At 67.9% G+C, this 45,894-nt stretch carries 46 protein-coding genes and 1 pseudogene; 19 read left to right on the top strand and 28 right to left on the bottom strand.

Features of this window, described 5'->3' with window-relative positions:
- Positions 1-321 (bottom strand): annotated as a pseudogene (locus B2J89_RS12145) (ABC transporter permease); the annotation flags it as partial.
- A gap of 195 nt (positions 322-516) precedes the next feature.
- Between B2J89_RS12145 and B2J89_RS12140 the strand changes: the two are divergent.
- Complete coding sequence (locus B2J89_RS12140; protein WP_169169348.1) at positions 517-945, top strand: Hsp20/alpha crystallin family protein; 429 nt, start codon at positions 517-519, stop codon at positions 943-945.
- Positions 946-1,084: 139 nt separating this feature from the next.
- On the opposite strand, the gene B2J89_RS12135 is transcribed toward B2J89_RS12140, so the two are convergent.
- From B2J89_RS12135 to B2J89_RS12110, 6 genes are all read right to left on the bottom strand, one after another.
- On the bottom strand, positions 1,085-1,750 hold the full coding sequence (locus B2J89_RS12135; protein ID WP_169169347.1) for an ABC transporter ATP-binding protein: 666 nt from the start codon (positions 1,748-1,750) through the stop codon (positions 1,085-1,087).
- On the bottom strand, positions 1,747-2,739 hold the full coding sequence (gene miaA, locus B2J89_RS12130; RefSeq protein WP_169169346.1) for a tRNA (adenosine(37)-N6)-dimethylallyltransferase MiaA: 993 nt from the start codon (positions 2,737-2,739) through the stop codon (positions 1,747-1,749). The genes B2J89_RS12135 and miaA overlap by 4 nt, the downstream gene beginning before the upstream one ends.
- A gap of 146 nt (positions 2,740-2,885) precedes the next feature.
- Positions 2,886-3,569, bottom strand: coding sequence for a type 1 glutamine amidotransferase domain-containing protein (locus B2J89_RS12125; protein WP_169169345.1), 684 nt, complete (start codon positions 3,567-3,569; stop codon positions 2,886-2,888).
- 173 nt (positions 3,570-3,742) lie between these two features.
- Entirely contained in the window at positions 3,743-5,086 is a 1,344-nt protein-coding gene (gdhA, locus tag B2J89_RS12120) for an NADP-specific glutamate dehydrogenase (protein WP_169169344.1), read from the bottom strand.
- A 269-nt stretch (positions 5,087-5,355) separates the two neighbouring features.
- Entirely contained in the window at positions 5,356-7,329 is a 1,974-nt protein-coding gene (gene mutL / locus B2J89_RS12115; RefSeq protein ID WP_169169343.1) for a DNA mismatch repair endonuclease MutL, read from the bottom strand.
- A gap of 141 nt (positions 7,330-7,470) precedes the next feature.
- Entirely contained in the window at positions 7,471-7,713 is a 243-nt protein-coding gene (locus B2J89_RS12110; RefSeq protein ID WP_169169342.1) for a glycine zipper 2TM domain-containing protein, read from the bottom strand.
- 348 nt (positions 7,714-8,061) lie between these two features.
- On the opposite strand from B2J89_RS12110, the gene B2J89_RS12105 reads away from it, so the two are divergent.
- Positions 8,062-8,718 carry a DedA family protein gene (locus tag B2J89_RS12105; RefSeq protein ID WP_169169341.1) on the top strand — a complete coding sequence of 219 codons (657 nt, stop codon included), beginning with the start codon at positions 8,062-8,064 and terminating at the stop codon, positions 8,716-8,718.
- 55 nt (positions 8,719-8,773) lie between these two features.
- Here B2J89_RS12105 and B2J89_RS12100 read toward each other — a convergent pair whose 3' ends face one another.
- From B2J89_RS12100 to tsaE, 3 genes are all read right to left on the bottom strand, one after another.
- Positions 8,774-9,004, bottom strand: a complete 231-nt coding sequence (locus B2J89_RS12100) for a glycine zipper 2TM domain-containing protein (protein WP_169169340.1) — start codon at positions 9,002-9,004, stop codon at positions 8,774-8,776.
- Between the two features lie 291 nt (positions 9,005-9,295).
- The gene (locus B2J89_RS12095) at positions 9,296-10,726 is read right to left on the bottom strand and encodes an N-acetylmuramoyl-L-alanine amidase (protein WP_169169339.1); all 1,431 of its coding nucleotides are present in this window, start codon (positions 10,724-10,726) and stop codon (positions 9,296-9,298) included.
- Positions 10,723-11,238 carry a tRNA (adenosine(37)-N6)-threonylcarbamoyltransferase complex ATPase subunit type 1 TsaE gene (gene tsaE, locus B2J89_RS12090; RefSeq protein WP_169169338.1) on the bottom strand — a complete coding sequence of 172 codons (516 nt, stop codon included), beginning with the start codon at positions 11,236-11,238 and terminating at the stop codon, positions 10,723-10,725. Before tsaE ends, B2J89_RS12095 begins: the two co-directional genes overlap by 4 nt.
- A 12-nt stretch (positions 11,239-11,250) precedes the next feature.
- Here tsaE and queG point away from each other — a divergent pair, with 12 nt between their 5' ends.
- Complete coding sequence (gene queG / locus B2J89_RS12085; protein WP_169169350.1) at positions 11,251-12,294, top strand: tRNA epoxyqueuosine(34) reductase QueG; 1,044 nt, start codon at positions 11,251-11,253, stop codon at positions 12,292-12,294.
- A 90-nt stretch (positions 12,295-12,384) separates the two neighbouring features.
- Here queG and B2J89_RS12080 read toward each other — a convergent pair whose 3' ends face one another.
- Both B2J89_RS12080 and B2J89_RS12075 read right to left on the bottom strand, forming a co-directional pair.
- Positions 12,385-13,335 (bottom strand): tripartite tricarboxylate transporter substrate binding protein, encoded by a 951-nt coding sequence (locus B2J89_RS12080; RefSeq protein ID WP_169169337.1) that lies wholly within the window; start codon positions 13,333-13,335, stop codon positions 12,385-12,387.
- Positions 13,332-13,922, bottom strand: a complete 591-nt coding sequence (locus B2J89_RS12075; protein WP_371809065.1) for an HD domain-containing protein — start codon at positions 13,920-13,922, stop codon at positions 13,332-13,334. Before B2J89_RS12075 ends, B2J89_RS12080 begins: the two co-directional genes overlap by 4 nt.
- 93 nt (positions 13,923-14,015) lie before the next feature.
- Between B2J89_RS12075 and B2J89_RS12070 the strand changes: the two genes are divergently transcribed.
- Complete coding sequence (locus B2J89_RS12070) at positions 14,016-14,663, top strand: GntR family transcriptional regulator (RefSeq protein ID WP_169169336.1); 648 nt, start codon at positions 14,016-14,018, stop codon at positions 14,661-14,663.
- 108 nt (positions 14,664-14,771) lie between these two features.
- On the opposite strand, the gene B2J89_RS12065 is transcribed toward B2J89_RS12070, so the two are convergent.
- A complete protein-coding gene (locus B2J89_RS12065) occupies positions 14,772-15,677 on the bottom strand; it encodes an AEC family transporter (RefSeq protein WP_169169335.1) in 906 nt (301 codons plus the stop codon).
- 188 nt (positions 15,678-15,865) lie between these two features.
- On the opposite strand from B2J89_RS12065, the gene B2J89_RS12060 reads away from it, so the two are divergent.
- The 3 genes from B2J89_RS12060 (at position 15,866) to B2J89_RS12050 (ending at position 18,828) form a co-directional block, all read left to right on the top strand.
- Complete coding sequence (locus tag B2J89_RS12060; protein ID WP_169169334.1) at positions 15,866-16,828, top strand: tripartite tricarboxylate transporter substrate binding protein BugE; 963 nt, start codon at positions 15,866-15,868, stop codon at positions 16,826-16,828.
- Between the two features lie 74 nt (positions 16,829-16,902).
- On the top strand, positions 16,903-17,802 hold the full coding sequence (gene xerD, locus B2J89_RS12055) for a site-specific tyrosine recombinase XerD (RefSeq protein ID WP_169169333.1): 900 nt from the start codon (positions 16,903-16,905) through the stop codon (positions 17,800-17,802).
- 63 nt (positions 17,803-17,865) lie between these two features.
- Positions 17,866-18,828: a tripartite tricarboxylate transporter substrate binding protein gene (locus B2J89_RS12050; RefSeq protein ID WP_169169332.1), complete on the top strand. Its 963-nt coding sequence runs from the start codon at positions 17,866-17,868 to the stop codon at positions 18,826-18,828.
- Between the two features lie 90 nt (positions 18,829-18,918).
- Here the strand turns inward: B2J89_RS12050 and B2J89_RS12045 are convergent, their stop codons facing one another.
- The 3 genes from B2J89_RS12045 to B2J89_RS12035 all read right to left on the bottom strand — a co-directional run bounded on the left by B2J89_RS12045 (position 18,919) and on the right by B2J89_RS12035 (position 22,414).
- The gene (locus B2J89_RS12045; protein WP_169169331.1) at positions 18,919-20,208 is read right to left on the bottom strand and encodes an EAL and HDOD domain-containing protein; all 1,290 of its coding nucleotides are present in this window, start codon (positions 20,206-20,208) and stop codon (positions 18,919-18,921) included.
- A 54-nt stretch (positions 20,209-20,262) separates the two neighbouring features.
- Complete coding sequence (locus tag B2J89_RS12040) at positions 20,263-21,531, bottom strand: EAL and HDOD domain-containing protein (RefSeq protein ID WP_169169330.1); 1,269 nt, start codon at positions 21,529-21,531, stop codon at positions 20,263-20,265.
- Positions 21,532-21,610: 79 nt separating this feature from the next.
- Entirely contained in the window at positions 21,611-22,414 is an 804-nt protein-coding gene (locus tag B2J89_RS12035; RefSeq protein ID WP_169169329.1) for a ferritin-like domain-containing protein, read from the bottom strand.
- An 84-nt stretch (positions 22,415-22,498) separates the two neighbouring features.
- Between B2J89_RS12035 and B2J89_RS12030 the strand changes: the two genes are divergently transcribed.
- A complete protein-coding gene (locus B2J89_RS12030; RefSeq protein ID WP_169169328.1) occupies positions 22,499-23,023 on the top strand; it encodes a gamma carbonic anhydrase family protein in 525 nt (174 codons plus the stop codon).
- Positions 23,024-23,054: 31 nt separating this feature from the next.
- A complete protein-coding gene (locus tag B2J89_RS12025) occupies positions 23,055-24,047 on the top strand; it encodes an Hsp33 family molecular chaperone HslO (protein ID WP_169169327.1) in 993 nt (330 codons plus the stop codon).
- Positions 24,048-24,234: 187 nt separating this feature from the next.
- Here B2J89_RS12025 and ftsB read toward each other — a convergent pair whose 3' ends face one another.
- The 5 genes from ftsB to B2J89_RS12000 all read right to left on the bottom strand — a co-directional run bounded on the left by ftsB (position 24,235) and on the right by B2J89_RS12000 (position 28,834).
- Entirely contained in the window at positions 24,235-24,510 is a 276-nt protein-coding gene (gene ftsB, locus B2J89_RS12020) for a cell division protein FtsB (protein WP_169169326.1), read from the bottom strand.
- A 45-nt stretch (positions 24,511-24,555) separates the two neighbouring features.
- Positions 24,556-25,839 carry a phosphopyruvate hydratase gene (gene eno / locus B2J89_RS12015; protein ID WP_169169325.1) on the bottom strand — a complete coding sequence of 428 codons (1,284 nt, stop codon included), beginning with the start codon at positions 25,837-25,839 and terminating at the stop codon, positions 24,556-24,558.
- A 163-nt stretch (positions 25,840-26,002) separates the two neighbouring features.
- Complete coding sequence (locus B2J89_RS12010; RefSeq protein WP_169169324.1) at positions 26,003-26,293, bottom strand: DUF1330 domain-containing protein; 291 nt, start codon at positions 26,291-26,293, stop codon at positions 26,003-26,005.
- A gap of 4 nt (positions 26,294-26,297) precedes the next feature.
- Positions 26,298-27,155 carry a 3-deoxy-8-phosphooctulonate synthase gene (kdsA, locus tag B2J89_RS12005; protein ID WP_169169323.1) on the bottom strand — a complete coding sequence of 286 codons (858 nt, stop codon included), beginning with the start codon at positions 27,153-27,155 and terminating at the stop codon, positions 26,298-26,300.
- Positions 27,152-28,834, bottom strand: coding sequence for a CTP synthase (locus B2J89_RS12000; RefSeq protein ID WP_169169322.1), 1,683 nt, complete (start codon positions 28,832-28,834; stop codon positions 27,152-27,154). Before B2J89_RS12000 ends, kdsA begins: the two co-directional genes overlap by 4 nt.
- A 104-nt stretch (positions 28,835-28,938) precedes the next feature.
- Between B2J89_RS12000 and coaBC the strand changes: the two genes are divergently transcribed.
- The 4 genes from coaBC (at position 28,939) to B2J89_RS11980 (ending at position 31,887) form a co-directional block, all read left to right on the top strand.
- Positions 28,939-30,165, top strand: a complete 1,227-nt coding sequence (gene coaBC / locus B2J89_RS11995; protein ID WP_169169321.1) for a bifunctional phosphopantothenoylcysteine decarboxylase/phosphopantothenate--cysteine ligase CoaBC — start codon at positions 28,939-28,941, stop codon at positions 30,163-30,165.
- Between the two features lie 11 nt (positions 30,166-30,176).
- The gene (locus tag B2J89_RS11990; RefSeq protein ID WP_169169320.1) at positions 30,177-30,734 is read left to right on the top strand and encodes a hypothetical protein; all 558 of its coding nucleotides are present in this window, start codon (positions 30,177-30,179) and stop codon (positions 30,732-30,734) included.
- Positions 30,724-31,170, top strand: coding sequence for a dUTP diphosphatase (gene dut, locus B2J89_RS11985; protein WP_169169319.1), 447 nt, complete (start codon positions 30,724-30,726; stop codon positions 31,168-31,170). Before B2J89_RS11990 ends, dut begins: the two co-directional genes overlap by 11 nt.
- A 156-nt stretch (positions 31,171-31,326) precedes the next feature.
- Positions 31,327-31,887, top strand: a complete 561-nt coding sequence (locus tag B2J89_RS11980) for a glycine zipper 2TM domain-containing protein (RefSeq protein WP_169169318.1) — start codon at positions 31,327-31,329, stop codon at positions 31,885-31,887.
- A 55-nt stretch (positions 31,888-31,942) separates the two neighbouring features.
- Here B2J89_RS11980 and B2J89_RS11975 read toward each other — a convergent pair whose 3' ends face one another.
- Positions 31,943-32,467: a peptidylprolyl isomerase gene (locus B2J89_RS11975; RefSeq protein WP_169169317.1), complete on the bottom strand. Its 525-nt coding sequence runs from the start codon at positions 32,465-32,467 to the stop codon at positions 31,943-31,945.
- A 55-nt stretch (positions 32,468-32,522) separates the two neighbouring features.
- On the opposite strand from B2J89_RS11975, the gene B2J89_RS11970 reads away from it, so the two are divergent.
- The 3 genes from B2J89_RS11970 to B2J89_RS11960 all read left to right on the top strand — a co-directional run bounded on the left by B2J89_RS11970 (position 32,523) and on the right by B2J89_RS11960 (position 34,684).
- Positions 32,523-33,662 (top strand): cupin domain-containing protein, encoded by a 1,140-nt coding sequence (locus B2J89_RS11970; protein WP_169169316.1) that lies wholly within the window; start codon positions 32,523-32,525, stop codon positions 33,660-33,662.
- Position 33,663: 1 nt separating this feature from the next.
- The gene (locus B2J89_RS11965) at positions 33,664-34,185 is read left to right on the top strand and encodes a hypothetical protein (protein ID WP_169169315.1); all 522 of its coding nucleotides are present in this window, start codon (positions 33,664-33,666) and stop codon (positions 34,183-34,185) included.
- A 208-nt stretch (positions 34,186-34,393) separates the two neighbouring features.
- The gene (locus tag B2J89_RS11960; protein WP_169169314.1) at positions 34,394-34,684 is read left to right on the top strand and encodes a hypothetical protein; all 291 of its coding nucleotides are present in this window, start codon (positions 34,394-34,396) and stop codon (positions 34,682-34,684) included.
- A gap of 100 nt (positions 34,685-34,784) precedes the next feature.
- On the opposite strand, the gene B2J89_RS11955 is transcribed toward B2J89_RS11960, so the two are convergent.
- The 6 genes from B2J89_RS11955 to B2J89_RS11930 form a co-directional block, all read right to left on the bottom strand.
- Positions 34,785-35,570, bottom strand: a complete 786-nt coding sequence (locus B2J89_RS11955; RefSeq protein ID WP_169169313.1) for an MBL fold metallo-hydrolase — start codon at positions 35,568-35,570, stop codon at positions 34,785-34,787.
- An 11-nt stretch (positions 35,571-35,581) separates the two neighbouring features.
- The gene (gene bamC / locus B2J89_RS11950) at positions 35,582-36,670 is read right to left on the bottom strand and encodes an outer membrane protein assembly factor BamC (protein WP_169169312.1); all 1,089 of its coding nucleotides are present in this window, start codon (positions 36,668-36,670) and stop codon (positions 35,582-35,584) included.
- A gap of 40 nt (positions 36,671-36,710) precedes the next feature.
- On the bottom strand, positions 36,711-37,607 hold the full coding sequence (gene dapA, locus B2J89_RS11945; protein ID WP_169169311.1) for a 4-hydroxy-tetrahydrodipicolinate synthase: 897 nt from the start codon (positions 37,605-37,607) through the stop codon (positions 36,711-36,713).
- 30 nt (positions 37,608-37,637) lie between these two features.
- Complete coding sequence (locus B2J89_RS11940; protein ID WP_169169310.1) at positions 37,638-38,192, bottom strand: bifunctional 2-polyprenyl-6-hydroxyphenol methylase/3-demethylubiquinol 3-O-methyltransferase UbiG; 555 nt, start codon at positions 38,190-38,192, stop codon at positions 37,638-37,640.
- A 77-nt stretch (positions 38,193-38,269) separates the two neighbouring features.
- Positions 38,270-38,434, bottom strand: coding sequence for a hypothetical protein (locus B2J89_RS11935; protein ID WP_169169305.1), 165 nt, complete (start codon positions 38,432-38,434; stop codon positions 38,270-38,272).
- Position 38,435: 1 nt separating this feature from the next.
- On the bottom strand, positions 38,436-39,653 hold the full coding sequence (locus B2J89_RS11930; protein WP_169169309.1) for an MFS transporter: 1,218 nt from the start codon (positions 39,651-39,653) through the stop codon (positions 38,436-38,438).
- A 140-nt stretch (positions 39,654-39,793) separates the two neighbouring features.
- On the opposite strand from B2J89_RS11930, the gene B2J89_RS11925 reads away from it, so the two are divergent.
- From B2J89_RS11925 to B2J89_RS11915, 3 genes are all read left to right on the top strand, one after another.
- Positions 39,794-41,776, top strand: a complete 1,983-nt coding sequence (locus tag B2J89_RS11925) for a DNA topoisomerase IV subunit B (protein WP_169169308.1) — start codon at positions 39,794-39,796, stop codon at positions 41,774-41,776.
- 110 nt (positions 41,777-41,886) lie between these two features.
- Complete coding sequence (gene parC, locus B2J89_RS11920) at positions 41,887-44,229, top strand: DNA topoisomerase IV subunit A (protein ID WP_169169307.1); 2,343 nt, start codon at positions 41,887-41,889, stop codon at positions 44,227-44,229.
- A gap of 102 nt (positions 44,230-44,331) precedes the next feature.
- Positions 44,332-45,894, top strand: a 1,563-nt coding sequence (locus B2J89_RS11915) for a methyl-accepting chemotaxis protein (RefSeq protein WP_169169306.1), incomplete at its 3' end; no start/stop codon positions are given.

Raw genomic sequence — 45,894 nt, 5'->3', positions numbered from 1 at the left:
GCTGGCCGCCGCGCCGGCCGTCGCGGGCAGCGCCAGCACCGACTGCTCGAGCACCGGGCCGGCGCGCGCCACCTCGGGCCGCGTGGCCAGGCGCTCGAACAGCGCTTCGTCGAAGCCGCCCTGCACGGCGCGCAGCTCCAGATCGGGCTGGCCGTTGATGCTGCGCACCGCCTGCGCAAACTCGTCCAGCGCCGAGGCGTTGATGGTGTGCACGGCAAAGGCCAGCGCCACGCCCAGCATCACGGCGCAGGCGGCGGCCGCGCTGCGCCAGGGGTGGTGGCGCAGTTCCTGCAGGGACCAGGTGCGAAGCAAGGCGAGCATGGGGCCATTGTGGCGCTGCAGCACGGCGGCAGCGCGCACGGCTCGCACGCCGCCCGGTTTGCGCTGCATCAACGCCACGGCACGCCACGGCTTGAACTCGCGCGGCGCGGCCTTACGTAAGAAAAAGGGGCTGGTGGCTAGCGGTCCTCGCCAATTTTTTCTTTGTTTCTAGCCATTACTGGAAGGAGCACTGTCATGAACGCATTGGTCGGCCGTGGTGGCCTGTTTGACGAATTTTTCAAGGACGTGAACCCGGGCTTCTATGTGCGCCCGCTGCACGGCGATCCGCTGCCCACGCCGGGCCAGATGAAGGTCGACGTGAAGGAAAACGACAGCGGATACACGGTCTGCGCCGAGGTGCCGGGCGTTCCCAAGGAGGACATCCAGGTCTCGGTCGAGGGCAACGTGGTCAGCCTGCGCGCCGAGGTGCGCCAGCAGGACCAGCAGACCGAGGGCGAGAAGGTGCTGCGTTCGGAGCGCTACTTCGGCGCCGTCGCGCGCAGCTTCCAGCTGCCGGCCGACATCGACGCCGCGCAGTGCAAGGCCAAGTACGACAACGGCGTGCTCACGCTGACGCTGCCCAAGAAGCAGGGCGGCAACGCGCAGCGCCTGTCCATCGAGTAAGGCGGCAGCGGGCGCGGCTTGCTAATTTGATAGCTGCCAGCGCAGGCTGGAAAAGCGTTTGAAGCACTTTTGACGTGATACAAGCGCCCCGGTGCGGCCATCGCCCCCGGGGCGTTTACGCGCCTGCAGCGCGGCCGCGTCAGGCCGGCGCAATGCCCTGGGCCGTGAGCCGCAGCACGCGGTCGGCGCGCGCTGCGGCCGCGTCCGAGTGCGTGACCAGCACCAGCGCGGCGCCGTGTTCGCGCGTCTGCGCCAGCAGCAGGTCGAGCGTGCGCCGCGCCGTGCCGGGGTCGAGGTTGCCGGTCGGCTCGTCGGCCAGCAGCAGGGCCGGGCGGTGCACCAGGGCGCGCGCAATGGCCACGCGCTGCAGCTGCCCGCCGCTGAGCTGCTGCGGCAGCCGCGCGCCCAGGTCGCCCAGGCCGACGGCGGCCAGCATCTGCTGCACGCGCGCCGCGTCGTTCTGGCCCAGCAGCATCAGCGGCAGGGCCACGTTCTGCGCCACGTCCAGGTGCGGCAGCACATGGAAGGCCTGGAACACGAAGCCGACGTGCGCGCGGCGCCACAGTGCGCGCGCGGTGCCGTCGAGCTGGGCCAGATCGGTGCTGCCGTGCACGATGCGCCCGCTGTCCCAATCGTCGAGCCCGGCCAGGCAGTTGAGCAGGGTGGACTTGCCCACGCCCGAGTCGCCGACGATGGCGACGAACTCGCCGGGCTGCACCGCAAAGCTCACGTCGGCAAACACCGGCGTGGCGCCGTAGTGCTTGGCCAGCGCCTGCACCTGCAGCACGGCCGGCGCCGCGCTCATGCGGGCCGCTCCAGCCGCTGCAGCACCGCCTGCACCAGCTGCGCCGTGGCGCCGGGCGCGTCGCAGGCCACCACGTGGCGCTGCGGCATGCTGCGCAGCCAGGTGACCTGGCGCTTGGCCAGCTGGCGCGTGGCGGCCAGGCCGCGTTCGCGCAGCCGAGCGAGGTCGAGTGCGGCGCCGGCCGGGCCGCTGGCCTGGGCCTCGAGCTCTTCCCACGCCTGGCGGTAGCCGACGCAGCGCATCGCGGGCAGGTCGGGGTGCAGGTCGCCGCGTGCGCGCAGGCCCTGCACCTCGTCGACAAAGCCTTCGGCCAGCATCGCGTCAAAGCGCAGCGCGATGCGCGCGTGCAGCCAGGCGCGGTCTTGCGGTTCCAATGAAAATAACGCTCCAGCGCTGATGGAGATTTCGCTGTTAGCTATGGTTTTTGAAGTGTGAAAGCTCGACAGCGGCCGGCCCGACACCTGCCATACCTCGAGCGCACGCTGGATGCGCTGGCTGTCGGCGGGCGCCAGGCGCGCGGCGGTCGCGGGGTCGACGCGCGCCAGCTCGGCGTGCAGCGCGGGCCAGCCGAGCTCGGCGGCGCGCGCTTCGAGCGTGGCGCGCACGGCAGGGTCGGCAGCGGGCATGTCGTCGATGCCATCGATCAGCGCCTTGAAATACAGCATGGTGCCACCGACCAGCAGCGGCAGCGCACCGCGCGCCCGGATCTCGGCGATCAGCCGCGTCGCGTCGTGCACGAATTCAGCGGCGCTGTAGGCCTGCAGCGGGTCGCGGATGTCGATCAGGTGGTGCGGCGCGGCAGCGCGCTCGGCCGGCGTGGGCTTGGCCGTGCCGATGTCCATGCCGCGGTACACCAGGGCCGAGTCGACGCTGACGATCTCGACCGGCAGGCGGGGCGCCAGCGCCGCGGCCACGGCCAATGCACCGGCGGTCTTGCCCGAGGCCGTGGGGCCGGCGATGGCAATGCAGGGCGGGGGCGGCGGCGTCATGGAGCGGCCACCGCAGCGGTGAGCGCCGAGAGGCCGGCAACGGAAACATCAGCCGCGAGCGCGGCACGAAAGGCGGTGAAAAAAGGCATGGCCGTTCGAGCGTAGCAGATGGCCCGCCGCCGCCAGCGTGCGCCCGCGCCGCCGCTTCAGCCGAGCTTTTTCAGCAGCGCATGGGCGGCAGGCTCCGACGAGGCAGGGTTCTGCCCGGTGATGAGCAGGCCATCGGTCAGCACATGCGGCTGCCAATCGCCGGCCTTCGAATAGTGCGCGCCCTGGCCCTTGAGCATGTCTTCGACCAGGAACGGAACGATGTGGGTCAGGCCGGCCGCTTCTTCCTCGGTGTTGGTGAAGCCCGTGACGTTCTTGCCGCGCACCACGGGCTGGCCTTCGGCCGTCTGGGCGTGGCGCAGCACGGCGGGCGCATGGCAGACGGCGGCGACCGGTTTGCCGGCGGCCAGCAGCTGCTCGATCAGCGCGATCGAGGCGCGGTCCTCAGCCAGGTCCCACAGCGGGCCGTGGCCGCCGGGGTAGAACACGGCATCGAAGCCACCGGCCGAGACGTCGGCAAGCTTGAGCGTATGGGCAAGGGCCTTCTGGGCGGCAGCGTCGGCCTTGAAACGGCGCGTGGCCTCGGTCTGCGCGCCCGGGTCGTCGCTCTTGGGGTCGAGCGGCGGTTGGCCGCCCTGGGGCGAGGCCAGCGTGACCTCGGCGCCCGCGTCCTGGAACACGTAATAGGGCGCGGCAAATTCTTCGAGCCAGAAGCCGGTCTTGTGGCCGGTGTTGCCCAGCGCACTGTGCGAGGTCAAAACCATCAGGATCTTTTTTGCCATGGTGCGGTGCCTTTCTGAAGCGGTGGGGGAAGTGGGAACGACGCCAAGATGGTGCGCCTGGCGCGGGCCGCACGCCGTAAGACAAACCGCCGAACGCATGCATGCCATGGCAGCGACACCGGCACAAAAAAAGGAGCCGAAGCTCCTTTTTGTGGCACGGCCGCAGGGCTGGCTCAGACCACGCCCTGCGCCAGCATGGCGTCGGCGACCTTGACGAAGCCGGCTACGTTGGCGCCGTCGATGTAGCTCACGCTGCCGTCGGCGCGCTGGCCGTGCTGGAGGCAGGCCGCGTGGATGCCCTGCATGATCATCAGCAGGCGCGCATCGACTTCCTCGGCGGTCCAGGAGAGGCGCATGGCGTTCTGGCTCATTTCCAGGCCCGAGGTGGCCACACCGCCGGCGTTGCTGGCCTTGCCGGGCGCGTAGAGCACGCCCGCGGCCTCGAAGGCCTTGGCCGCTTCGTTGGTCGAGGGCATGTTGGCGCCTTCGGCCACGCAGAGCACGCCATTGCGGATCAGCGTGGCGGCGTCTTTCTCGTCCAGCTCGTTCTGCGTGGCGCAGGGCAGGGCGACGTCGACCGGCACGTGCCAGGGACGCACGCCGGCTTCGAAGCGCGTGCCGGTGCGCTCGGCGTAGTCGCTGACGCGGCCGTACAGGTGGTTCTTGACTTCCATCAGGATGGCGAGTTTCTCGGGTGTGAAGCCCTCTTCGTCGATCACCGTGCCGCTCGAATCGGACACCGTCACCACCTTGGCGCCCATGGCCATGGCCTTTTCAATCGCGTACTGCGCGACGTTGCCGGCGCCCGAGACCGACACGCGCAGGCCGTCGAAGCTGCGGCCCTTTTGCTTGAGCATCTCCTGCGCGAAGTAGACCGTGCCGTAGCCCGTGGCCTCGGGGCGGATCAGCGAGCCGCCGAACGAGAGGCCCTTGCCGGTGAAGACGCAGTCGGCGCGGTTGCTGAGCTTCTTGTACATGCCGGCGATGAAGCCGACTTCGCGGCCACCCACGCCAATGTCGCCGGCCGGAACGTCGGTGTCGGCGCCGATGTGGCGGAAGAGTTCAGACGCAAAGGCCTGGCAGAAGCGCATCACTTCGCCGGGGCTCTTGCCCTTGGGATCGAAGTCCGAGCCGCCCTTGCCGCCGCCCATGGGCAGCGTGGTGAGCGCGTTCTTGAAGGTCTGCTCGAACGCCAGGAACTTCAGCACCGACAGGTTGACCGAGGGGTGGAAGCGCAGGCCGCCCTTGTAGGGGCCGATGGCCATGCTGTGCTGGATGCGGTAGCCACGGTTGACCTGCACGCTGCCGTGGTCGTCGGTCCAGCAGACGCGGAACATGACGGTGCGCTCGGGTTCGATCAGGCGCTCGAGCAGGCCGTGGTCGGCGTATTTTGGGTGCTTTTCAATGAAGGGCCACAGGCTTTCCATCACTTCGGTCACGGCTTGCAGGAACTCGGGCTGGCCGGGGTTGCGCTGGGCAACCTGTTCAAGGAATTGGCCTACGGACGCGTACTTCATAACAACGGGCTTTCTTCAAAAAAATCGGGATCGGGGGCACTGCAGCGCGAGATTATGCCAAAAAGTTATGCATTCATGCATAAGGCAGATTGTGCCGTTGCATTGCCGCAGCGCCGGAGGCAGCGGGAGCGCGGCCCTGCCGGCGCGGCGCCGATGGCGTGCCTGTGGGCCCGACCGGGCCACGGCTGCCCCAGGCAGTGGGTCTGCACGGCACGCGCCCATGAAAAAAACCCGCACGCAGCGGGTTTCTGGGGGAGCCACCGGGGCACTCAGCGCCCGCGCAGGAACAGCGCGTCGAGTTCGCGCATGCCCATCTGGCGCCAGGTGGGCCGGCCGTGGTTGCACTGGTCCGAGCGCTCGGTCACCTCCATCTGGCGCAACAGGGCGTTCATCTCGTCGAGCGTCAGGCGCCGGTTGGCGCGCACCGCGCCGTGGCAGGCCATGGTGCCCAGGATCTCGCTCTGCGCGCGCTGCACCACGGTGCTGGCGTCGTGCACGGCCAGCTCGGCCAGCACGCTGCGCGCCAGTTCGACCGCGTCGCCCTGGGCCAGGGTGGTCGGCACGGCGCGCACGGCCAGGGTCTTGGGCGAGAACGGCACGATTTCCAGGCCCAGCAGGGCCAGCGTGTCGGCGCAGGCCTCGGCGCAGGCCACTTCCTCGGCGGTGGCGGCAAAGGTCGCCGGAATCAGCAGCGGCTGGCTGGCGATGCGCGCGTTTTGATCGACCTGGGCCTTGAGCCGCTCGTACACGATGCGCTCGTGCGCAGCGTGCATGTCGACCAGCACCAGGCCCTGGGCGTTCTCGGCCAAGATGTAGACACCATGCAGCTGCGCCAGCGCACGGCCCAGAGGCCAGGTGGGGGCTGGAGCGGTGTTGTCTGGGGTTCCTGGCGCGGCGTCGGGTGCGGCGCTGGCCACGGCGGCACGAGGCTGCGCCGTGCCGGTGCTTTCGGGGGCGGCGCCGCCGCTGCCCGCGGCTGCGCGCCACAGCGGCGGCGCTGCGCTGGACGCGGCCGGGCTGCCCCACAGGGCCTGCAGGTCGTTCACGCGGTGGCCGCTGTTCTCATCAAAATGCATAGCTTCTTGCGCTTGCCAGACGGGCGTTTGAGGTCGATTTGACGCATATTCTGGCGTGGCAGACGGGGCGGCGGCGGGGCTGTGTTCTGCGGCCAGGGCCGCGGCCGCCAGCGCGGCAGCGCGCGGCGCCGCCAGGGCGTTTTCGACCGCGTGGCGCACGGCCTGGTGCACTTCGCGGCTGTCGCGAAAGCGCACCTCGATCTTGGTCGGGTGCACGTTCACGTCCACGCGCGCCGGGTCGATCTGCACATACAGCGCATACACCGGCTGGCGCTGGCCGTGCAGCACATCCTCGTAGGCGCTGCGCGCGGCGTGCGTGAGCACCTTGTCGCGCACGAAGCGGCCATTGACGTAGCTGTACTGCTGGTCGGCGCGCGAGCGCGCGGCGTCGGGCACGCCGGCACGCCCGGTCACGCTGACGCGGCCCACGCTGTACTGCACGGCCACCGACTGCGCGACGAAGTCTTCGCCCAGCACGTCGGCCAGGCGCCGCGCAAGTGCTTCCGCCAGGTCGCCGCCCGCGGCCAGCGTGGCGCGCCACTGCTCGACTAGCTTGCCCTCGTGCCAGATGGCAAAGCCGACGTCGGGGCGCGCCAGCGCATGGCGGCGCACCGATTCGATGCAGTGCGCCAGTTCGGTGGCATCGGACTTGAGGAACTTGCGCCGCGCCGGGGTGGAGAAGAACAGCTCTTTGACCTCGACCGTGGTGCCGGTGCTGCGCGCCACCGGGCGCAGCTCGCCGCTGCGCGCGTCGAGCAAAAAGGCGCTGGCCTGGTCGGCCGGGCGCGAGAGCAGCGCCATCTCCGAGACCGAGGCAATGGCCGCCAGGGCCTCGCCGCGAAAGCCCATCGTGGCCACGGTCTCCAGGTCGTGCAGGTCGGTGATCTTGCTGGTGGCGTGGCGGCGCAGCGCCACCGGCAGCTCGGCCTGGGCAATGCCGCCGCCATCGTCTTCGACCGCGATCAGGCGCACGCCGCCGGCCGACAGGCGCACGGTGACCTGGGTGGCGCCGGCGTCGAGCGCGTTGTCGACCAGTTCGCGCACGACGGAGGCGGGGCGCTCGACCACTTCGCCCGCCGCGATCTGGCTGATGAGTTCGTCGGGCAGGTCGCGGATGGGGCGGCGTGCGGGCGGGGCAGGGGCGGGTACGGGAGGGGTGGCGTTCACCGGGCCGATTTTAGGCGGGGCGTCGGCCGTGCCCGCCGCCGTCGCGGTGGCAGCAGGCCGCCGGCCCACAAAAAAGGCTGCCCGTGGGCAGCCTGGGTGAGCGAGGCGGCGCAGACCGTGCCGGTCAGCGCGGCAGCCGCATCAGCGGCGGCCGCGCCGGTTGTTGCGGTCGCTGTTCTTGCCCATCTCGTTGCCGATGAGCGCCCCGGCGGCTGCGCCGCCGACTGTGCCCAGGGTCGAGCCAAACAGGGCGTCGCCCACCACGCCACCGGCGACCGCGCCGACGCCGGTGCCAATCTGTGCGTTGGTCGGGTGGCTGGCGCAGCCGCCCAGGGCGAAGGCGGCGGTGACTGCGCAGACGGTGCTGAGAATTTTGTGTTTCATATTGATTCCTCTTGGTATGGATGGAACTGCATGCCGTGCGGGTCGCATGGCTTGGGGCATACCTGGGCGTTGCCCCTGCAGTCCATGACCAGACTATTGCTGAAAATCCGGCGGTCCCCTGTGTGGTGTGTGTAGATATTTATAGCTATATGTAACAAACACGCGGCGATCGCGAGCCCGTGTAGCTATCGGAAAGGGCATGTATCCGGTGGCGCGCCCGGGCCCGCTGCCGCCCGGGTGTGCTCGCGCTGCTCCAGCGCCTGGCCCATGGCGGCGCGCATTACATTACGGGCCTTGCCCAGCGCGGCGATCGGTGCCGCGTCGGAGCCGATTCGGAAGGACCTTCTCTTGGAAATCATTGCGTTTTTGATCGACTTCATCCTGCATGTCGACAAGCACCTGGAGGCCTTCGTCGTGGCCTACGGGCCCTGGGTCTATGCGCTGCTGTTTGCGATCGTGTTCGTGGAGACCGGCCTGGTGGTGATGCCGTTTTTGCCGGGCGATTCGCTGCTGTTCATCGTGGGGGCGCTCAGCGGCGCGGGGCTGATGAGCTTTCCGGTCGCCTGTGCGGTGCTGCTGGTGGCGGCGGTGCTCGGCGACCAGTGCAACTACAGCATCGGCCGCTATTTCGGGCCCAAGGTGTTCCAGTGGGAGAGTTCGCGCTGGTTCAACCGCCGCGCCTTCGATCAGGCGCATGCGTTTTACGAGCGCTATGGCGGCATCACCATCGTGCTGGCGCGCTTCATGCCGTTCATCCGCACCTTTGCGCCCTTCGTGGCCGGCGTGGCGGCCATGGACAGGGGCAAGTTCACGGCCTTCAATGTCGGCGGCGCCGTGCTGTGGGTGCTCGGGATCTGCAGCGCCGGCTATTTCTTTGGCAACTTCGCCTGGGTCCAGCGCCATCTGGACAAGGTCATCTGGGCGATGATCTTTATCCCGGGTTTCATTGCGATCCTTGGCGCCTGGCGCGCGGGCCGCGCCGAGCGCATCGGCCGCACACGCTGACAGGCGCAGGGCGCACCGGTCCGGTGTCGTCCTGCGCCTAAAGGCATCCGGGGGTTCAGCGACGACGGTCGCGGTCCTTGCCCAGCTCGTTGCCGATGAGCGCCCCGGCGGCCGCACCGCCCACGGTGCCCAGCGTGCTGCCGCCGCCGATGGCATTGCCGGCCACGCCGCCGATCACGGCGCCCGCGCCGGTGCCGATCTGTGCATTGGTGGGGTTCGATGAGCAGGCGCCCAGGGCGAGTGCCGCTGCGCAGCTGCCTGCAATCAGAAAATGTCGGATGGTCATGGCAAAAGTCCTTTCAGTGGTCTGTGCAAGGCCGGTGGTGCGGAGCGCACCGTGGCTTGGCGTGTGAACTCCACTGTGCCTGCGGCGCCCGGCGGGAGGCGTAGTCCGGTGGGGGCAAGGCCTGTCAGACAAGGCCGCCCACGGCGCCAGGGTCTGCTGCTAGCGACCCGGCCAGGCAGAGGGTGGACCGCAGTGCTGCGTCTTTCCCGAGCGCGTGGGTGCATGGCCTGGCAGGTGCACGACATCGCCAGTGCGCGCAGCTTGCCGTCCGGCGATATCCTTCCCGTGGCGCTAAAGCGAGCGGCTGCGCGCCAGCGGCGGGTTCTTGGCAAAGTAGCGCGTGATGCCGCGCATCAGCGCATCGGCCAGCTGCTCCTGGTAGGCGCTGCTGCGCAGCTTCGCCTCTTCCTCGGGGTTGCTGATGAAGGCGGTCTCGACCAGCACGCTGGGGATGTCGGGCGCCTTGAGCACCGCAAAGCCGGCCTGCTCGACGCGCGGCTTGTGCAGCTTGGCCATGCCGCCGATCTCGCCCAGCAGCACGCTGCCGAGCTTGAGGCTGTCGTTGATCTGCGCCGTGGTGCTCATGTCGAGCAGGGCGCGCTGCACATGCTGGTCCTTGGCGCGCACATTGATGCCGCCGACCAGATCGGCCTGGTTTTCCTTGTTCGCAAGCCAGCGCGCGGCGGTGCTCGAGGCGCCGCTCTGGCTGAGCGCGAACACGCTGGCGCCGCGCGCGCTGGGCGTGGTGAACGCGTCGGCGTGGATGCTGACGAACAGGTCGGCCTGCACGCGCTGGGCCTTTTGCACGCGCGTGCCCAGCGGCACGAAATAGTCGCCATCGCGCGTGAGGTAGGCGCGCATGGGGTTGCCGCCCACGGTGGTGGCATTGATGCGATCGCGCAGCAGGTGGGCCACCTTGAGCACCACGTCTTTCTCGCGCGTGCCGCTGGGGCCGATGGCGCCGGGGTCTTCGCCGCCGTGCCCGGGGTCGAGCGCAACGATGATGATCCGGTCGGTGCGCTGGGAGGTCGCGGCGAGGGCGGGCTGGAGGGGCGCGGCGGGCGCTGCCGCTGTTTGCGTGGGCGGCGCTGCGGGTGCCGCCGGCGCAGCGGCGGGGCGCGCCGTTTGCCGTGCGATCAGTTCGCCCAGCGGGTCGGGGGCGCCGGGCGTGGCCGGTGCAGCAGTGCCCGCGTGCGCCATCGCCACGCCCGGGGGGGCTGCGGGCTCGCGTAACCGCTCGGCGATCAGCGCTTCGAGCGGGTCCACGGGCTCGGCCGGGTACAGGTCGAACACCAGGCGGTGCTGGTAGGCGGCCACCGGCGGCAGCGTGAACACCTGGGGCAGGGCGGCGCGTTTGAGGTCGATTACCAGCCGCACCACGCCGGGAGCGTTCTGGCCGACGCGGATGCCCGCGATGTTGGGGTCGTCCGAGCGCAGTTGGGCCACCAGCTCGCGCAGCGCGGGGTTGAGCTCGATGCCCTCGATGTCCACGGCCAGGCGCGGCGGCGTGGCGACGAAGAACTGCTTGGCACTGAGGGCGCCGTCGGACTCGATGGTCACGCGCGAATACTCGGGCGCAGGCCAGATGCGCACGGCCATGATGGTGGCACCGCGCGCAATCTGCTGCGCACCGAGCAGCAGCACCAGGCTGCCGGCCTGCAGCATGGCGCGGCGCGACGGCGTGCGCAGCGGGGTCTGTGAAGGAGGAAAGGGGAGGGTCATGCGTCCATTCCGTGCAACAGTTGGCGCCCGCGGGCGGTGTGCGCTTGCAGCGTCACGCACCGCTCGTGGTCGTCCAGTGCTTCAATGTGGATAGCAATATCCGCAGGCGGGATAAGGGCTGCAGCCTTTTGCGGCCATTCTGCCAGCTTGAGGCCGGGGCCCGCGAAGATGTCCCTAAAACCCGCATCTTCCCATTCGCGCGGATCGCTGAAGCGGTAGAAGTCAAAGTGCCAGATGGCCAGGCCCGGCGCCTCGTGGGGTTCGACCACGGCGTAGGTCGGGCTCTTGATGCGGCCCGTCACGCCGAGCGCGCGCAGCAGGTGGCGCACCAGCGTGGTCTTGCCCGCGCCCAGCTCGCCGTGCAGCGTGATGAAGGCGTCGGCCAGCAGGGGCTGTGCGGCCAGCTGGCGGGCGAAAGCGGCGGTATCGTCCTCGCTGTGCCAGGTGGCTTTGCGCAGGTCGTGCGCGGGGGCGCTTTCTACAATCGGGCGATGGTGGTGTGCAGCAGTCAACTCGTTCCTCAAATTCAGCAGTGGGCGCGCGAACTGGGATTTTCCCAAATTGGCGTGGCCGGCGTGGACCTGTCCGCCGCCGAACCCGGATTGGTGCAGTGGCTGGCGCAGGGGTTCCATGGCGAGATGCATTACATGGCGGCGCACGGCCTGAAACGCGCACGCCCGGCCGAACTGGTGCCAGGCACGGTGAGCGTGGTCACGGCGCGCATGGACTACCTGCCGCGCGAGACGCCCCCCGGCTGGCAGGCGGTGGAGTTTGCGCGCTTGGCGGATGCGGCGCAAGGCGCGGTGTCGGTCTATGCCCGGGGGCGCGATTACCACAAGGTGCTGCGCGCGCGCCTGCAAAAGCTCTGTGACCGCATCGCGCAGGAGGTCGGGCCGCTGGGCCACCGCGTGTTCACCGATTCGGCGCCGGTGCTCGAAGCCGAGCTGGCGGCGCGCAGCGGTCAGGGCTGGCGCGGAAAGCACACCCTGGTGCTGAGCCGCGACGCGGGCTCGATGTTCTTCCTGGGCGAGATCTATGTCGACATGGTGCTGGCGCCCACGCCGCCCGTGAGCGCGCACTGCGGCAGCTGCCAGGCATGCATCGACGTCTGCCCCACGCAGGCCATCGTGGCCCCCTACCGGCTTGATGCGCGCCGCTGCATCTCCTACCTGACCATCGAGCACGGCGGGCCGATTCCGCTCGAACTGCGCCCGCTCATCGGCAACCGCGTCTACGGCTGCGACGACTGCCAGCTGGTCTGCCCCTGGAACAAATATGCGCAGGCCAGCCGCCTGCCCGACTTCGATGCGCGCGCCGGCCTGTCGGGCCAGCAGCTGGTGCAGCTGTTCGCGTGGGACGAAGCGGCCTTTCTGCGCCTGACCGAGGGCGGCCCGATCCGCCGCATCGGCCACGAGCGCTGGCTGCGCAACGTGGCCGTGGCGCTGGGCAATGCGCTGCGCGCCACGGGCAGCGCCGAGGTGCGCGCGGCGCTGCTCTCGCGCGCCGACGACCCCAGTGCGCTGGTGCGCGAGCACGTGGCCTGGGCTTTAAGCCAAAATGGTCTCTAGCCCTTTCTGGATAAGCGCAGGCAGCTACTAAAGTAATAGCTTCCGTGGGCATGCGGTGCACCGCGCCGCGCGCTGGCAGCGCGGACGCGCTCACATCTCGATGTCGAGCTTTTCAACCATTTCCTTCCAGCGCTTTTGCTCGCCCTCTACAAAAGCGACGAAGTCGGCGCCGGTTTTCAAGGTCGGAGAGGCGCCTACATCCTTGATCGACTTGACGAATTCCGGCTTGACGTAGATCTTCGCCAGGGCCTTGTTGAGGTCATCGACCATGGCTTTGTCGCTTCCCTTGGGCAGCCAGAAGCCAAACCAGGAGATCACTTCATAGCCCTTGAAGCCTGACTCGTCCATGGTGGGGATGCCCGTGGCCTGGTGCGATCGCTCCTTGCTGGTCACGGCCAGACCGCGCAGCTTGCCGGACTGCACCTGGGGCAGGATGCTGGAGATATTGTCAAAAACGAAATCAATCTGGCCACCGAGCAGGTCCATGTTCGCCGGGTTTGCGCCCTTGTAGGGGATGTGGGTCACCTGCATTTCAGGGCGCATCATCGCCATGGTCTCCGCAGACAGGTGTGCCGACGAGCCGGTGCCTGCCGAGCCGAAGGTGAGATTGCGTTTTTTCCCCTCGGCCGCCAAGTCCTCGACCGACTGGATGTTCGACTTGGCATTGACGGCCAGCATGTTCTGCAAGCTCAGCACCATGGCCACGGGCGTGAAGTCCGTCTTGGCGTTGTAGTTGATGTTCTTGTAGAGATAGGGGTTGATGGCGTGCGTACTGATCGTCCCGAGGAAGATGCTCCGAGTGTTTTTTGGCAGCCTGGAGAAGGCGGCCGCACCGACGCTGCCGCCAGCGCCCGGACGGTTTTCAACGATGACCGGGACGCCCAGCTCCTGGTTGAGCTCTCTGGCAACAATTCGGGCAAAGGAATCGCTGGCGCCGCCTGGGGTGAACGGGACAACGATCGTGTACGGAGCGGAAGACGCACTGGCAGCCAGAACCACCGTGCCGAGGGCCACGCCGGTGAGAAATTTCTTCAACATCATGCTTCTTCCTTCTTGAAGACATTCTTCATCAGGGCCGCTTTGGGCTGGGTAAACACTTCCTTGACCATCGGGGCAAAAAACTCCACTGGGTAAAACTTGGCATCCTGGTCGAACGCAGGTGCGTCGTACTTTTCGCAGAAGTCGATCGTGTACTGGTAGTGGTCCTGGTCCCGGAACTGCTCGCGTTTGCCGGGCGGCAGCCCAATGTGGTGGCCGTAGTAGTGCGACTGAAAGACGCCGTGGTACTTGACCATGTTGTAGTTGAGCTCAGACACGAAGGGCTGCAGCAGCGTGGCTGCGTACTCCGGGTGGTTGAAGCTGCCCAGCGTGTCGCCGATGTCGTGCAGCAAGGCGCAGACGACGTATTCGGTATCGCGGCCATCGTCGAAGGCCAGGGAGGCGGTCTGCAAGGAATGCGTCAGCCGGTCCACGGGAAAGCCCGCGAAGTCGCCGGCCAGTTCCATCAGATGCTTCATGATGCGCTCGTGCAGTTGGAACTTGTAGGGCGTGAGCACAGCAACGATCTTTTCCCAATCCTCCTTGCTGCTGTGTTGGATGTTTTTGAAATTTGTCAAAGCTTCATTCACCGAAATCTCCTAAGAAGAACTTGATAAAATATATTTGATAATTTATAAAACAGTGTTGGTGTAAACCCCAGTAAGGGTGCTGGAGAGAGCTGCATGACCATTGAAAATATCGACTTGACGGCGCGTGTTTTTACGCATATCCGCGACGCCATCACCGCCGGGAAGTACGAGCAAGGCACGCCGATGAAGCTGCCTCAGCTGTCCAAGGAGCTGGGCGTGAGCCAGACGCCGATCCGAGAGGCGCTGATCCGCCTGGCTGAAAAGGAATACCTGGAAAAAGCGGGGTCCAGGTCCTACGTGATCCGTGCTGTGTCCAAGCAGCAGTACTTCAAGCTGTCGGAAATTCGCGCCGAACTGGAGGCCAGCATCATCCAGCAGATCCTCAAAGAGGAGCTTCCCTTCAATTTGAGCGGGTGGCAGGACATCTATGACCTGCAGGCGGAGGCCATGGAGTCCGGCGACTACGAGCAAGGACTCATCCTCAACCGAAACTTCCATGGCTATTACCTGAGCCAGTCCAACATTCCCCAGGTGGCAGAGTTCGTTGAGAACATTTGTGTCATCGCCGGCCCCATACTCCACAGCCTCAAGGGAAACCGCTTCACCACAGACAAGGACAAGCACTTTCACGCCCACATGCTCAAGGCGTTCGAGAAGCGTGATCCGGTCATGGCGGCAGACGCCGTGAGAAGCGACATCATGGTCAATGCCGAGCGGATCTGCAGCCTGATGCGCCATTGACGCGCCCTGACTGGCAGGGAACCCCGCACGAGCGTTCCAGGGAAAACCGGACCAAACCCTTGCTGGGTCAGCGCAAGAAGCTATCCAAACAGTAGCAACCGCCAGCCCTCAGCGCAGCAGGCCCAGCGCCAGCGGCAGGCTCGCCAGCCCGAGCACCGTGGACACCGTCACCAGCCCCGCCACATAGGGGCCGTTGTAGCCCATGCGCGCCGCGAGCACGTAGCACGACGAGGCCGTCGGCAAGGCCGAGAACGCGAGCAGCACGGTGGTCTGTACCGCGTCGAGCTGCAGCGCGCGCGCAATCGCCCACGCGCACAGCGGCTGCAGCAGGTGGCGGATCGAGAGCACGGAGGCCGACAGCGCCTTGCTGCGCGTGAGCAGGCCAAACTGCATGCCCGCGCCCGCGGCCATCAGGCCCAGCGCCAGCGAGGCCGCGCCGATGCGCTGGACGGTGGGCTCGATCCAGCCTGGGATCTGCAGGCCCAGCAGGTTGCAGGCCAGCGCCGTGGCCGTGGCGACGATCAGCGGGTTGCGCAGCAGCTCGCGCGCAAAGCTGTGCTGCCCTTGCCGCGCCATCGGCCAGACCGCGGCCACGTTGAGCAGCGGCACGCACACGCCGATCAGCACGGCAATCATCTGCAGCCCCTGGGGTCCGGCCAGGCGCTCGGCCAGCGCCAGGCCGATGAACGAATTGAAGCGGAACGCCACCTGCGCGCTGGCCGCATGGTCGCGCAGGTCCAGGCGCCGCCCGATCCAGGGAATGCGCGGCAGCGAGTAGGCCAGCGCAATGCCCGCCAGGCTCAACAAAATGCCCGCGGCCATCAGCCCCGAGGCCGCGCCCGGGTCGATCGGGCTCTTGAGGATGGACCGGAACAGCAGCACCGGAAACAGCAGGTAGTACACCAGGCTCTCTACGGGCTGCCAGACGGAGCGGTTGAGGGCCGTGTAGCGGCTGATCAGGTAGCCGCACAGGATCAGGGAGAAATCGGGGAAGAGGAGCTGCGCGTAATTCACGGCGTGCAGGATACCGTGCGGGCATGCGCTGGCGCGGCAGCGCAGCTGCGCGTGGGCCGGCGCGGTCGCCCTGCGGCGCCCCTCCTGCGGGTTTTTCCGGAGAGGGAAACTGCGCCTGGCCCGGCGATCGGCGACCTGCAGCGCTTAGGATCAAAGGTCTTTTTTGCACACATCCGGAGACCGTCTACATGCACCCGAAAAACTGGCTGGGCCTGGCCCTGGCTCTCGCCGCTGGCACCACCCTGGCCCAGGGCTATCCCAACAAGGTCATCAAGCTGCAGGTGCCTTTTGCGCCGGGCGGCACCACCGACATCATCGCCCGCGTGATCGCCGACCCGCTGGGCCGCGCGCTGGGGCAGAGCGTGATCGTGGAAAACAAGTCCGGCGGCGGCGGCATCGTGGGCGCCAACGAAACGGCCAAGTCCGCGGCCGATGGCTACACCCTGGGCGTGGCCACGGTCTCGACCACGGCGGCCAACCCGGCCATCAACCCCAAGACGCCGTACAACCCGCTGACCGACTTCACGCCCATCATCAACATCGCGGCCACGCCCAACATCATCGCGGTCAACCCGAACTTTCCGGCCAAGGACTACAAGTCCTTCCTCGCCGAAGTGAAAAAGAACCCCGGCAAATACTCGTTCGCCTCGTCGGGCACGGGCGGCATCGCGCACCTGCAGATGGAGCTGTACAAGAACCTGAGCGGCACCTTCATCACGCACATCCCCTACCGCGGCTCGGGCCCTGCGCTCAACGACACGGTCGCGGGCCAGGTGCCAATCATTTTCGACAACCTGCCGTCGACCCTGGCCTTTGTGCGCGACAAGCGCCTGGTGCCCATCGTGGTGGCCGCGCCGCAGCGCGTGGCCGCCCTGCCCGACGTGCCCACCTTCAAGGAAGTGGGTCTGGAGCCGGTGAACCGCATGGCCTACTACGGCATCGTCGGACCCAAGGGCCTGCCCAAGGAGGTCGTGGACAAGGTCAATGCCGCCGTGCGCAAGGCGCTTGAAGAGCCTGCCGTGCGCAAACGCATCGAGGACACCGGCTCGATCATCATCGGCAATACGCCCGAGCAGTTCAGCGAGCAGATCAAGGCCGAATTCGCGGTCTACAAAAAAGTGGTCGACGAGCAAAAGCTCGCCATCGACTGAGCCTTGCCGGCGCCCGCCGGCCCCGGCCCGGTTCGCAGGGGCGGCCGGGCTTTTTGTTTTGCCAAGGTGTTTACATGTTGCCCGCCAGCCAGACCGCCATCGACAGCTTTGTGGACACCCTCTGGCTCGAGGACGGCCTGTCGCGCAACACGCTGGCCGCCTACCGCCGCGACCTGGCGCTGTACGCCCAGTGGCTGGCCATGCAACCCCAGCCGCTGGCGCTGGACGACACGGCCGAGCCGCATCTGCAGGCCTATTTCGCGGCGCGCCACGAAGACACCCGTGCCACCACCGCCAACCGGCGCCTGACCGTGCTGCGCCGCTACTTCCACTGGGCGCTGCGCGAGCAGCGCATCGGCGCCGATCCCACCGTGCGCCTGCTGGCCGCGCGCCAGCCGCCGCGCATTCCCAAGACGCTGTCGCAGGCGCAGGTCGAAGCCCTGCTGCAAGCGCCCGATGCCGCCACCGCCCTGGGCCTGCGCGACCGCGCGATGCTGGAGCTGATGTACGCCAGCGGCCTGCGCGTGACCGAGCTGGTGACGCTCAAGACCTACCAGCTGGGCATGGCCGAATGCGTGCTGCGGGTCATCGGCAAAGGCGACAAGGAGCGCTTGGTGCCGTTTGGCCAGGAGGCCCACGCCTGGATCGAGCGCTACCTGCGCGAAGCGCGCAGTGCCATTCTGGGCGGGCAGCAGACCGATGACCTGTTTGTGACCGCGCGCGGTGCGGGCATGACGCGCGTGATGTTCTGGATGCTGGTGAAGAAGTACGCGCTCGCCGCCGGTATCACGGCGCCGCTGTCGCCGCACACGCTGCGCCATGCTTTCGCCACGCACCTGCTCAACCACGGTGCAGACCTGCGCGTCGTGCAATTGCTGCTGGGCCATGCCGACATCTCCACCACCACCATCTACACCCATGTCGCGCGCGAGCGCCTCAAAGCACTGCATGCCCAGCACCACCCGCGCGGGTAGGCCGGGCCGCGCGCCGCGGGCCCGGCTGCCCCTCATTTTTGTGACCACCAGAGGAGACAAAGCATGAAGAAAATACTGATCGCCGCGACATTGCTGGGCGCTGCCGGCTTGGCCCTCGCCCAGGCGTGGCCGCAGGCCAAGCCCATCCGGCTGCTGGTGGGCTATACCCCCGGTGGGGGCATCGACTTTGCCGCGCGCACGGTGCAGATCCCGCTGCAGGAAGCGCTCAAGCAGCAGATCGTGATCGAGTACAAGCCGGGGGCTGGCGGCACGATCGCTGCGAGCGAACTGGCGCGCACGCCGGCCGACGGCTACACGCTGCTCCTGGCCAACACCGGCCCGTTCGCGATCGCCCCCTACCTGCAGCAGAAGATGCCCTACGACCCGGTCAAGCAGTTCAGCTACGTGGGGCAGATCAGCCAGGGCAGCTACATCGCGGTCACGCGGCCCGACCACCCCGCCAGGAACCTGCAGGATTTCGTGGCCTGGGCACGTGCCAACGCCGGCAAGGTCAATTTCGCCTCTGGCGGCGCCGGCACCTCGACCCATCTCAATGGCGAGCTCATGAACCAGGTCACGGGGCTGGACATGACACATGTGCCCTACAAGGGCAGCGCGCCTGCGGTGCAGGAACTGATCGGCGGGCAGACGCAGATCCTGATCGACGCGGGCAGCGTGCTGCTGCCGCAGATCAAGGGCGGCAAGCTCAAGGCCCTGGCCGTTACGGGCCCGAAGCGCGATCCCCAGCTGCCCGACGTGCCGACGGTGCGTGAGCTGGGGCTGGGCGGCATGGAATCGGTCGGCTTCCAGGGCTTGGTCGGGCCGGCCGGATTGCCGCCCGAAGTGGTCGAACGGCTGTCGGCCGAACTGGCCAAGGTGCTGGCCCAGCCTGAACTCAAGGCCAAGTTCGCCACCGCCGGGGCCGAGGTGCATGCGCTGGGTGCGCGCGAATTCGCGGGTTTCGTGAAGGCCGACAACGAAAAATGGGCCAAGCTGATCAAGGAGCGCAAGCTGCAGCTGGACTGAGGCGCGCGGGCTGGCCGTGCCCGCACGCTGCGAAGGGCCCGCGCCCTGGGAAAAGGGCGCGCCAGGTCGACCGCCCGAACGGCGGGCCGTTTATTCCTCGCCCAGGTTCTCGGCCCAGGTCAGGGCCTGCAGGTGGGCCCAGTTGACCTGGCGGTTGGACAGGTGCAGCAGCTCGGCATTGTGCGCAAAAGTCGCTTCGTCCCCGGTTTCGCAGGCGATGGTGAGCGCCAGGAACGGCGCGAACACGCCGCTGTGGTGCAGCAGCGCATCGACCACGGGCTGGGGCAGCGCGACCGATTCGAGCGCCTTTTCCAGGGGCACGCCGAGCATGGTGTCGAGCAGCGAAAACACACCGACGACGAACGCGTTGTCGCATTCCTCGGGCGGCAACAGCTCGGCCGCCAGCAGCTCCATGAGCCGCCCGCGCACCACCGCCGTGGTGCCCACGGCCGGCGGCGTGCCGCCGGCGCGCGACGTGGTCAGCAGCAGCGCGGCCCAGCGGAACAGTTTCTTGAGGCCCAGGATCATCACCGCATGGCGGAACGAGGTGACTTCGCACGACAGGCCAAATCCCGACGAGTTGATGAAACGCAGCAGGTTGAACGAGAGCGTGGGGTCCTTCTTGAGCAGGTCCTCGATCTCGGCCGTGCTGGCCTGCTTGCGCACCAGGTTGATGAGCTGGATGACGGTGGCCTGCGAGGGGCGGATGGTCTGCGCCTTGACCAGGGACGGCCGGGCAAACCAGTAGCCCTGGAAGAGCTTGACGCCCAGGCCGGCCATCAGCTGGTGCTGCTCGGCGCTTTCGACCTTTTCGGCCACGATCGCAGCCTGGGTGTGGGCGCGCGCAAACTTCACCAGGGCTTCGGCTAGCTCGGGCCTGAAGGCCGTCATGTCGAGCTTGATGAACGAGGCCAGCGGCAGCCAGGACGCGTAGGGGCGGCGCAGCACCTGTTGGTTGAAGGCCAGGCGAAAGCCGCGCTTGCGCAGGCCGTCGAGCGCGGCGATGCGGCCCTCGATCTCTTCGGGCGTGGCCTCATGGGCCAGCGTGGGCACCTCCAGCACCACCTTCTCGGGGTGGATCAGCTCCAGGTGGCCGCCGGCCAGGCTCTCGTGCGTGCAGTTGATGAACACCGTCTTCTTGCCCACCAAGGCTTCGGTGCCCGCATACGAGAGCGCATTGAACAGCAGGGCCGCGTCGCTGGCGGCGGTGTGGGCGTGGGTGGCGGTGGAGCGGTCAAACAGCTCGTAGCCGTAGACCGCACGCTGCTCGTCCAGGATGGCCTGGCGCGCGATCACGGCCACGTTGTCGGATTCGGCCACTGCGCTGTTGTCGGCGCCATGGATGGGGGCAAGGGATTCGGGGGAGAAGGTGCTGGACATGGCTCGGGCGCAGGGGTGGGGCTTTGATTCTAGGCGGCGGGGCGGGCGGCCCTGTCAGTCGCTGACGTGGTCGGCCCAGGCCAGGGCCTGCAGATGGGCGCCGTTGATTTGCGCGCTGCTCAGGTGCAGCATGCCTGCCGCGCTGTCAAACGCCGCATCGTCATTGGACTCGCAGGCCTGCGCCAGTCGCAGCAGCTGGCCGAGCGTGCCCTCGTGGCGCAGCAGCGCAGCTTCGACGTTGTCGCCCACGCTCAGCAGGTTCAGTGCCGATGCCATCGGCAGGCCCAGCATGGTGTCGAGCAGTGAGAAGATGCCGACGACAAAGGCCTGGTCGGCCTCGTCCTGCGACATGGTCTCCAGCGCCAGCAGTTCCATCAGCCGGCCGCGCACCACGGCGGTGTGGCCCACCGACGAGGGCGTGCCGCCAGCGCGCGAGGTGGTCAGCAGCAGCGCGGCCCAGCGGAACAGCTTCTTGAGGCCCAGCAGCATCACCGCCTGGCGGAACGAGGTGATCTCGCGCGTGAGGCCGAAGCCCGAGGAGTTGATGAGCCGCATCAGGTTGAAGGCCAGGCCCGCGTCCTTCTTGAGCACTTCCTCGATCTCGTCGGTGCTGGCCTGCTGGCGCACCAGGTTGATGAGCCCGAGGATGCTGGCCTGCGCCGGCGTCACCAGCTTGGCGTGCACCAGGGCAGGGCGCGCGAACCAGTACCCCTGGAACAGCTGCACGCCCTGGCTCGATACCGTGTCGTACTGCTGCGCGGTCTCCACTTTCTCGGCGATCAGTTCGGCCTTGGAGTGGCGCTGGGCATAGCGGATCAGCACCGCCAGCTGATCGGCCGCCAGCAGCGACAGGTCGAGCTTGATGTAGTCGGCCAGCGGCAGCCACGCGGCATAGGCGGACTGCAGCACCGTGTGGTTGAACGCGAGGTGAAAGCCGCGCTCGCGCAGCTGCGCGAGGATGGGCAGGCGCGCGCCCACCTCTTGCGTGGCGACATGGCCCAGCGGCGGGATCTCCAGCACCACCTTGTCGGGGTCGACGAGTTCGAGGTGGCCGCCGGCCAGGCTTTCGTGCGTGCAGTTGACGAAGATGAGCTTCTTGCCCACCAGCTCGTCGGTGCCGGCGTGCGAGAGCGCGGTGAAGACCAGTGCGACGTCGGTGGCCGCCGTGTGCGTGGGGCCGGTGCGCGACCGGTTGAACAGCTCGTAGCCGATCACGGCCTGCTGCGCGTTCACGATGGCCTGGCGGGCAATCAGGGCCACGGAGGACTGGCCAGCGTCTGGCGAAAGTGTGTAGGGAATCCCGGTGGCGGGGGTGCTCGGCATGTTCAGTGGCTTCAATCGGGTGGGGGCAGGGGTGCGGGCTATTTTAGGAAGGATCGGTGGACCGGCAGGGGCGCGCGCGTCAGCCGTGCTGCAGCCATTGCAGCTCGGCTTCGCTGAAGCCGGCCAGGCGCCGCGCCGCCTCGTTGAACGGCGGCTTGGGGCGCGGCGCCTCGTAGCGTTGTACCAGAGTCGCGTAATGCGGCTCGGGCTCCAGCCCTTCGCGGGCGCACAGCCAGCGGTACCAGTGGTTGCCGATGGCGACATGGCCCACTTCCTCGCGCAGGATGGTGTCCAGGATGTCGGCGGCGGCCAGCGCGTCGGGCGTGCCCACCTGGCGGAGCTTGCGCTGGATGAGCGGCGTGGCGTCCAGCCCGCGTGCCTCGAGCGTGCGCGGCACCAGCGCCATGCGCGCGACGATGTCGTGCTGGGTTTTTTCGCACATGGTCCACAGGCCCTGGTGGGCCGGAAAGTCGCCGTAGTCGTGCCCCATGCTGCGCAGGTGGGCGCGCAGCAGGTTGAAATGCTGGGCCTCTTCCGCGGCCACGCGCAGCCAGTCGAGGTAATAGGCGCGCGGCATGCCGCCAAAGCGCCAGATGGCATCGAGCGCCAGGTTGATGGCATTGAACTCGATGTGCGCAATGGCGTGGATGAGCACCGCCCGCCCTTCCAGCGTGGCGGGCGAGCGCCGTGCCACCTCGGTGTGGCGCAGCAGCGCCGGGCGCGCGGGGCGGCCCGGCAGGGCCTGCGCATCGGTGGGCGCCGCCGGCGCCTGCTCTGCTATTGAATAAAGAGCTGCTTGCGCATGTGTGTCAAGGGCTGAGGCTGCTTTTTGCTCAGGGTCTGCAAGGCACAAGACCTGCAAGGCGCGGTGGCGAAGTTCCATCCCTACAATTGTAGGAAAACCCTGGGGCCACGGATTCTGCCGTGCCAGGGCGGCTTTTTTCGCCTTTCAAGACAGGACAGGTCCATGGCAATTTATGAACTCGATGGGGTCGCCCCGACCCTGGCTGCGACGGCCTGGGTGGCCGACAGCGCGCAGGTGATGGGCAACGTGGAGCTGGGCAGCGACGCCAGCGTGTGGTTCGGCGCCGTGGTGCGCGGCGACACGGAGTGCATCCGCATCGGCGCGGGCTCGAACATCCAGGATGCCAGCGTGCTGCACGCCGACGTGGGGCAGCCGATGGTGGTGGGCGAGCGCGTGACCGTGGGCCACAAGGTGGTGCTGCACGGCTGCACCATCGGCGACGAGTCGCTGATCGGCATTGGCGCCGTGGTGCTCAATGGCGCCAAAATCGGCAAGAACTGCCTTGTGGGCGCGGGCGCCCTGGTCACCGAAGGCAAGGAATTCCCCGACGGCTCGATGATCATCGGCAGCCCCGCCAAGGCGGTGCGCCAGCTCACGCCCGAGCAGATCGAGGGCCTGCGCCAGAGCGCCCAGCACTACATCGACAACGCGCGGCGCTTCCAAAGCGGCCTGCGCAACACCGGCTGAACGCGGCCGCTTCATTCCAGGAAACCCTTGCGTGTCTGAACTTCACCGATTTCTTTTTGACGGCCAGCCCGTGCGCGGCGCCATCGTGCGCCTCACCGATGCCTGGACCGAAATGCTGCGCCGGCGCGCAGACAACACCGCTTCGGGCGCCTACCCCGTGCCCGTGGGCGAGCTGCTGGGCGAGATGGCGGCGGCCGGCGTGCTGATGCAGTCGGGCATCAAGTTCAACGGCGCGCTGGTGCTGCAGATTTTTGGCGACGGTCCGGTCAAGCTGGCCGTGGCCGAGGTCCAGTCCGACCTGAGCCTGCGCGCGACGGCCACGCTCAAGGGCGACGTGGCGGACGACGCCGCGCTCGGTGCGCTGGTCAACGTGGGTGGCGGCGGGCGCTGTGCCATCACGCTCGACCCCAAGGACAAGTTCCCGGGCCAGCAGCCCTACCAGGGGGTGGTGCCGCTGGTGGATGCCCAGGGGCGCAAGCTCGAGCGCCTGAGCGACGTGCTGTCGCACTACATGCTGCAGTCCGAGCAGCTCGACGCCACGCTGGTGCTGGCGGCCAACGACCGCGTCGCCGCGGGCCTGCTGGTGCAGCGCATGCCGGTCAAGGGCGAGGGCAACATTGCGGGCGGTGCGGCGCGGCGCGACGAGGAAGACCAGATCGGCCGCAACGAGGACTACAACCGCATCGCGCACCTGGCGGCCAGCCTGACGCGCGAGGAACTGCTCACGCTCGACGTGGAGACCATCCTGCGGCGCCTGTTCTGGGAAGAGAAGCTGCTGCGTTTCGAGCCCCAGCAAGGCGCCACCGGCCCGCGCTTTGCCTGCACCTGCAGCCGCGAGCGCGTGGGCCGCATGCTGCAAAGCCTGGGCGTGGAGGAGGCCGAGAGCATCCTGGCCGAGCAGGGCCGGATCGAGGTGGCGTGCGAATACTGCGGCAAGCAGTACCACTTCGATCCCGTGGATGCGGCGCAGATTTTCGCTGGCCCGCCCGTGCGCCAGCCGCCCGCGCCCTCGGCAGTGCAGTGACACCGGGCCGGCGTGGAGCGCGGCGTGCGCGCGGCACCGGCATCCCCGCACGGCTTGCTTTTTTGATCAAATAGCGTTGTAGCGCTGATGGATCAAGCGCTTGCAGCTATTGAAAAAATAGCATGCAGCGCGCTCTTTCGCCGTTCCGCATTGGCGGCGCCACCGGGCGGCGCATGCCGCGTCCGTTTCAGGGCGTGTACTGCACGAAGATTTCGTGCGGCTTGACCATGCCCAGCTCGCTGCGCGCCTTCTCCTCGACCATGTCGAGGCCTTCCTTGAGGTCGTGCACCTCGGACATGAGGCGCGCATTGGCGGCGCTGGCGCTGGCGTTGGCGGCTTTCTGCGCGGTGATCTGGCGCTGCATCTCCTGCACGCGCAGCACGCTGCCCCGCCCGAGCCAGAGCTGGGCGTGCAGTGCAGTCAGCAGGACCAACAGCACCAGGGTGACCAGGCGGGAGACCATGGCTTCGCAATACGGCTAGGCGCGGCGTTCGGCCAGCGGCGCGGCTCAGCGCAGGTTGTAGAACGCGCGGCGGCCGGGGTAGTGGGCGATGTCGCCCAGGTCTTCCTCGATGCGCAGCAGCTGGTTGTACTTGGCCATGCGGTCCGAGCGGCTCAGCGAGCCGGTCTTGATCTGCCCGGCGTTGGTGCCGACCGCGATGTCGGCGATGGTGCTGTCCTCGGTTTCGCCCGAGCGGTGGCTGATCACGGCGGTGTAGCCGGCGCGCTTGGCCATTTCGATGGCGGCGAAGGTCTCGGTCAGCGTGCCGATCTGGTTGATCTTGATCAGGATCGAGTTGGCAATGCCCTTGTCGATGCCTTCCTGCAGGATCCTGGTGTTGGTGACGAACAGGTCGTCGCCGACCAGCTGCACGTTCTTGCCCAGGCGCTCGGTGATGTGCTTCCAGCCGTCCCAGTCGCCCTCGTGCATCGCGTCCTCGATGCTGATGATCGGGTACTTGTCGCACCAGGTGGCCAGCATGTCGGTCCAGGCTTCGGCGCTGAGCGCCAGGCCTTCGCCGGCCAGGTGGTATTGGCCGTCCTTGTAGAACTCGCTGGCGGCGCAGTCCAGGGCCAGGGCGATCTGCTCACCGGCGGTGTAGCCGGCCGCGTCGATGGCCTGCAGGATCAGCTGGATGGCGGCTTCGTGGCTCTCCACGGAAGGCGCAAAGCCACCTTCGTCGCCCACGGCGGTGCTCATGCCCTTGTCGTGGATGATCTTCTTGAGCGCATGGAACACCTCGGCGCCCCAGCGCACGGCTTCGCGGAAGCTCGGCGCGCCCACGGGCACGATCATGAATTCCTGGATGTCGAGCGTGTTGTTGGCGTGCGCGCCACCGTTGATCACGTTCATCATGGGCACGGGCAGCTGCATGCCGCCCATGCCGCCGAGGTAGCGGTACAGCGGCAGGCCCGACTCTTCGGCAGCGGCGCGGGCCACGGCCATCGAGACGGCCAGCATGGCGTTGGCGCCCAGGCGGCTCTTGTTGTCGGTGCCGTCGAGGTCGATCAGGATCTTGTCGAGAAAGGCCTGCTCGGAGGCGTCCAGGCCCAGCACAGCCTCGGAGATCTCGGTGTTGATGTGCTCCACGGCCTTGAGCACGCCCTTGCCCAGGTAGCGGCCCTTGTCGCCGTCGCGCAGCTCGATGGCTTCGCGGCTGCCGGTGGAGGCGCCCGAGGGCACGGCCGCGCGGCCCATCACGCCCGATTCGAGCAGCACGTCGCATTCGACGGTGGGGTTGCCGCGGCTGTCCAGCACTTCGCGGCCTACGATGTCAACAATGGCACTCATGGTCTTCCTTGGGGAGTTTTTGAAAAGAAACTGGCACGTTATCGGGGCGCCAGTTTATTGATGAAAATAGCCTCTGGCGCAATGCTGGCGTGCGCTGGCAGCTATCAATAAAGGAATGGCTGCAGCGCCTGGCACGGCGGTCCGCAGCGCAGCGGGAACGTTATCAGACGCCTTCGACGCAGACCATGCGCATCACGGCAGCGCCTTCGCGCGCGGCCCTGGCTTTGCGGTACTCGGGCGTGTCGTGGAAGGCGCGGGCCGCCTCGAAGCTGGGGAACTTGAGGATCACGGTGCGGCCGGGATTCCAGTCGCCTTCGAGCACCTCGACCTTGCCGCCGCGCACGCACACCTCGGCGCCGTGCACGCGCATGGCCTCGGAGCTCCACTTGCGGTACTCCTCGTACTGCGTGGGGTTGGTGACGGTGACCGATGCGATGACGTAACCACTGCTCATGTCTTCAGGCTCCAAAGTTGTTTTCGAGGAATCCGTTTTTCTTGGTGACAGCGTCCAGGGCGACCAGCGTTTCCAGCAGCGCCTGCATGTGCTGCAGCGGCACGGCGTTGGGGCCGTCGCTCAGCGCCTTGGAAGGGTCGGGATGGGTCTCCATGAACAGCCCCGCCACGCCCACGGCCACGGCCGCACGCGCCAGCACCGGCACCATCTCGCGCTGGCCGCCGCTGGTGGTGCCCTGGCCGCCGGGCAGCTGCACGCTGTGCGTGGCGTCGAACACGACCGGCGCAGCGGTCTCGCGCATGATGGCCAGGCTGCGCATGTCGCTGACCAGGTTGTTATAGCCAAAGCTGGCGCCGCGCTCGCAGGCCATGAAGCTGTCCTCGGGAAGGCCGGCTTCGCGCGCTGCGGCGCGGGCCTTGTCGATCACGTTCTTCATGTCGTGCGGCGCGAGGAACTGTCCCTTCTTGATGTTCACCGGCTTGCCCGACTGCGCCACGGCGCGGATGAAGTCGGTCTGGCGGCACAGGAAGGCAGGCGTCTGCAGCACGTCGACGACCTGGGCGGCCGCGGCGATGTCGTCCTCGGTGTGCACATCGGTGAGCACCGGCACGTTCAGTTCGCGGCGGATCTTGGCCAGGATCTCCAGGCCCTTGTCGCGGCCGGGGCCCCGAAAGCTGGTGCCGGACGACCGGTTGGCCTTGTCGAAACTGCTCTTGAAGATGAACGGGATGCCCAGGCTGGCGGTGATCTCCAAAAGCCGCCCCGCCACGTCCATCTGCAGCTGCTCGGACTCGATCACGCAGGGGCCCGCGATCAGGAAGAAGCGCTGGTCGAGGCCGACGTCAAAGCCGCAGAGTTTCATGCTGGCACCTCTTGGGGGTGGGCGGCCGCAGCGGGCGCGGGCTTCTGGTGGGCGATGGCGGCCTTGATGAAGGCGTTGAACAGCGGGTGGCCGTCCCACGGGGTCGACTTGAACTCGGGGTGGAACTGCACGCCCATGAACCACGGGTGCACGGCCTGGGGCAGCTCGACGATTTCGGTCAGGTGCTCGCGCTGGGTCAGCGCCGAGATCACCAGCCCCGCCTTGCGCAGCTGCTCAAGGTAGTTCACGTTGGCTTCGTAGCGGTGGCGGTGGCGCTCGGTCACCACGCTGCCGTAGATGCGGTGCGCCAGCGTGCCCGGTTCCACGTCCGAGCTTTGCGCGCCCAGGCGCATGGTGCCGCCGAGGTCGGAGTTGGCGTCGCGCGTCTGGATGGAGCCGTCCGCGTCCTTCCACTCGTTGATCAGTGCGATCACCGGGTACGGGGTGGCGGGGTCGAATTCGGTGGAGTTGGCGCCCTCGAGGCCGGCCACATGGCGGGCGTACTCGATGGTGGCGACCTGCATTCCCAGGCAGATGCCGAGGTAGGGCACCTTGTGCTCGCGGGCGTACTGGGCCGTGCTGATCTTGCCCTCGACGCCGCGCGAACCGAAGCCACCGGGCACGAGGATGGCGTCGTACTGCGCGAGCTTCTCGGCGGCATGGCCTTCGATGGTCTCGGAGTCGATGTGGTCGATCTTCACGCGCACATGGTTCTGCATGCCGGCGTGGCGCAGCGCCTCGTTGACCGACTTGTAGCTGTCCGACAGCTCGACGTATTTGCCCACCATGGCAATGCGCACTTCGCCTTGCGGGCTTTCGGTCTCGTGCACGAGCGCGTCCCAGCGCTTGAGGCTGGTGGGCGGCGTGTTCAGGCGCAGCTTATCGCAGATCAGGCCGTCGAGGCCCTGCTCGTGCAGCATGCGCGGCACCTTGTAGATGGTGTCCACGTCCCACATGGAGATCACGCCCCATTCCTGCACGTTGGTGAACAGCGAGATCTTTTCGCGCTCTTCCGACGGCACGGGGTGGTGCGCACGGCACAGCAGGGCGTCGGGCTGGATGCCGATCTTGCGCAGCTCCTGCACCGTGTGCTGGGTGGGCTTGGTCTTGAGCTCGCCGGCCGTGGCAATCCAGGGCAGGTAGGTCAGGTGCACGAAGGCGGTGTTGTTGGGGCCCATGCGCAGGCTCATCTGGCGCACGGCTTCAAGGAAAGGCAGCGATTCGATGTCCCCCACCGTGCCGCCGATCTCGACGATGGCCACATCGACCGCGTCGGGCGTGTCCATCCCGGCACCGCGCTTGATGAATTCCTGGATCTCGTTGGTGACGTGCGGAATCACCTGCACCGTCTTGCCGAGGTAGTCGCCGCGGCGCTCTTTCTCGAGCACCGACTGGTAAATCTTGCCGGTGGTGAAGTTGTTCGACTTCTTCATGCGCGTTTCAATGAAACGCTCGTAATGGCCCAGGTCGAGGTCGGTTTCGGCGCCGTCGTCGGTCACGAAAACTTCGCCGTGCTGGAATGGCGACATGGTGCCCGGGTCCACGTTGATGTACGGGTCGAGCTTGATGAGGGTGACTTTGAGGCCCCGCGATTCGAGGATCGCGGCAAGGGAGGCTGAGGCGATTCCCTTGCCCAGGGAAGACACCACACCGCCGGTGACGAAGACAAATTTGGTCATGTCATTTATAGGTGGTGGGAAATTGGGATTATAGGTGTCACCCCTGCGGGCCTGCCGGCCGCCGCACGCTTGGCCCCATGGCAGCGTCTGCTAAATTGCAGGCCATGAATGAGCTTGCTGGCAAACACGTGCTTCTGGGCCTCAGCGGAGGGGTCGCTTGTTACAAATCGGCCGAACTGTGCCGCCTGTTGATCAAGGAGGGCGCCACCGTGCAGGTGGTCATGACCGAGGCCGCCGAGCGCTTTATCACGCCCGTGACGATGCAGGCGCTGTCGGGCCGGCCCGTGTACGGATCGCAGTGGGACGCGCGCGAGTCCAACAACATGCCGCACATCAACCTGGGCCGCGAGGCCGATGTGGTCCTGATCGCTCCCTGCAGCGCCGACTTCGTGGCACGGCTGGCGCAGGGCCGGGCCGACGAGCTGCTGAGCCTGCTGTGCCTGGCGCGGCCGCAAGAGCGCGTGCCGCTGCTGCTGGCGCCGGCCATGAACCGTGAAATGTGGGCGCACCCGGCCACGCAGCGCAACCTGGCGCAGGTCGCCGCGGACGGCGCCGCGGTGCTGGCCGTGGGCCACGGCGACCAGGCCTGCGGCGAGACCGGCGACGGGCGCATGCTCGAGCCCGCCGAACTGCTCGAAGAAACCATCGCCTTTTTGACGCCCAAGCGCCTGGCGGGGCAGAAGGTCCTGGTCACCGCCGGCCCGACGTTCGAAGCCATCGACCCGGTCCGAGGCATCACCAACCATTCGAGCGGCAAGATGGGCTTTGCGATTGCGCGCGCGGCGCGCGAGGCTGGCGCCGAGGTCACGCTGGTGGCCGGCCCGGTGCACCTGCCCACGCCGCGCGGCGTCCACCGCGTGGACGTGCAATCTGCACAAGAAATGCTCGAAGCGGTTATCCCGCGTGCGCAGACAGCTACCGTATTCATAGCAACTGCCGCGGTGGCCGACTGGCGGCCGGCCTCGCAGTCGCAGCAGAAGATCAAGAAGGATGGCTCGGGCCGGACGCCGGTGCTCGGCTTTGTCGAGAACCCCGACATCCTGGCGACCGTGGCGCAGTCGCAGCATGCGCTGGTCGGCGACCTGTTTTGCGTCGGTTTTGCCGCCGAGAGCCACGACCTGCTCGCGCACGCCAGCGCCAAGCGCGCGCGCAAGGGCGTGCCGCTGCTGGTAGGCAACATCGGCCCGGCCACCTTTGGCCTGGACGACAACGCGCTGCTGCTGGTCGACGCGCAAGGCCACCGCGAGCTGCCGCGTGCTTCCAAGCGTGCGCTGGCGCGGCAGCTGGTGGAAGACCTGGCCACCCGCCTGCCACCCCGCCCCGCGGCCTGACGGGAGCGCGCATGGCCGCACCGTCGCCATCCCGCTGGGACCCGCCCGCTGACGGGGACTTTGCGCGCTATGTGGAGCAGCTGATGGCGCAGCAGGCTGCGGCCCTGGGCGCTGCCACCCGGGCCAGCAAGCCGCACCACGGCCTGGACGAAACCGCCCGCGGTGCGTCGGCGCACCCCGCCGCGCATGCGCCCGCCGGCATGGTCCGCCCCGATGGCTCAGACAAGGTGGTGGGCCGCCCCCCGCATGCCAGTCCCGCTGCGGCACTGTCTGGCATGTCGGCCGAATGGGTGCGGCGGCTGCGTCCGATCGCTATCGCCTGGCCTTGGCTGGTGGCGTTCCAGGCGCTGGCCCTGTTCGCTTGGGGGCGGGGGTCGCTGTGGGCACTGCTGGCCACCGCGCTGGCCGGCTGGGGTGTGCGTTCGGCGCAGGCGCTGTTGGCGAGGTTACAGTCGCGGTCCCCGGTCCATGCACCCATGGACATTGCCGTCGCCATCGACCGCTTGCAGCAGAGGCTGCGCGAGCGGACGCGACACGCCGCAAAGACCCCCACAAGCCATGAAAATTGATCTCAAAATTCTCGATGCGCGCCTGGCGCAGCAACTGCCCGCCTATGCCACGCCCGGCAGCGCCGGCCTCGATTTGCGCGCCTGTCTGGACGCGCCGCTCACGCTCGAGCCCAATGCCTGGCAGCTGGTGCCCACCGGCATCGCCATCTACCTCAAAGACCCCGGCTATGCCGCGCTGATCCTGCCGCGCTCGGGCCTGGGCCACAAGCACGGCATCGTGCTGGGCAACCTGGTCGGGCTCATCGACAGCGACTACCAGGGGCAGCTCATGGTCAGCGCCTGGAACCGCAGCGGCGCGCCGTTCACGCTCGAGCCGATGGAGCGCCTGGCCCAGTTGGTGATCGTGCCGGTGGTGCAGGCCCGGTTCAACGTGGTGAGCGAATTTCCCGCCACCCTGCGCGGCGAAAACGGCTACGGCTCCACCGGCAAGGCCTGAGCCTGTAGGCCCCGGCCCACCGGGGCGCGGCGTTCTGGCCGACCTGAGGGCCCGCCATCGCCCGGCGCGGGGAATGCATGGGGTCTGCTGAAATCGGTCTCTCGTGCCACCTGCCGGGAGTCCTCCCGCTGGCGGCACCCTCACAAGGAGTTTGTCATGCACACCACCATCACCCGCGGCGCCCATGTGGCCGCATCCGTCCTGCTGCTGGGCACGTTGGCAGCCTGCGCACCGTATCCCGCCCAGTCGCCGGTCTATCAGCAACCGTCATACCCGCAAACCTCTTATCCCCAGCAGCCTGCCTATCCCTCGGGCGGATACCAGACATATCCCGCACAGCAGGGCGCGCCGGTCGGCACCGAGTACGGCCGGGTGGCAAACATCGAGCTGCTGCAACCGCAGGCGCAGCAACGCGGCCAGACCTCGGGCGGCGGGGCCTTGCTGGGTGCGGTGGTGGGCGGTGTGCTGGGCAACCAGATCGGCGGCGGCAGCGGGCGTGCCGCGGCTACGGCCGTGGGCGCCCTGGGAGGCGCCGTGGTGGGCAATACGGTGGAAGGCCGCAACAATGCCGCCAATGCGGGCAGCTATGACCAGGCCTATCGCATCACCATCCAGCTGGACCAGGGCGGGCTGCGCGCCTATGACGTGAGTTCGCCGGGCGACCTGCACATAGGCGACCGGGTGCGCCTCTACAACGGCCAGATTTCTCGCATGTGATCGCGAGGCGGGTGCGGGGGGGGGGGCTGCCCCGTCCCCGTCGCCACAGATGCGCTCAGTGCAGCAGGTCGTTGCCTGGCGCGTGGGGTTCGATGCGGAAGAAACCTGTGCCGGCGGTGCCGCTGCCAATTTCTTCTTCGGTCGCCTCGCGCACGCCGCATACGGTGAGGTGCAGGCGGATGGCGATGCCCGCCAGCGGGTGGTTTCCGTCCAGCACCACATGGTCGGGGTAAATCTCCGACACCGTGTAGAGCGCCTCGCGAGGCGCGTCAGGGTTGCAGCCGGCGGGCAGGGCGTTGCCGTCGAAGGTCATGCCTTCCTCCAGCTCGGCGGGGAAGAGAGCGCGCGGTTCCAGAAACAGCAGCTGGTCGTTGTAGTCACCGAATGCCTCTTCGGGCTCGATGTGCAGCGAGAGCTTGTCGCCGATGGTGTGGCCCTGCAGCGCCTCCTCGATGCGCGCCAGCAGGTCGTCGCCTCCGACCAGGAACTCCACCGGCTCTGCCAGCACGTCCAGTTCCTCGCCGAGGGTGTCTTTGAGGGTCCACGTCAGTGCGACCACACATTGTTCTGTAATTTCCATAGGAGAATTGTCGCAGTTTGACCAACAGCCCTTCTTGTGGGGCCGATAAGTTTCCATGGACATCCACCATCCCCTGGCCCTTCTGGGCGGATTGACGCCAACGCAGTTCATGCGCCGCCACTGGCAGAAGAAACCCCTGCTGGTGCGCCAGGCGATCCCCGGCTTCCAGCCCGCGCTTTCGCGGGCACAGCTGTTTGCGCTGGCGGGGCAGGAGGGCGTGGAGTCGCGCCTGGTGCAGCAGATCGGTGCGGCATGGAAGCTGCAGCACGGCCCGCTGCCGCGCCGCGCGCTGCCGCCGCTGCAGCGCCCCGATTGGACGCTGCTGGTGCAAGGGGCGGACCTGCATGACAACGGCGTGCATGCGCTGATGCAGCAGTTTCGCTTTGTGCCCGATGCCCGGCTCGATGACCTGATGATCAGCTATGCCAGCGATGGCGGCGGCGTGGGGCCGCACTTCGACAGCTACGACGTGTTCCTGCTGCAGGCCCATGGGCGCCGGCGCTGGCGCATCGGCCGGCAGAAGGACCTGAGCCTGCGCGACGACGTTCCGCTGAAAATTCTCGCGCACTTCGAGCCCGAGGAAGAGTACGTGCTGGAGCCCGGCGACATGCTCTATCTGCCCCCGCGCTGGGCGCACGACGGCATTGCCGAGGGCGAGTGCATGACCTATTCGGTGGGCTTTCGCGTGCCCGAACGCACCGATCTCGCGCAGGAGCTGCTGGTGCGGCTGGCCGATGGCGACGACGGCGAAGGCGGGGCGCCGCTGCTCTACCGCGACGCCCAGCAGGCCGCCGTGGCACAGCCGGGCGAGATTCCGCTGGCCCTGCAGGATTTTGCCCGCGCCGCCCTGCAGCGCGCGCTCGCGCAGCCGCGCGTGCTGGAGCGTGCGCTGGGCGAGTACCTGACCGAGCCCAAAGCCAATGTCTGGTTCGAGCCGGGGCCGGACGGCGTCATGCTGGAAGAGTTGGCGCTGGACCGGCGCACGCGCATGCTGTACGACGCAGACCATGTCTTCATCAACGGCGAGAGCTACCGCGCCGCCGGGCGCGATGCTCGGTTGATGCGCCAACTGGCCGACCAGCGCAGGCTGCAGGCGCACGAGCTGGCGCAGGCCAGCGACGGCGCGCTCGAACTGCTCTCGTCCTGGTGCGATGCCGGCTGGGCGCACGCCCACCCCTCTGGCGAAGCCCGCTGACATGCCCGTATCACCGAACCTGTACGAGGGGTTGGAGGCTCCACTGCCCCAGGGCCGGTTCAGTGGGCGCACGCAATTCCAGCAACGGGTGCGCGATGCGTTTGCCACCGCCGCCCGCGAGGGGTGGCGCGAGATCACCATCAGCGATGCGAATTTTCACGACTGGCCGCTGGGCGAGCGAGCGGTGGCCGACGCGCTGCAGGCATGGTCCCGCACGGGGCGGCGCTTCAACGTGCTGGCGCGCAGCTACGACGAGGTGGTGCGGCGCCACGCCCGCTTCGTGTCCTGGCGCCGCACCTGGGACCACATCGTGACCTGCCGTGCCAGCGCTGCGGCGGACCAGCTGGACATTCCCAGCGCCATCTGGTCGCCGGGCTGGACGCTGCAGCGGTGGGACCCGGAGCGCTGCACTGGCATCAGCGGCAGCGAGCCCGAGCGGCGTGTCCTGCTGGGCGAGGCACTGGGCGGATGGCTGCGCAACAAGAGCGCACCGGGCTTTCCGGCCAGCACATTGGGGTTGTAGGCTGCCCCTGCGGAAAAGCGTCCGATGCACGCAACGTTTGGTAGCAGCAAGGGGGCGTCAGTGTTAGTCAGGATTGACGAATTCCCAATATAATCATCGATCGAGTAGAAAACGCGCGTTGCGCAAACTCTGCCAGAGCGTAGCCTAGCTGCAAGAGCGCTGGCGTTGTGGCATCCAATTTTTTGTACGTCCACCAAGGAAACCTGAAATGAACAAGACCCTCGTCCTGGCCTCCCTGATCGCTGTCGCCGCCCTCGCTGCCTGCGGCAAGAAGGAAGAGCCCGTTTCTGCGCCTGCACCTGCTCCCGTCGAAGTGCCCGCACCTGCACCCGCACCCGCAGAAGCTCCTGCCGCTGCACCCGCTGCCGATGCCACCGCTCCTGCGGCCGCTGCTGCTGACGACGCTGCCAAGGCTGCTGCTGAAGCTGCCGACGCTGCCAAGGCTTCTGCCGACGCTGCTGCAGCAGCCGCTGCTGCACCTGCCCCTGCTTCCAAGTAAGTCGCAGCGGTCCGGGCGCCAGGCCTCTGCGGCTGGCGCTCTGGCACAAACCCCGCACCCCTTTGGGTCGGGGTTTTTTTTCGCCAGTGCGCAAGGGGCATCAGCCTAAGGGCACGCTCAGCCAGTCGGTGCCGGACAGCGGATGGGCAATGCCGATGTCCGAGGGACTCCAGCCCATGGCAGCGGCGAGGGCTGCCTGTACCAGCTCGGCGCGGTTGTTTTGGGCACTCAGGTGCGCCCCGACCACGCATTGCAGTCCGGGATGGCACACCGCACGCAGGATGTCCGCTGCGGCGGCATTCGCAAGGTGACCATAGGCGCCGCCCACCCGGCGCTTGAGGAAGGCTGGATACCGCGACGCCTCCAGCAACTCGGGATCGTGGTTCGATTCCAGCAGCAAGGCATGGCAGCCTGCGAGTTCGCGCAGTACGTGGTCGGAGGCATGGCCCAGATCGGTCACCACGCCCAGGTGCGATGCGCCGTCGCTGCAGCGCAGCTGCAGGGGCTCGCGCGCATCGTGCGGCACGGTGAAGGGCCGGGCCTCGAAGCTTCCGAGGTCGATGGCCTCGCCGTCGCAGGCGAGGTGGAGCAGGCCGTCGAACTCGGGCTCGCCCAACGCGGCATACGTGCCCGCACTCATCCAGACGGGGATGCGCTCGCGCAGGGCGAGCGCCCGCGCGCAGCCGATGTGGTCCGAGTGCTCGTGGGTGACGAAAAGGGCGTCGATCTGGTCCAGCGCCAGACCCGCCAGCCCCAGGCGGGCCTGCAGCTGGCGCAGCCCCAAGCCGCAGTCGACCAGCAGGCGCTGCACCAGGGCGCCGCTGCGCCCCTCGACCACGGTGGCATTGCCTGAGCTGCCGCTGCCCAGGCTCCTGAAGCGCAGCATGGCGCCGCGCTTTACTTCAGGTCGGCGGCGAGAACGCGCACGATGCTTTGGGCATTGGCCGAGGTTTCCGGCGCACCGGCCGCATTGAGCACCGACACCGTGCTGGCATTGCCTTCGCTGCGCACCACCACGCGGTACTTGAGCGGGGGCGTCGCACCCTTGGAGCCAAACAGCTTGCTGAAGAAGCCTTCTTTCTCCTTGTCGGTGCCCGGTGCCACGTAGCGCACGAAATACACGCCCTGGCTGCGGTCGCGGTCTTCGACGGTGAAGCCGGTGCGGTCCAGGGCCAGCCCGATGCGGCGCCAGGCGCGGTCAAAGCCCTCATCGAGTTGCAGCACCGGGGCGCCACCCACACTGGCAATGCGCGCGCTGGGCGGCAGTTGCACCGGCGCGGCCGCAATCGCCTTGGATTGCTCTTCGCTCACGCCGAGCTTGACCATCAGGCGGCGCAGGAATTCGGTTTCCAGCTCGGGGCTCACCGGGCGCGGCTGCCAGATGGTGCTGTCCTTGGCTGCGCTGGTGTAGACCTCGACCATGCCGCGGTGGCTGATGTAGATCTCGGTGCTGCCGTCGGCAGCGCGTTCCAGGCGGGTGCGGAACTTGTCGCGCTCGCCGGTGGAATACAGCGACTCGAACACCTTGCCAAGCGTCGAGCGGATGATGTCCTGCGGCAGCTTGGCGCGGTTTTCGGCCCAGTCGGTTTCCATGATGCCGACGTTGGACTGGTCGAGCGCGAGCGTGAAGCCGTTCTCGGTCCAGAACTCGCGCACCGGGTCCCAGAGCTGGTCGGCGGGGCGCTTGACGACCAGCCAGCGCTGGTTGCCGTCGCGCTCGATGCGCACGTCGCCCAGCGCGGCGGCGGCCGCAGTGCTGGTGGCCGACGGCTGGGCGGCCTGGCCGGCCTGCAGCGCGTTGGCAGACACCACGCCGCCCGGAACCGTGTAGCGGCTCTCGCGCGAGAGTTGTTGCAGGTCGGGCGGCACTTCGAGGGTGGGGCCTTTGGTGGCACTCTTGTAGTCGATTTTTTCGCCATCCAGCGCCGAACAGGCGGACAGCGCAATGGTCAGGCCCAGCAGGCCCAGTCGTGCAGTAGGGTTCACGCAGAAATCCTTGGAAATGCGGACAAGAGCGAAGGGTGTGTCAGAGCAGGCCGCTGTCGCGCAGCGCGCCTTCGACCACGGCTTCGTTGTGGGGGGCGAGCGGCGTCATGGGCAGGCGCATGGTGCCGCCGCACAGGCCCATGCGGGCCATGGCCCACTTGAGGGGGATGGGGTTGGCCTCGATGAACAGGTTCTTGTGCACGGGCATCAGCTGGAACTGGATCTCTATGGCGCGGCGCACGTCGCCGGCCAGGGCGGCCTGGCACAGCTGGCTCATCAGGCGCGGCGCCACGTTGGCGGTGACGCTCACGTTGCCATGGCCGCCGCACAGCATCAGCGCGACGGCGGTGGGGTCGTCGCCCGAGTACACGGCGAAGTTTTTCGGTAGGTCGCGGATCAGCCACTGCGCGCGCTCGATGTTGCCCGTGGCCTCCTTGATGCCGATGATGCCCGGCACCTGCGCCAGGCGCAGCACGGTGTCGTGCTGCATGTCGGCCACCGAGCGGCCGGGCACGTTGTAGAGCACGGTGGGCAGGTCGCCCGTGGCCTCGGCGATGGCCTTGAAGTGCTGGTACTGGCCCTCTTGCGTGGGCTTGTTGTAGTAGGGCACGACCTGCAACTGGCTGTCGGCGCCGACCTTCTTGGCGAACCGGGCCAGCTCGATGGCTTCGGCGGTGGAGTTGGCACCGCAGCCGGCCATGATGGGCACGCGCTTGGCGGCCTGCTCGACGCTGACGCGGATGATCTCGCAGTGCTCCTCGACGTTGACCGTGGGGGACTCGCCCGTGGTGCCCACCACGCCGATGCAGTCGGTGCCTTCGGCAATGTGCCAGTCGATCAGTTTGCGCAGGGCGGGGTAGTCCACGCTGCCATCCGCGTGCATGGGGGTGGCGAGGGCGACGATGCTGCCGGTGAGGGGGGCGCTAGGTAGGGTCATGTCCGCAGTGCAAAACGGTAAAAGGGCATTCTAACTAGAGCCGCCGGCCAGCCCGTGGCGCGCGGGCGCAGCGGCCTCGGAGGTGGCCCGCACGGCGGCGATGCGCTGCACGAAGCGCGCGGGCGCGTCCAGGTAGCCGTCTTCGTAGGCCACCACGCGCAGGCCTGCGCAGGTGGCGAGCAGCTCGCCTGGCTGGAGCAGAAAGTCCGGGCGCGAGGGCCTGCCGACGGTTTCGTTGCCGCTGGCAAAGGTCTCGCAGAGCAGCACGCCGCCTGGCGCCACGCTGGCGACCAGCGTGGGCCACAGCGGCCGCCAGAGGTAGTTCGTCACCACCACGGCGCCGAACTGGCGTCCGGCAAACGGCCAGGGGCCGTTCTCGATGTCGGCGCAGACCGCCTCGCCCACGGCCGCCGCGGCCTCGGCGGCTTGCGGTGCACGGTCCACGCCCGTGACCGGGTGGCCGCGCAGGGCAAACCAGCGCAGGTGGCGGCCCAGGCCGCAGGCGACGTCGAGCACCGGGGCGCCGGGCGGCACCAGATGCGACCAGCGCCGCACCCAGTCGGAAGGGGTTTCAGAGCCGTGCATGCAGGTCCTTACTATTGTTTATGTAGCTGCCAGCGCTTTATGGATAAGCGCTGGAGGCTGTTTTCATGGGAAATGCGTCAGAAGCAGGCCCACATCTGGTCTGCGAGCATCACCATGAAGCCGGGCTCGGAATACAGCGCAAACACCGCGAGCGACGCCGCCAGCGCGAGCACGCCCAGCCCCCAGCCGCGCCAGGCGGGGCGGCGGGCGTGCGGGGCGGTGGGCAGGCGGTCGGTGGACATGTCAGGCGGGCAGCGGGGCGGTGCGCTGGATGGCGTGCTCCTTGACCGGCAGGTTGATCAGCCCGGCCACGACGCCGAGCACGATCGCGAGGATCCAGACGGTATCGTAGCTGCCGGTGCGGTCGTACAGGTAGCCGCCCAGCCACACTCCCATGAAGCTGCCCAGCTGGTGGCTGAAGAACACGAAGCCGCCGAGCATCGACAGGTGCTGCACGCCAAAGATCTGCGCAATGGTGGCATTGGTCGGCGGCACCGTGGACAGCCACAAGGCGCCCATCACGGCGGAGAAGATGTAGACGCTGGCGGGCGTCAGCGGCGCCAGCAGGAAGATGCCGATGACCACGGCACGCGCGAAGTAGATGAACGCCAGGATGTTGCGCTTGGGCATGCGCTGGCCCAGCGTGCCGGCGATGTAGGTGCCGAACACGTTGAACAGGCCGATCAGCGCCAGCGCATAGCTGGCGACCTGGGGCGACAGGCCGTGGTCCTTGAGGTAGCTGGGCATGTGCACGCCGATGAACACCACCTGGAAGCCGCAGACAAAGTAGCCTGCCGTCAGCAGCAGGAAGCTGGGGTAGCGGAAGGCCTCGGCCAGCGCCTGGCCCACCGTCTGGGCGCGGCGCACGGGCGCCGTGCCCTTGAAGCCCGGCTCGCGCAGGCCGAACGCCAGCGGCACCACCAGCAGCACCATCAACGCCAGGGCCAGCAGGGCGTCCTGCCAGCCCAGGCGCGTGATCAGAAAGCCCTCGACGGGCACCATCAGGAACTGGCCGAACGAGCCTGCGGCCGCGGCCACGCCCATGGCCCACGAGCGGCGCTCGGGCGCAATCTGGCGCCCCAGCACGCCATAGATCACCGCATAGGTGGTGCCGGCCTGGGCCGCTCCGATCAGCACCCCGGCCGTGAGCGCAAACAAGGTGGTGCTGGGCGACAGCGCCATGCCCGCCAGGCCCAGCGCATAGAGCAGCGCGCCGCCGACGAGCACGCGAAAGGCGCCGAAGCGGTCGGCCACCATGCCGGCGAAGATGCCCATGACGCCCCACGACAGGTTCTGGATCGCCAGCGCCAGCGCAAACGATTGCCGCGTCCAGCCCATCTCCTGCGTGATCGGCTGCAGCCACAGGCCAAAGCCGTGGCGGATGCCCATGGACAGGGTGACGATGGCGGCGCCGCAGGCCAGCACCTGGAACATCGAAAGTTTGCGCGGTTCGGTTTGCATCGGGCGAATGTAGCCAATTGCGTCGGGGTTTGCTTGACGCCTGCATGACGCGTGCACGCCCCGGGGGCCGGGCCGGGACGGCCCACGGGCCTGTCTTTATATCCAGCTATTGCGGCAGCGCAGCACTACAATCCGCCACCATGGCAGCCAAACCCACCCCCATAACCCCCCCCGAATATTCCGAAAGCTCGATCCGCGTGCTCAAGGGCCTGGAGCCCGTCAAGCAGCGCCCGGGCATGTACACGCGCACCGACAACCCGCTGCACATCATCCAGGAAGTGCTCGACAACGCTGCCGACGAGGCGCTCGCCGGGCATGGCAAGAAGATCCGCGTCACGCTGCACACCGATGGCTCGGTCAGCGTGGACGACGACGGCCGCGGCATCCCGTTCGGCATGCACCCCGAAGAACAGGCCCCCGTGGTCGAGCTGGTGTTCACGCGCCTGCACGCCGGCGGCAAATTCGACAAGGGCAAGGGCGGCGCCTACAGCTTCTCGGGCGGCCTGCACGGCGTCGGCGTGTCGGTGACGAACGCGCTCTCGCAGCGCATGGAGGTGACCAGCCACCGCGAAGGCCAGGTCGCCACTCTGGTGTTTTCAGCGGGCGATGTGATCGAGCCGCTGGCCCTGCGTGCCCAGGGCCCGGGCGACCGCCGCCAGGGCACGAGCGTGCGCGCCTGGCCCGACGCCAAGTACTTCGAATCGGCCCACCTGCCCATGGCCGAGCTGACGCACCTGCTGCGCAGCAAGGCGGTGCTGATGCCCGGCGTGTCGGTCACGCTCACGGTCGAGAAAACGCGCGAGGTCCAGACCTGGCAGTACAAGGGCGGCCTGCGCGACTACCTGATGCAGACGCTGGTCACCGACCCCGTGATCCCGCTGTTCGAGGGCGAGGGCTTTGCCGACAGCGGCCACGACAGCTTCGCGGAAGGCGAGGGCGCCGCCTGGTGCGTGGCCTTCACCGAAGAGGGCGCGCCGGTGCGCGAGAGCTATGTCAACCTGATCCCCACCAGTGCCGGCGGCACGCACGAGAGCGGCCTGCGCGACGGCCTGTTCCAGGCCGTCAAGAGCTTCATCGAACTGCATAGCCTTTTACCGAAGGGCGTCAAGCTCATGCCGGAAGACGTGTTTGCGCGCGCCAACTACGTGCTCTCGGCCAAGGTGCTCGATCCGCAGTTCCAGGGCCAGATCAAGGAGCGGCTGAACTCGCGCGACGCCGTGCGCCTGGTGTCGAGCTTCGTGCGCCCCGCGCTCGAGCTCTGGCTGCACCAGCATGTGGAGTACGGCAAGCGGCTGGCCGAACTCGCGATCAAGGCCGCGCAGTCGCGCCAGAAGGCCGGCCAGAAGGTCGAGAAGCGCAAGGGATCGGGCGTGGCCGTGCTGCCGGGCAAGCTCACCGACTGCGAAAGCCGCGACCTCGCCTACAACGAGGTCTTCCTGGTCGAGGGCGACTCGGCCGGCGGCAGCGCCAAGATGGGCCGCGACAAGGAAACCCAGGCCGTGCTGCCGCTGCGCGGCAAGGTGCTCAACACCTGGGAGGTCGAGCGCGACCGGCTGTTCGCGAACAACGAGATCCACGACATCGCCGTGGCCATCGGCGTCGACCCGCACGGGCCCAACGACACCCCCGACCTTTCGGGCCTGCGCTACGGCAAGATCTGCATCCTCAGCGACGCCGACGTCGACGGCTCGCACATCCAGGTGCTGCTGCTGACGCTGTTCTTCCGCCATTTCCCCAAGCTCATCGAGACCGGCCATGTCTATGTGGCGCGGCCGCCGCTGTTCCGCGTCGATGTGCCGGCGCGCGGCAAGAAGCCTGCCGCCAAGATGTACGCGCTCGACGAGGGCGAGCTCACCGCCATCCTCGATAAGTGCGCCAAGGACGGCGTGGCGCGCGAGAAATGCGCCATCAGCCGCTTCAAGGGCCTGGGCGAGATGAACGCCGAGCAGCTCTGGGAGACCACGCTCAACCCCGACACGCGGCGCCTGCTGCCGGTGCAGCTGGGCGCGCTCGACTTCGCGGCCACCGAGGGCCTGATCACCAAGCTCATGGGCAAGGGCGAAGCCGGCGCGCGGCGCGAGCTGATGGAGCTGCACGGCGACAGCGTGGAAGTCGATATTTAAGTGTTTTTGGCCTCCAGCCCTTACTGGGTAAGCGCTGATAGCTATCAAAAATAGAGTGATCAATCTGGTGGCCCGGCCCCGCGCCGCGCGCCAACGACGGAATGCCCCGCATGAGTGACCAACCCACCCTCGAATTTTCTGCCCCCGAAACGCCCGACGAGCCGGGCCTGGGCACCTACGCCCAGCGCGCCTACCTCGAATACGCCCTGAGCGTGGTCAAGGGCCGCGCCCTGCCCGATGTGTGCGACGGCATGAAGCCCGTGCAGCGGCGCATCCTGTATGCGATGGAGCGCATGGGCCTGGGCCACTCGGGCAACACCGCGCCCAAGCCGGTCAAGAGCGCGCGCGTGGTCGGCGACGTGCTCGGGCGCTTCCACCCGCACGGCGACCAGTCGGCCTACGACGCGCTGGTGCGCATGGCACAGGACTTCTCGCAGCGCTACCCGCTGATCGACGGCCAGGGCAACTTCGGCTCGCGCGACGGCGATGGCGCAGCGGCCATGCGCTACACCGAGGCGCGGCTGTCCAAGATCACCAGCCTGCTCACGGGCGAGATCGACGAAGGCACCGTCGACTTCATTCCCAACTACGACGGCTCCACCGTCGAGCCGCGCCAGCTGCCGGCGCGCCTGCCGTTCACGCTGCTCAACGGCGCCAGCGGCATCGCCGTGGGCCTGGCCACCGAAATCCCCAGCCACAACCTGCGCGAGGTGGCCGATGCCTGCGTGGCGCTGATCAAGAACCCGCAGTTGTCCGAGGCGGACCTGCTGGCGCTGGTGCCCGGCCCCGACTACCCCGGCGGCGGCCAGATCATCAGCGCCGCCAGCGACATCGCCGATGCCTACCGCAGCGGCCGCGGCAGCCTGAAGGTGCGCGCGCGCTGGAAGATCGAAGAGCTGGCGCGCGGCCAGTGGCAGCTGGTCGTGACCGAGCTGCCGCCCGGCGTGAGCACACAAAAGGTGCTCGAGGAAATCGAGGAGCTGACCAACCCCAAGATCAAGACCGGCAAGAAGGCGCTCACGCAGGAGCAGACGCTGCTCAAGGCCAGCGTGCTGGCCGTGCTCGACGTGGTGCGCGACGAGTCGAGCAAGGACGCGCCCGTGCGCCTGGTGTTCGAGCCCAAGACCGGCAAGACGCCGCAGCAGGAGTTGATCACGGCGCTGCTCGCGCACACCAGCCTGGAGACGTCGTCGTCCATCAACCTCACCATGGTCGGCATCGATGGCAAGCCGGTGCAGAAGTCGCTGCGCCGCATGCTCGAAGAGTGGATCGCGTTCCGCCAGGGCACGATCACGCGGCGCTCGCAGCACCGTTTAACCAAGGTGCTGGACCGCATCCATATCCTCGAAGGGCGGCAGACCGTGCTGCTCAACATCGACGAGGTCATCGCGATCATCCGCGCCGCCGAGGAGCCCAAGGCGGCGCTGATCGCGCGCTTTGCCCTGAGTGAGCGCCAGGCCGAGGACATCCTTGAAATCCGCCTGCGCCAGCTCGCGCGGCTCGAAGCCATCAAGATCGAGCAGGAGCTCAAGGACCTGCGCGAGAGCCAGGGCAAGCTCGAGGAAATCCTAGGTAGCCCGGCCGCGCTGCGCCGCCTGATGACCAAGGAAATCGAGCAGGACGCCAAGCAGTTCGCCGACGCGCGCCGCACCCTGATCCAGGCCGAGAAGAAGGCCGTGGTCGAGGTCAAGGTGGTCGATGAGCCGGTCACCGTCGTGGTGTCGCAAAAAGGCTGGGTGCGCGCGCGCAACGGCCACGGCCACGAGGCCGCCAGCTTCGCCTTCAAGGCCGGCGACGGGCTGTATGGCACGTTCGAGTGCCGCACCGTCGACACCTTTCTGGTGTTCGGCAGCAATGGCCGCGTGTATTCGGTGCTGGTGGCGCAACTGCCCGGCGCGCGCGGCGACGGCCAGCCCGTGACCACGCTGATCGAGCTCGAGCCCGGCAGCCAGATCGCGCACTACTTTGCCGGCCCGCCCGCCGCCACGCTGCTGCTGGCCAGCACCGGAGGCTACGGCTTCCTGGCGACGGTGGAGGCCATGGTCTCGCGCAACAAGAGCGGCAAGGCCTTCCTCAGCCTCGGCGAGGGCGAGGCCGTGTGCGCACCCTCGCACGCAGCGCACACCAGCGGCAGCGCGCCGCTCGCCGCCGCCACGCATGTGGCCTGCGCATCGGTGGGCGGGCGCATCCTGACCTTTGAAATCAGCGAACTCAAGCGCATGGACAAGGGCGGGCGCGGCCTGATGCTGATCGACCTGGAGGCCAAGGACCAGCTCGCGGGCGCGACGGCCTACACGCGCAGCATCCGCATCGAGGGCGTGGGGCGCGGCGGCAAGCCGCGCGAAGAAACGCTGGAGATCCGCTCGCTCAACAACGCCCGCGCTGCGCGGGGGCGCAAGGGCAAGGCGGCGGATCTGGGCTTCAAGCCGGCTTCGGTGGTGCGCGTGGAATAGACAGACCTTTGATCTAGCGCAAGGGCGTGTCGGGCGGCTTGGGTGTAATGGCGGGTTGACTAGCGACGACTTTTACATGTCGACATAACAAAAAGGCCCCCGATGAAGCAACTCCGCATTGCCCACAAGCTGTGGTTGTCCGTCCTTGCCATCGTGTTGCTGCTGGCCGCTGTGCTGGGGTGGGCCGGCCTGCGGTCGGCCCAGGTGCAGGCCGAGAGCGACACGGCCACTGCGGCGATGGCACGGCGCGTGGAAGCCGCCATCCGCTGGGCGGGCCTGACGGAGACCAACGCCGCGCGCACCCAGGCGGTCATCGTCAGCAGCGACCCGAGGGTCGAGACGGTGTTCCAGGACGCGATGGCGGCCACCACCGCGCAAATCGGTGAGGTGCAGAAATCGATCGAGGCCATGGCGCTGGCGCAGGCCGACCGGGCGCAGATGGCCAAGGTGGCTGCGGCCCGCAAGGCCATGGCCGATGCGCGCACGCAGGCCCGCCAGCTCAAGGCCGGCGGCCAGCACGACGAGGCCATCGCGTTCGTGGAGAACACCTACAACCCGGCGTCGGCCGCCTACCTGCAAACCCTGCGCGACTTCGTGGAAATGCAGCACCAGGCAGCGCAAGCCCAGCAGCAGAGCATCGCCGCCTCGCGCACCGCGACGCTGCAAATCGCCGCCGCGGCGGTGGCCCTGGTGCTGCTGGCCGTCGCGGCGGGAGCGTTCCTGCTCATCCGCAGCATCCAACAGCCGCTGGCGCAGGCCAACGCACTGGCCGCGCGCATTGCCGGGGGCGACCTGAGCGCGCGCAACGAGGTGGGCCGGGGCGACGAGTTTGGCGAGTTGCTGCACTCGCTCTATGCCATGAGCGCCTCGCTTGGGCGCATGGTGCACCAGGTGCGCCAGAGCACCGACAGCATCGCCGTGGCCAGCTCCGAGATCGCCAGCGGCAATCACGACCTGTCGGCGCGCACCGAGCAGACCTCGAGCAACCTGCAGGAAACCGCTGCCGCCATGGAGCAGTTCACCAGCACCATCGCGCAAAGCGCCAGCAGCGCACAGCAGGCCAGCAGCCTGGCAGCGGGTGCCTCGGGCGTGGCGCGGCGCGGCGGCGAGGTGGTGGCCCAGGTCGTGGCCACCATGGAAGAGATCAACGACAGCAGCCGCAAGATCTCCGACATCATCGGTGTGATCGACGGCATCGCCTTCCAGACCAACATCCTGGCGCTCAACGCCGCGGTGGAGGCCGCGCGCGCGGGCGAGCAGGGCCGCGGCTTTGCGGTGGTGGCCAGCGAGGTGCGCAGCCTGGCGCAGCGCAGCGCCGAGGCTGCCAAGGAAATCAAGAACCTCATCGGCGTGTCGGTCGACAAGGTGGGCGCAGGCACGCGCCTGGTCTCGGACGCCGGCACCACCATGGGCGACATCGTGCAGTCGGTGCAGCGCGTGACCGACATGATCGGCGAGATCACTGCCGCATCGACCGAGCAGAGCGCGGGCATCTCGCAGGTCAACCAGGCCGTGGGCCACCTGGACCAGATGACGCAGCAAAACGCCGCGCTGGTCGAGCAAAGCACGGCGGCGGCGCAAAGCCTGCGCGAGCAGGCCCAGCAGCTCACGCAGGTCGTGGCGATGTTCAAGATCCAGGAGTCGGCCGTGGGCGCCAGCGTGCCG

Source organism: Acidovorax sp. SRB_24, from assembly GCF_012931925.1.
This window is presented reverse-complemented; position numbering and strand designations above follow the sequence as displayed.

Bases quoted from the DNA above. Each gene is read 5' to 3' on its own strand.
- B2J89_RS12140 (WP_169169348.1), top strand. From the start codon at position 517: ATGAACGCATTGGTCGGCCGTGGTGGCCTGTTTGACGAATTTTTCAAG.
- B2J89_RS12135 (WP_169169347.1), bottom strand. From the start codon at position 1,750: ATGAGCGCGGCGCCGGCCGTGCTGCAGGTGCAGGCGCTGGCCAAGCAC.
- miaA (WP_169169346.1), bottom strand. From the start codon at position 2,739: ATGACGCCGCCGCCCCCGCCCTGCATTGCCATCGCCGGCCCCACGGCC.
- B2J89_RS12125 (WP_169169345.1), bottom strand. From the start codon at position 3,569: ATGGCAAAAAAGATCCTGATGGTTTTGACCTCGCACAGTGCGCTGGGC.
- gdhA (WP_169169344.1), bottom strand. From the start codon at position 5,086: ATGAAGTACGCGTCCGTAGGCCAATTCCTTGAACAGGTTGCCCAGCGC.
- B2J89_RS12110 (WP_169169342.1), bottom strand. From the start codon at position 7,713: ATGAAACACAAAATTCTCAGCACCGTCTGCGCAGTCACCGCCGCCTTC.
- B2J89_RS12100 (WP_169169340.1), bottom strand. From the start codon at position 9,004: ATGACCATCCGACATTTTCTGATTGCAGGCAGCTGCGCAGCGGCACTC.
- B2J89_RS12095 (WP_169169339.1), bottom strand. From the start codon at position 10,726: ATGACCCTCCCCTTTCCTCCTTCACAGACCCCGCTGCGCACGCCGTCG.
- B2J89_RS12080 (WP_169169337.1), bottom strand. From the start codon at position 13,335: ATGATGTTGAAGAAATTTCTCACCGGCGTGGCCCTCGGCACGGTGGTT.
- B2J89_RS12070 (WP_169169336.1), top strand. From the start codon at position 14,016: ATGACCATTGAAAATATCGACTTGACGGCGCGTGTTTTTACGCATATC.
- B2J89_RS12060 (WP_169169334.1), top strand. From the start codon at position 15,866: ATGCACCCGAAAAACTGGCTGGGCCTGGCCCTGGCTCTCGCCGCTGGC.
- xerD (WP_169169333.1), top strand. From the start codon at position 16,903: ATGTTGCCCGCCAGCCAGACCGCCATCGACAGCTTTGTGGACACCCTC.
- B2J89_RS12050 (WP_169169332.1), top strand. From the start codon at position 17,866: ATGAAGAAAATACTGATCGCCGCGACATTGCTGGGCGCTGCCGGCTTG.
- B2J89_RS12045 (WP_169169331.1), bottom strand. From the start codon at position 20,208: ATGTCCAGCACCTTCTCCCCCGAATCCCTTGCCCCCATCCATGGCGCC.
- B2J89_RS12040 (WP_169169330.1), bottom strand. From the start codon at position 21,531: ATGCCGAGCACCCCCGCCACCGGGATTCCCTACACACTTTCGCCAGAC.
- B2J89_RS12035 (WP_169169329.1), bottom strand. From the start codon at position 22,414: ATGGAACTTCGCCACCGCGCCTTGCAGGTCTTGTGCCTTGCAGACCCT.
- B2J89_RS12030 (WP_169169328.1), top strand. From the start codon at position 22,499: ATGGCAATTTATGAACTCGATGGGGTCGCCCCGACCCTGGCTGCGACG.
- ftsB (WP_169169326.1), bottom strand. From the start codon at position 24,510: ATGGTCTCCCGCCTGGTCACCCTGGTGCTGTTGGTCCTGCTGACTGCA.
- eno (WP_169169325.1), bottom strand. From the start codon at position 25,839: ATGAGTGCCATTGTTGACATCGTAGGCCGCGAAGTGCTGGACAGCCGC.
- B2J89_RS12010 (WP_169169324.1), bottom strand. From the start codon at position 26,293: ATGAGCAGTGGTTACGTCATCGCATCGGTCACCGTCACCAACCCCACG.
- kdsA (WP_169169323.1), bottom strand. From the start codon at position 27,155: ATGAAACTCTGCGGCTTTGACGTCGGCCTCGACCAGCGCTTCTTCCTG.
- B2J89_RS12000 (WP_169169322.1), bottom strand. From the start codon at position 28,834: ATGACCAAATTTGTCTTCGTCACCGGCGGTGTGGTGTCTTCCCTGGGC.
- coaBC (WP_169169321.1), top strand. From the start codon at position 28,939: ATGAATGAGCTTGCTGGCAAACACGTGCTTCTGGGCCTCAGCGGAGGG.
- B2J89_RS11990 (WP_169169320.1), top strand. From the start codon at position 30,177: ATGGCCGCACCGTCGCCATCCCGCTGGGACCCGCCCGCTGACGGGGAC.
- dut (WP_169169319.1), top strand. From the start codon at position 30,724: ATGAAAATTGATCTCAAAATTCTCGATGCGCGCCTGGCGCAGCAACTG.
- B2J89_RS11980 (WP_169169318.1), top strand. From the start codon at position 31,327: ATGCACACCACCATCACCCGCGGCGCCCATGTGGCCGCATCCGTCCTG.
- B2J89_RS11975 (WP_169169317.1), bottom strand. From the start codon at position 32,467: ATGGAAATTACAGAACAATGTGTGGTCGCACTGACGTGGACCCTCAAA.
- B2J89_RS11970 (WP_169169316.1), top strand. From the start codon at position 32,523: ATGGACATCCACCATCCCCTGGCCCTTCTGGGCGGATTGACGCCAACG.
- B2J89_RS11965 (WP_169169315.1), top strand. From the start codon at position 33,664: ATGCCCGTATCACCGAACCTGTACGAGGGGTTGGAGGCTCCACTGCCC.
- B2J89_RS11960 (WP_169169314.1), top strand. From the start codon at position 34,394: ATGAACAAGACCCTCGTCCTGGCCTCCCTGATCGCTGTCGCCGCCCTC.
- B2J89_RS11955 (WP_169169313.1), bottom strand. From the start codon at position 35,570: ATGCTGCGCTTCAGGAGCCTGGGCAGCGGCAGCTCAGGCAATGCCACC.
- dapA (WP_169169311.1), bottom strand. From the start codon at position 37,607: ATGACCCTACCTAGCGCCCCCCTCACCGGCAGCATCGTCGCCCTCGCC.
- B2J89_RS11940 (WP_169169310.1), bottom strand. From the start codon at position 38,192: ATGCACGGCTCTGAAACCCCTTCCGACTGGGTGCGGCGCTGGTCGCAT.
- B2J89_RS11935 (WP_169169305.1), bottom strand. From the start codon at position 38,434: ATGTCCACCGACCGCCTGCCCACCGCCCCGCACGCCCGCCGCCCCGCC.
- B2J89_RS11930 (WP_169169309.1), bottom strand. From the start codon at position 39,653: ATGCAAACCGAACCGCGCAAACTTTCGATGTTCCAGGTGCTGGCCTGC.
- B2J89_RS11925 (WP_169169308.1), top strand. From the start codon at position 39,794: ATGGCAGCCAAACCCACCCCCATAACCCCCCCCGAATATTCCGAAAGC.
- parC (WP_169169307.1), top strand. From the start codon at position 41,887: ATGAGTGACCAACCCACCCTCGAATTTTCTGCCCCCGAAACGCCCGAC.